This is a genomic window from Kribbella sp. NPDC023972, from assembly GCF_040639075.1.
Classification (GTDB): Bacteria; Actinomycetota; Actinomycetes; order Propionibacteriales; family Kribbellaceae; genus Kribbella.
This window is the reverse complement of the sequence record NZ_JBEZZH010000017.1, coordinates 1-56,030: the sequence shown is the minus strand read 5'-3', so window position 1 is coordinate 56,030 and position 56,030 is coordinate 1. Positions and strand designations below refer to the sequence as shown.

General features: G+C 68.8%; 55 protein-coding genes, 1 tRNA gene and 2 pseudogenes (1 of these 58 running past the window's edge). 24 read left to right on the top strand and 34 right to left on the bottom strand.

The features are described 5' to 3' along the window. Positions 1-1,802, top strand: partial view of a DEAD/DEAH box helicase gene (locus AB0F43_RS37405; RefSeq protein ID WP_360488424.1) — the 3' portion only. The gene continues 298 nt to the left of window position 1, outside the view; 1,802 of the gene's 2,100 nt are visible here — the last part of the coding sequence; its start codon lies beyond the left edge, outside the window; its stop codon occupies positions 1,800-1,802. A 4-nt stretch (positions 1,803-1,806) separates the two neighbouring features. Here the strand turns inward: AB0F43_RS37405 and AB0F43_RS37400 are convergent, their stop codons facing one another. From AB0F43_RS37400 to AB0F43_RS37375, 6 genes and pseudogenes are all read right to left on the bottom strand, one after another. Next, positions 1,807-2,688 (bottom strand): hypothetical protein, encoded by an 882-nt coding sequence (locus tag AB0F43_RS37400; protein ID WP_360488421.1) that lies wholly within the window; start codon positions 2,686-2,688, stop codon positions 1,807-1,809. 21 nt (positions 2,689-2,709) lie between these two features. Further along, complete coding sequence (locus tag AB0F43_RS37395; protein WP_360488418.1) at positions 2,710-2,835, bottom strand: hypothetical protein; 126 nt, start codon at positions 2,833-2,835, stop codon at positions 2,710-2,712. Positions 2,836-2,941: 106 nt separating this feature from the next. After that, complete coding sequence (locus tag AB0F43_RS37390) at positions 2,942-3,514, bottom strand: hypothetical protein (RefSeq protein WP_360488441.1); 573 nt, start codon at positions 3,512-3,514, stop codon at positions 2,942-2,944. Between the two features lie 85 nt (positions 3,515-3,599). After that, positions 3,600-4,331, bottom strand: a pseudogene (locus tag AB0F43_RS37385) (DUF499 domain-containing protein); the annotation flags it as partial. Beyond that, positions 4,261-5,082 (bottom strand): Swt1 family HEPN domain-containing protein, encoded by an 822-nt coding sequence (locus tag AB0F43_RS37380; protein ID WP_360488415.1) that lies wholly within the window; start codon positions 5,080-5,082, stop codon positions 4,261-4,263. The gene AB0F43_RS37380 and the pseudogene AB0F43_RS37385, both read right to left, overlap by 71 nt. Positions 5,083-5,406: 324 nt before the next feature. Further along, positions 5,407-6,609 carry a serine protease gene (locus AB0F43_RS37375; RefSeq protein ID WP_360488412.1) on the bottom strand — a complete coding sequence of 401 codons (1,203 nt, stop codon included), beginning with the start codon at positions 6,607-6,609 and terminating at the stop codon, positions 5,407-5,409. A gap of 1,181 nt (positions 6,610-7,790) precedes the next feature. Between AB0F43_RS37375 and AB0F43_RS37370 the strand changes: the two are divergent. Together AB0F43_RS37370 and AB0F43_RS37365 are read left to right on the top strand one after the other, a co-directional pair. Beyond that, positions 7,791-8,408, top strand: a pseudogene (locus AB0F43_RS37370) (thermonuclease family protein); the annotation flags it as partial. A gap of 22 nt (positions 8,409-8,430) precedes the next feature. Next, positions 8,431-8,601 (top strand): excalibur calcium-binding domain-containing protein, encoded by a 171-nt coding sequence (locus tag AB0F43_RS37365; protein WP_360488438.1) that lies wholly within the window; start codon positions 8,431-8,433, stop codon positions 8,599-8,601. Between the two features lie 160 nt (positions 8,602-8,761). Here AB0F43_RS37365 and AB0F43_RS37360 read toward each other — a convergent pair whose 3' ends face one another. From AB0F43_RS37360 to AB0F43_RS37350, 3 genes are all read right to left on the bottom strand, one after another. After that, positions 8,762-10,066, bottom strand: a complete 1,305-nt coding sequence (locus AB0F43_RS37360) for a J domain-containing protein (protein ID WP_360488409.1) — start codon at positions 10,064-10,066, stop codon at positions 8,762-8,764. A gap of 78 nt (positions 10,067-10,144) precedes the next feature. Next, positions 10,145-10,218 (bottom strand) — tRNA-Pro (locus tag AB0F43_RS37355). Positions 10,219-10,242: 24 nt separating this feature from the next. Then, positions 10,243-11,187 (bottom strand): metallophosphoesterase, encoded by a 945-nt coding sequence (locus AB0F43_RS37350; protein ID WP_360488406.1) that lies wholly within the window; start codon positions 11,185-11,187, stop codon positions 10,243-10,245. 26 nt (positions 11,188-11,213) lie between these two features. Here AB0F43_RS37350 and AB0F43_RS37345 point away from each other — a divergent pair, with 26 nt between their 5' ends. Beyond that, entirely contained in the window at positions 11,214-11,681 is a 468-nt protein-coding gene (locus AB0F43_RS37345; protein ID WP_360488403.1) for a GatB/YqeY domain-containing protein, read from the top strand. A 79-nt stretch (positions 11,682-11,760) separates the two neighbouring features. Here the strand turns inward: AB0F43_RS37345 and AB0F43_RS37340 are convergent, their stop codons facing one another. The 4 genes from AB0F43_RS37340 to AB0F43_RS37325 all read right to left on the bottom strand — a co-directional run bounded on the left by AB0F43_RS37340 (position 11,761) and on the right by AB0F43_RS37325 (position 18,892). Further along, complete coding sequence (locus AB0F43_RS37340) at positions 11,761-14,169, bottom strand: penicillin-binding protein (RefSeq protein WP_360488400.1); 2,409 nt, start codon at positions 14,167-14,169, stop codon at positions 11,761-11,763. A 201-nt stretch (positions 14,170-14,370) separates the two neighbouring features. Then, on the bottom strand, positions 14,371-16,722 hold the full coding sequence (gene lon, locus AB0F43_RS37335) for an endopeptidase La (protein WP_360488397.1): 2,352 nt from the start codon (positions 16,720-16,722) through the stop codon (positions 14,371-14,373). 101 nt (positions 16,723-16,823) lie between these two features. Next, positions 16,824-17,945: an ArsA family ATPase gene (locus AB0F43_RS37330; protein ID WP_360488394.1), complete on the bottom strand. Its 1,122-nt coding sequence runs from the start codon at positions 17,943-17,945 to the stop codon at positions 16,824-16,826. Next, positions 17,942-18,892, bottom strand: a complete 951-nt coding sequence (locus tag AB0F43_RS37325) for an ArsA-related P-loop ATPase (RefSeq protein ID WP_360488391.1) — start codon at positions 18,890-18,892, stop codon at positions 17,942-17,944. The genes AB0F43_RS37330 and AB0F43_RS37325 overlap by 4 nt, the downstream gene beginning before the upstream one ends. Positions 18,893-18,954: 62 nt before the next feature. Here AB0F43_RS37325 and AB0F43_RS37320 point away from each other — a divergent pair, with 62 nt between their 5' ends. From AB0F43_RS37320 to AB0F43_RS37300, 5 genes are all read left to right on the top strand, one after another. Continuing rightward, on the top strand, positions 18,955-19,116 hold the full coding sequence (locus AB0F43_RS37320) for a hypothetical protein (protein ID WP_132214365.1): 162 nt from the start codon (positions 18,955-18,957) through the stop codon (positions 19,114-19,116). After that, complete coding sequence (locus AB0F43_RS37315; protein WP_360488387.1) at positions 19,113-19,574, top strand: RidA family protein; 462 nt, start codon at positions 19,113-19,115, stop codon at positions 19,572-19,574. Before AB0F43_RS37320 ends, AB0F43_RS37315 begins: the two co-directional genes overlap by 4 nt. Positions 19,575-19,584: 10 nt before the next feature. Beyond that, positions 19,585-20,415, top strand: coding sequence for an NUDIX hydrolase (locus AB0F43_RS37310; RefSeq protein ID WP_360488384.1), 831 nt, complete (start codon positions 19,585-19,587; stop codon positions 20,413-20,415). Continuing rightward, entirely contained in the window at positions 20,412-21,185 is a 774-nt protein-coding gene (locus AB0F43_RS37305; protein WP_360488381.1) for an MBL fold metallo-hydrolase, read from the top strand. Before AB0F43_RS37310 ends, AB0F43_RS37305 begins: the two co-directional genes overlap by 4 nt. A 138-nt stretch (positions 21,186-21,323) precedes the next feature. Next, a complete protein-coding gene (locus AB0F43_RS37300) occupies positions 21,324-22,280 on the top strand; it encodes a type IV toxin-antitoxin system AbiEi family antitoxin domain-containing protein (RefSeq protein ID WP_360488378.1) in 957 nt (318 codons plus the stop codon). A gap of 88 nt (positions 22,281-22,368) precedes the next feature. On the opposite strand, the gene AB0F43_RS37295 is transcribed toward AB0F43_RS37300, so the two are convergent. After that, positions 22,369-23,046: a Crp/Fnr family transcriptional regulator gene (locus AB0F43_RS37295; protein WP_131361434.1), complete on the bottom strand. Its 678-nt coding sequence runs from the start codon at positions 23,044-23,046 to the stop codon at positions 22,369-22,371. Positions 23,047-23,178: 132 nt separating this feature from the next. Here AB0F43_RS37295 and nth point away from each other — a divergent pair, with 132 nt between their 5' ends. The 6 genes from nth to AB0F43_RS37265 are packed head-to-tail and all read left to right on the top strand — an operon-like array spanning position 23,179 to position 27,813. Then, entirely contained in the window at positions 23,179-23,955 is a 777-nt protein-coding gene (gene nth, locus AB0F43_RS37290; protein ID WP_360488375.1) for an endonuclease III, read from the top strand. Next, complete coding sequence (locus AB0F43_RS37285; protein WP_360488372.1) at positions 23,952-24,563, top strand: TlpA disulfide reductase family protein; 612 nt, start codon at positions 23,952-23,954, stop codon at positions 24,561-24,563. The genes nth and AB0F43_RS37285 overlap by 4 nt, the downstream gene beginning before the upstream one ends. 37 nt (positions 24,564-24,600) lie before the next feature. After that, entirely contained in the window at positions 24,601-25,374 is a 774-nt protein-coding gene (locus AB0F43_RS37280) for a CoA pyrophosphatase (protein WP_360488369.1), read from the top strand. Further along, positions 25,371-26,543: a MarP family serine protease gene (locus AB0F43_RS37275; protein WP_360488366.1), complete on the top strand. Its 1,173-nt coding sequence runs from the start codon at positions 25,371-25,373 to the stop codon at positions 26,541-26,543. Before AB0F43_RS37280 ends, AB0F43_RS37275 begins: the two co-directional genes overlap by 4 nt. 45 nt (positions 26,544-26,588) lie before the next feature. Next, the gene (locus AB0F43_RS37270) at positions 26,589-27,089 is read left to right on the top strand and encodes a SigE family RNA polymerase sigma factor (RefSeq protein WP_360488363.1); all 501 of its coding nucleotides are present in this window, start codon (positions 26,589-26,591) and stop codon (positions 27,087-27,089) included. Between the two features lies 1 nt (position 27,090). Continuing rightward, positions 27,091-27,813: a hypothetical protein gene (locus tag AB0F43_RS37265; RefSeq protein WP_360488360.1), complete on the top strand. Its 723-nt coding sequence runs from the start codon at positions 27,091-27,093 to the stop codon at positions 27,811-27,813. On the opposite strand, the gene AB0F43_RS37260 is transcribed toward AB0F43_RS37265, so the two are convergent. The 4 genes from AB0F43_RS37260 to AB0F43_RS37245 all read right to left on the bottom strand — a co-directional run bounded on the left by AB0F43_RS37260 (position 27,773) and on the right by AB0F43_RS37245 (position 31,238). Continuing rightward, positions 27,773-28,621, bottom strand: a complete 849-nt coding sequence (locus AB0F43_RS37260; RefSeq protein WP_360488357.1) for an alpha/beta hydrolase — start codon at positions 28,619-28,621, stop codon at positions 27,773-27,775. The two genes, AB0F43_RS37265 and AB0F43_RS37260, sit on opposite strands and share 41 nt — an antisense overlap. Positions 28,622-28,674: 53 nt before the next feature. Then, positions 28,675-29,115, bottom strand: a complete 441-nt coding sequence (locus AB0F43_RS37255) for a phage holin family protein (protein WP_360488354.1) — start codon at positions 29,113-29,115, stop codon at positions 28,675-28,677. A gap of 75 nt (positions 29,116-29,190) precedes the next feature. Next, entirely contained in the window at positions 29,191-30,405 is a 1,215-nt protein-coding gene (gene nhaA / locus AB0F43_RS37250) for a Na+/H+ antiporter NhaA (RefSeq protein WP_360488351.1), read from the bottom strand. Positions 30,406-30,566: 161 nt separating this feature from the next. Next, entirely contained in the window at positions 30,567-31,238 is a 672-nt protein-coding gene (locus AB0F43_RS37245) for a haloacid dehalogenase type II (protein ID WP_360488348.1), read from the bottom strand. A gap of 48 nt (positions 31,239-31,286) precedes the next feature. Between AB0F43_RS37245 and AB0F43_RS37240 the strand changes: the two genes are divergently transcribed. After that, positions 31,287-31,868 (top strand): TetR/AcrR family transcriptional regulator, encoded by a 582-nt coding sequence (locus AB0F43_RS37240; protein WP_360488345.1) that lies wholly within the window; start codon positions 31,287-31,289, stop codon positions 31,866-31,868. Here AB0F43_RS37240 and AB0F43_RS37235 read toward each other — a convergent pair whose 3' ends face one another. Beyond that, complete coding sequence (locus AB0F43_RS37235) at positions 31,869-32,816, bottom strand: glutathione S-transferase C-terminal domain-containing protein (RefSeq protein WP_360488342.1); 948 nt, start codon at positions 32,814-32,816, stop codon at positions 31,869-31,871. Positions 32,817-33,024: 208 nt separating this feature from the next. Here AB0F43_RS37235 and AB0F43_RS37230 point away from each other — a divergent pair, with 208 nt between their 5' ends. Further along, complete coding sequence (locus AB0F43_RS37230; protein ID WP_360488339.1) at positions 33,025-33,783, top strand: GntR family transcriptional regulator; 759 nt, start codon at positions 33,025-33,027, stop codon at positions 33,781-33,783. 37 nt (positions 33,784-33,820) lie between these two features. Here AB0F43_RS37230 and AB0F43_RS37225 read toward each other — a convergent pair whose 3' ends face one another. Together AB0F43_RS37225 and AB0F43_RS37220 are read right to left on the bottom strand one after the other, a co-directional pair. Further along, entirely contained in the window at positions 33,821-34,483 is a 663-nt protein-coding gene (locus AB0F43_RS37225; protein WP_360488336.1) for an SIS domain-containing protein, read from the bottom strand. A 45-nt stretch (positions 34,484-34,528) separates the two neighbouring features. Beyond that, on the bottom strand, positions 34,529-35,125 hold the full coding sequence (locus tag AB0F43_RS37220) for an NAD(P)H-binding protein (protein ID WP_360488333.1): 597 nt from the start codon (positions 35,123-35,125) through the stop codon (positions 34,529-34,531). Between the two features lie 75 nt (positions 35,126-35,200). Here AB0F43_RS37220 and AB0F43_RS37215 point away from each other — a divergent pair, with 75 nt between their 5' ends. The 5 genes from AB0F43_RS37215 (at position 35,201) to AB0F43_RS37195 (ending at position 42,099) form a co-directional block, all read left to right on the top strand. Further along, on the top strand, positions 35,201-35,554 hold the full coding sequence (locus tag AB0F43_RS37215; RefSeq protein WP_360488330.1) for a helix-turn-helix domain-containing protein: 354 nt from the start codon (positions 35,201-35,203) through the stop codon (positions 35,552-35,554). Between the two features lie 445 nt (positions 35,555-35,999). Continuing rightward, positions 36,000-37,934 carry an acetate--CoA ligase gene (gene acs / locus AB0F43_RS37210; protein ID WP_360488435.1) on the top strand — a complete coding sequence of 645 codons (1,935 nt, stop codon included), beginning with the start codon at positions 36,000-36,002 and terminating at the stop codon, positions 37,932-37,934. 380 nt (positions 37,935-38,314) lie between these two features. After that, the gene (locus AB0F43_RS37205; protein WP_360488327.1) at positions 38,315-40,915 is read left to right on the top strand and encodes a hypothetical protein; all 2,601 of its coding nucleotides are present in this window, start codon (positions 38,315-38,317) and stop codon (positions 40,913-40,915) included. A 264-nt stretch (positions 40,916-41,179) separates the two neighbouring features. Continuing rightward, complete coding sequence (locus AB0F43_RS37200; RefSeq protein ID WP_360488324.1) at positions 41,180-41,620, top strand: hypothetical protein; 441 nt, start codon at positions 41,180-41,182, stop codon at positions 41,618-41,620. A gap of 62 nt (positions 41,621-41,682) precedes the next feature. Then, a complete protein-coding gene (locus AB0F43_RS37195) occupies positions 41,683-42,099 on the top strand; it encodes a MarR family transcriptional regulator (RefSeq protein WP_360488321.1) in 417 nt (138 codons plus the stop codon). A gap of 181 nt (positions 42,100-42,280) precedes the next feature. On the opposite strand, the gene AB0F43_RS37190 is transcribed toward AB0F43_RS37195, so the two are convergent. The 12 genes from AB0F43_RS37190 to AB0F43_RS37135 form a co-directional block, all read right to left on the bottom strand. After that, positions 42,281-42,427 (bottom strand): hypothetical protein, encoded by a 147-nt coding sequence (locus tag AB0F43_RS37190; protein ID WP_360488318.1) that lies wholly within the window; start codon positions 42,425-42,427, stop codon positions 42,281-42,283. A 484-nt stretch (positions 42,428-42,911) separates the two neighbouring features. Beyond that, complete coding sequence (locus AB0F43_RS37185) at positions 42,912-43,388, bottom strand: hypothetical protein (protein ID WP_360488315.1); 477 nt, start codon at positions 43,386-43,388, stop codon at positions 42,912-42,914. A 97-nt stretch (positions 43,389-43,485) separates the two neighbouring features. Beyond that, complete coding sequence (locus AB0F43_RS37180) at positions 43,486-45,132, bottom strand: cation acetate symporter (protein ID WP_360488311.1); 1,647 nt, start codon at positions 45,130-45,132, stop codon at positions 43,486-43,488. Further along, a complete protein-coding gene (locus AB0F43_RS37175) occupies positions 45,129-45,470 on the bottom strand; it encodes a DUF485 domain-containing protein (RefSeq protein WP_360488308.1) in 342 nt (113 codons plus the stop codon). The genes AB0F43_RS37180 and AB0F43_RS37175 overlap by 4 nt, the downstream gene beginning before the upstream one ends. A 99-nt stretch (positions 45,471-45,569) precedes the next feature. Further along, positions 45,570-46,415, bottom strand: a complete 846-nt coding sequence (locus AB0F43_RS37170; protein WP_360488305.1) for a class I SAM-dependent methyltransferase — start codon at positions 46,413-46,415, stop codon at positions 45,570-45,572. Positions 46,416-46,453: 38 nt separating this feature from the next. After that, positions 46,454-47,209, bottom strand: a complete 756-nt coding sequence (locus AB0F43_RS37165) for a glycosyltransferase family protein (protein WP_360488302.1) — start codon at positions 47,207-47,209, stop codon at positions 46,454-46,456. Continuing rightward, entirely contained in the window at positions 47,200-48,012 is an 813-nt protein-coding gene (locus AB0F43_RS37160; protein WP_360488299.1) for a hypothetical protein, read from the bottom strand. The genes AB0F43_RS37165 and AB0F43_RS37160 overlap by 10 nt, the downstream gene beginning before the upstream one ends. Then, positions 48,012-49,403 carry a hypothetical protein gene (locus AB0F43_RS37155; protein WP_360488296.1) on the bottom strand — a complete coding sequence of 464 codons (1,392 nt, stop codon included), beginning with the start codon at positions 49,401-49,403 and terminating at the stop codon, positions 48,012-48,014. Before AB0F43_RS37155 ends, AB0F43_RS37160 begins: the two co-directional genes overlap by 1 nt. A 10-nt stretch (positions 49,404-49,413) precedes the next feature. Further along, a complete protein-coding gene (locus AB0F43_RS37150; protein ID WP_360488293.1) occupies positions 49,414-50,538 on the bottom strand; it encodes an aminotransferase class V-fold PLP-dependent enzyme in 1,125 nt (374 codons plus the stop codon). Beyond that, entirely contained in the window at positions 50,538-51,518 is a 981-nt protein-coding gene (gene pseB, locus AB0F43_RS37145; RefSeq protein WP_360488290.1) for a UDP-N-acetylglucosamine 4,6-dehydratase (inverting), read from the bottom strand. The genes AB0F43_RS37150 and pseB overlap by 1 nt, the downstream gene beginning before the upstream one ends. Before the next feature lie 110 nt (positions 51,519-51,628). Next, positions 51,629-52,057 (bottom strand): type II toxin-antitoxin system VapC family toxin, encoded by a 429-nt coding sequence (locus AB0F43_RS37140; protein ID WP_360488287.1) that lies wholly within the window; start codon positions 52,055-52,057, stop codon positions 51,629-51,631. Continuing rightward, complete coding sequence (locus AB0F43_RS37135; RefSeq protein ID WP_360488284.1) at positions 52,047-52,274, bottom strand: AbrB/MazE/SpoVT family DNA-binding domain-containing protein; 228 nt, start codon at positions 52,272-52,274, stop codon at positions 52,047-52,049. The genes AB0F43_RS37140 and AB0F43_RS37135 overlap by 11 nt, the downstream gene beginning before the upstream one ends. A 114-nt stretch (positions 52,275-52,388) precedes the next feature. On the opposite strand from AB0F43_RS37135, the gene AB0F43_RS37130 reads away from it, so the two are divergent. Further along, positions 52,389-53,411, top strand: a complete 1,023-nt coding sequence (locus AB0F43_RS37130) for a spore coat protein (protein WP_360488281.1) — start codon at positions 52,389-52,391, stop codon at positions 53,409-53,411. On the opposite strand, the gene AB0F43_RS37125 is transcribed toward AB0F43_RS37130, so the two are convergent. After that, positions 53,404-55,647, bottom strand: coding sequence for a hypothetical protein (locus AB0F43_RS37125; RefSeq protein ID WP_360488278.1), 2,244 nt, complete (start codon positions 55,645-55,647; stop codon positions 53,404-53,406). The genes AB0F43_RS37130 and AB0F43_RS37125 overlap by 8 nt on opposite strands. Before the next feature lie 108 nt (positions 55,648-55,755). Here AB0F43_RS37125 and AB0F43_RS37120 point away from each other — a divergent pair. Next, on the top strand, positions 55,756-56,030 hold a 275-nt coding region (locus tag AB0F43_RS37120; RefSeq protein ID WP_360488275.1), incomplete at its 3' end, for a glycosyltransferase.

Here is a 56,030-nt window from a genome sequence, read left to right as displayed (position 1 = left end):
TCCGCCATGGTGAACGCAATGACCTCGCGAAGGTCACTTGTCCGCAGGTGCTGATTACGACCCCCGAGTCGCTCGACGTCATTGTAGGGAAGCGAGAGCCGAGGCTCCAGACTGCGCGCGCTGTGGTGTTGGACGAGATCCACCTGCTGGCAAACACGCAGCGTGGCCTCCAGCTCGGCATCGCTGTGCACCGGCTCGAGCTCATGGTCGAGCCGCGGTTGCAGGTGATCGGTCTGTCAGCCACGGTCGCCGACCCTGAGGCCGTATGGCAGTTCTTCCGGCCTGCCGGAGCTGCGCCGACCGTCGTCAACCAGGAAGCCAACGTACGCCTAATCGAGCGTCAGATCCGGATCAACGTTTCGCGGGCGGATCTCGCTGAACGGCTTGCCAAAATGTCGGCAAGCAACGCGAAGGTTCTTGTGTTCGCGAATAGCAGGCGCGAGTGCGACTCACTCGCCGACGTCCTACGAGCCGAATCCGGCTTTGCTGACTCGGTCTACGCGCATCACGCATCGCTCTCAAAGGAGCAGCGGGAGCGCGTCGAGCACGACTTCGAACGGGGCGACCGGGGCGTGTGCGTTGCAACGTCGACGCTCGAGCTCGGGATCGACATCGGGAACATCGACCTCATCGTGCTCTTCGGCATCCCGTCGAACTGGCAGTCGCTGATGCAGCGGTGCGGCCGTGGCAACCGACGCAGCCCGGTCGTCGAGGCGCTGTGCGTCGTACCGCCGCCTCGCGAGGACAAAACACTCGGTCTGCGCGACCTGCTCGGATTCCAGGCACTGTTTCGCCAGATCGACCAAGGTGTCGCGGACAATGCACTGCCATTTGCTCTTTATGGCGCCGCAGCCCAGCAGTTGGTCTCACGCGTCCATGGGGATGGCGGCGCGTTCGTTGGGATCAATGCGCTCAGCAAGATACTCGAGCCGTGGTGGCACCTTGATCACTCCGAGACAGAGGCGATCCTCGATGAGCTGGTTGCTGCCGAAGTCTTAAAGCGGCACCCCGTCTATCATCGCTATGGCGCGGACGATGGTCTGTGGGAGATGGCGAAGGACATGCGGATTTGGTCGAACATACCGCTCGGCTCCCGGGAGGTAGAGCTGCTGCATGGATCGACAACGTTGGGCCGCATACCAGCAACGAACCTCATGCGACTGCAAGAAGGTCGCACCTTTGCCTTCTCGGGCCGCCGATGGGAGGTCGAAGCGTTCTATGGCGGAGTTATTCGGGTCCGCCCAACGAGTCGGCGTCCTGACACCGAGCTGAAGTTTGGGCGCCGGGGAGCGCCGACCGACCCCGCTGTCGTCGATCAGATTCGAGAGCTGCTTGCTGGAGGCGATATGGCGACCGATGTCGTACCACTGGAGTCGGCGGCAGCGCTTCGGCAGGCGCTCGGACCCCTGCGGCCGTTCGCGGCTGCCGACGTCGTCCCCAGGTGTGCACGCGATGGCGAGCATGTGTACCTCACATTCGCGGGGTCGCTCGCTAACCAGCTCTTCGCCGCCTGGTTCGGTGGAGACCCACAAAGGTCCGACGACTTCCTTCTGCACACGCCGCAACCAGTGTCGTTCACAGGCCTGCCGGAGCCAGAGGCGATGCTGGAGCACATCGCCTGCATTGAGATGGACGAAGCAGACGCAAGTGAGTTCCAGCGGACGCTGCCCGTCATGCTCCGCCGGCTCGAGATGCAAAACGAGTGGCTAAGGCGCCCGGCCCACCGGCGCACGCTCAAGCGACTAAGAATCGGCCGCCAGATCGGGATGCCGGGCGACATCCTCGATCTCGTCCAACGCTGAGCGGTTACAGAACGGTGCCGAAACCAGTCGGAGTTCTGATCCTCGAAGCGGGCAACCTTGAATTTGAGCACCTTTGGCGTTCTCTGAGACGGTCCGTGCTTTTGGCGTCCGGGATACCCGAGCGAGAGTTCGCCCGGATGTCGACCGTGATCTCCAGTGGCACCCCGTCTACAGAGGCTAGGTGGGCGATGACCTCGTTGGCGATCTTGTTCCAGTCCCGTCCGTACATCTCGGGGTCGAGGCGCCGTACGCCATGGAAGTCGGCGTTGTGCACAACCTCGATTTCGTCATTGGTCTCTGGGTACCGGACGTCGGGCCGCGTGAGAGTCTCGCCGGGCGCTCCTGGCGTGCCAGGAGGCTGGTCAGCCTTCTCGGCATCGCGCTGCTGCAGCGCCACGTCGGGCATCACCAGCAGGGTGGAGTCCGAGATCCCGGCGAAGTCGTCCTCGTGCGGGATCGCCAGTCCCTGGTAGCGACCAGTTTGGGCGTCGTACCCGGTGGCGAGCGCGAATCCCTCCCGCTCCCAGGTGATCAGACTCAGGTCTGCGCGTACGGCGTCCTCGAGCACGCTGATATCACGCAGCCGGGGCATGTACGCGTACTCCCGGCATAGCTTCCACACCTCACCGACGCTGACGTGACCGCTCTTCCACATGGCAGGTGCCTTGGAGGTGACCGCGTGCCGGACGATGTTCGGCCCCAGCTCGACGATCAACGCGTCTTCTCGCCGCAGCGCGGTTCCCGCTCGTTCGGCGAGCCGTTCGGTGCCGACACACCGGCTGGTAACAAGCGTGGCCGGCCGGGCAGGCTCGGGCTGGTCCGGCTTGATCAGCACGTTCCAGGCGTCGGCGATCCGCGCCGCGACCGTCTGGTCGGCGGTGTCCATGCGTGCCTTGGCCTGGGCCTTCTAGGGGGCGGTAAGGTTCAGGTCGGAGTCCGCGCGCTGGTAGATGTTCTGCCAAGCGAGGTAGTCGCGGACCGCCTGCTCGACGTTGCCGAGGTCCCGCTCGGTCGGAGCGAGAAAGACGAGCATGTTGCGACCCGGTTGGCAGTGCCACGCGTCCGCACACACTCCTCGGCGAACGTCAGCGCCTTCGACGACTCCCCCTTGGCGGCATGCGGGTGCCGCGGGCCGATGATCACCAATCGCGCGTCCTCGGTGTCGCGGATGTCTGCCGACGACTCCGGCGCCGCGTGCACACCGGCGAACAGTCCGGGGGACTTGGTCTCCCTACCCCGCAACCGCCTTCGATGTCCGCCCACACGTCCTCGACCACCAGACGCTCGGCGTAGTCCCGCGCCGTCCGAGTGATGTTGGCCTGGGTGTCGTACCAGTACCGCGCCTGGTCCACGTACAGGTACGTCGATCGGTCCGCCAGCAGCTGCAACGCGGACCCGAAGTTGCCCACGGTGTCACCGGGGATGGCGGTCCCGATCCGAACCCGCTGCACCTCCACGCCCTTGTGCGCGCCGTGCAGGGTCGGGGCCGAGGCGACGAAGATTGCCCGGGCGGTCCGCCGGGCCAGGAACCGCGCCCCGAGTACCGGGCGGTCCCTGTCGATCTGGACCGGCGTGGACCCGACCCCGTCGATATCGGTGTCGATGATCGGCTTCCACGCGTCCTCCAGGTACTGGGCGAGCTCGTCCAGCACCCGCGGCCGATCCAGCGGGATCGTCCCCTGCAGGATCACCGGCGACGTGTCGCCGCCCACCCACAGCTCGTGGATGACCGCTCATCAGTCGCAGCACCCCGCGGGTGCGCTGGAACCGGTCCACCGACCAGTCCTGGTACAGCCGGTCGAACAGCTCCGGGTGGATCGGGTACGCCGCCCGCATCCGCGCCTCGTAGGCCGGCTCGATCGTCTCCGACGGGAACTCACCGCGGTGCTGGCGGTAGAAGTCGCCGTCCGTCCGTGCGACCGCGGCGATGTCGTTGCGGGCATCGGCGTCCGGCTCGTCGAACAGCCGCCGCCGGACGATCTCGAACGACTCCTCCGACGACGCCGGCCGCCACTGGTCCGCGACCCGCCGCACCACATTCTGCAGCCGGTCCAGAGCCCTCTGCCCGTGCTCGCCGCCAACCTCGAGCCCGGATCCGCCTGACTCACCGTCCTCGGGTCGGTGGCTCGCGGGTATGGAGATGACCACCATCGCGCCGGGCACCGCCTTTACGGCCTCGGTCAAGGTCTGCGCAAAGGTGAACTGGGTGTCGAACGAGCCAGCAGGCAGCGTCTCGTCGCCGTAAAGCATCCGCGCGTACGAGACCCACTCGTCGATGAGGACCAGGCACGGGCCGTACTTCTGGATCAGCGCGGTCAGGTCCGCGCCCGGGTTGGTCCTCGTCCGGTCCGCGGCGGCGACCAGGTCGAACGCCTCCCGTCCGCCCAGCTGCCAGGCCAGCTCACCCCAGATCGTGTTGACCTTCGTGCCGTCATCCTTCTCCGTCGCCGGCCAGGCGTCAGGTGGTTGCCCACCAGCACCACCCGACGGACCGGGGCTTAGGCAGCGGTGTCGCCGTGGCCTCGACAAGCTCTTGGACCTCCTGCGGGAACTCGCCCAGGCTGGTGCCGGAGAACAGGTGGTACAACGCCAGCATCGAGTGGGTCTTGCCGCCGCCGAAGTTCGTCTGCAGATTCACGATCGGCGAGGCGTTCGCGTCCCCACCGATCCGCTTCACCGCCCGCGTCATCAGGTCGCGCAGGCCCGTAGTGAGGTAGGTGCGCCGGAAGAACTCGACCGGGTCGACATATTCCTCGCTGCCCTCGCCCCTGGAGACCATGTGAAGGTCAGCGGCGAACTCCGAGGCGGAGAAGTCTCCCGAGATCACGTCCACGTGCGGCGTGATCACCTCGCGCCAAGGCTTCAGACCCTTGCCATCAAAGATCGCGGCCTCGACCATCGCGTGGGAAGTCTTGCGGGCCTGCGACTCGTACGCTGACCGCTGCATGTCAGTTCGGAGCCGGCGAACCTCGTCTGCCTCGTCCGGCGCGCCGACCGCCTGCAGCAGACGCTCCATGGTGTCCAGCGCACGGTAGGCGTCATCGGTCGACGTCGTCCGTTTCCCGTCGTGCGCCCAAGTGTTTCGGGTCTCGCGGAGCTCGGATGCAAGCCCCTGCTGCGGTCGGCTCAGCTTGCCCTCGAACGCCCGCCAGTCCTCGGTCAGCACCCGCAGGTGCACCGCCGGGTCATCGGGGTCTACCTTCTTGGCGGCACCATGCTTCACCTCATCCCGCGCTGCGAGCAATCCTGCCCAGTCACCGCCCGGAGCCTTCGGGCCCATGTGGTGATCGACGAACGGCCGCAGACCTCGCGCCCAGGATCCCCAGACCGCGTCCGACCCGCTCGTAGTTGTTGATCGCCATCACTCGCGCACACTGACCTGCACCCGAGCAGTCGTGCTGGGCGCGGCCGTGCATGAGCCAGCCAGAGTGTGGCGGGCCGCGGTGAACTCTCCCGGGCGACGCAATCGAACAAATGCCCGAATGCTAGTTGAATGGCTGGGTCAGGGGCAACAGCACTGAGGGGTTCGGTCCGAGCCGCATCGAGTGGACTACCGCCCTGAGGTTTGCCCCTGCGCCGCTGACCGGCGTCGGCTGCTCCGGAGTCAGCAGGCGGTGGGTTCGGCCCCGTGGAGCTGTGCTTTGTCGATGTGCCAGACGCCGGCCCGGAGAACCATGGCGTAGTCCAGCGGCCAGCGTGAGCAGGTCTGCCCGCCCGGCCCCTCGAACGCAGCCTGCTCCGTCTGCAGGATCGTCGAGACCTGCAGACGGGTCCTCGTCACAGTAGAGACCTCAAGGATGTCCAGCCGTCGCCAGTACGACGTCGTGAGCATGCTCGACCACTTCGCAACCCCACCCATCCGATTCTGCATCGCCGGGGTGAACAGGTCGTACGCGACGCCGTACTCGCCCAGGTTGATCGCCGTACCGTGCAGGGCGAGGCTCTGTGCCGCGATCGCCGACTGTGAGTGCACCGAGGTGATGACCACCTCCACCTGGTCCGCGAACGGGTCGGTGGCCCGCTCCCGGCTGCCGGCACAACTGACCCGGTCGATCGGACGGTGTGACTTCCAGTCGGCGACCATGGATGCGTTCTTCGCCGCAGATACGGCCCAACCGACTCCCTCGGCCGCGGTCTGGTCGTCGGCCCACGTCCGCTTGCCCGAGACGATGCCGACGACCCGGCCGTCACGGGCGATGACCGGTCCGCCGCTGTTGCCCGGGTTTATCGCAGCGTCCGTGGTGATGAGCCGGGAAACGGCGACCGTTCCGCCCTCGTCATCGGAGAAGGTTACGGTTCGCCCGAGGTCGCTGACATGACCAAACTTGGCGCTGAGCCGCGGATCTCCGAACGGGTAACCGATCAGCGCAACCTCGTCGCCGATCGACGGATCGGCGGTCGCCAGGCTGAACGCGTGACCGCTGAGTGGCCGCGCGGTCCGCACCAGCGCCAGGTCCGCGTTCCGGTTGATGCCGATGACCTCGGCCCGGCTCAACAGCCCCGTACCCTTGGCGTTGCCCTCCACCCAGACGCTGATCGAGGTTGCACCGCTGACCACGTGCGCCGCAGTCAGCACCAGGTTGCGCCCGATGAGCAGGCCGCTTCCCGACCCGCTGGACGTGCAGGTCGCGACCTGGAGGCGGGCCACCCCGGAGCGGACCGAGGCGATTTCCGCCGCCCAGTCCGTCGGCGCGGTTACGGACGTGCCCGGACCGCCGGTCGGCGACTTCGATGCCTGGGCGATGCCTGGCGGGGACGGCGTGACAGTCACCGTTGCCGGACCGGCCGGTGACCCGCCGATCGTCACGCCCCCACAGCCTGCGACTGTGCCGACGAGTATCAGCGCAGCAAGAATTCGAACCCCCATGGTCCCCCGACCCCCAGTCACGACTTGAGCACTGCCGTTGTCCGCCGCGCTCACGCCTTGTCCACTCTATCGGACCAGGCCGCACGGATGTTACAGGAAGTCACTTTCATTACGGAGAGTAAAGCCTGCGAGGCAGATCCGCTCCGTCCGGGTTGGGCTGGTGACAAGGAACCGCCGAGCCAAGCGCGATCCGAGCTCGCCAAGCGAACAAATGTTCCAGCAAGATCTCGGGCGGGAGATATGTCGGCTACGTACGTCCGGAGAAGAAAGAGGCCTGAGGCAACGAATCGGCCGCGCGGGCGCCTGGCGCAGAAGCTGGCCGAGAAGTCGGGTTCGGACAAGCCGGTACGCCGTGACCAGTGCAGGATGTCGTATCCCACCAAGGCGAGCCAGTACGGGCCGGACGGACTGTACCGCTTGCACGAAAGAGCGGTGGCACGCCGACAGGAGGCATGTGGACGACCACGGCACCGTGTGGGTCGCCGTGTCTGATGCCCTCGGGTTCTAGCGGAAGGGCTGATCGCCGCAGTCGCGTACCAAGGCCGGGCGATTCCAGATTCAGGCCGGCGGCGCGTACTGGCTCGCCACAGGGCGTAAGTCCATCGAGTTGGAGTGGGTGCACCCTGACGCGATCAACTGAGCCGACACTGCGTTCGTTGGGTCAGTTCCACTCGTCTTCGTACCTGTCATCGGGCGCCGAAGTCGATGGCAATGGCGTCACTGGCTCGCCGCACATCGGGCACTGGATTTGATCGACTGGCACGTCATCGTCGTTTCGGCCCTCGTATCCACAGGAGTCACAGACCCATCTGGTCGACATTCGCATCACCCTCGTCCACGGAACGGTGTCTTGGGAATGGCTCAGCAGGTCGGTGGAGGCCATGCATCGCCTAGCGCTGGCCACCTCGAGGAGTCGTGCACTCCCGCAGGTACTCGGCGCACTTTACAGCCTGCCCCAGCGCCTTGCGGCGGCGAAGGTAGCCGCCGTGGCCGCGCGTGTCGATCTTCCAGCCGAGTAGTCCTGCGCTGTTTGCCGAGCTCGAAAGCCCTCGCCGGGCGGGACTCAAGACCGGGCGGCGCGGTGCCGAAACCACGGGTGACCGCTCCCCGGAAGGAAATCGATGAACCGCCGTGCCCTGATCGCCGCCCCGGCGGGTCTCCTGGTACTCCTCCTTCTCGCCGGCTGTGCGGGCGAGAAGAACACCGCAGGCTCGCCGACGACGGTCGCCGGCAGCCCGCAGATCAACGCGCCCGTGGTCCCGCCCAGTCCCACTCTCACACCGACTTCCACCCACCAATCGGTCCCCACCGCGGCGGTGCCCGCGCCGCCGACTGCCTCGGTGGCGCAGCCCAGGACGGTTGGCGAGGCGGCAACCGTCACCAGCGTCGTCGACGGCGACACGATCGACGTTCGTACGACCGGCGGCGAGACGGCGCGGATCCGGGTCATCGGCATCGACACGCCCGAGCGCGGCGAGTGCAACTTCGGCCCGGCGACCTACAGCATGAAGACGCTGGCGGGCGGCCGGCCGGTCGTCCTGTCCAAAGCGGGGCCTGGCAAGGACACAACGGACAGGTACGGCCGCTGGCTCCGGTACGTCGACGTCAACGGTGTCGATGCCGGGCTCGGGCAGATCACCGCGGGACTCGCCGTCGCTCGCTACGACTCGCGAGACGGATACGGCTGGCACCCTCGCGAGGCCACTTACATCGCCGCCCAGGCGGCAGCGACGCTGCGGCAGTGCGGCCTGCCGAGCACACCTGAGCCCACGCGGACGTCGGCGCGGCCGGGCGAAAGGGGCGGTCGACTACGGCACCTGCGGAGCCGCGAAGGCCGCGGGAGCAGTTCCGTCGGGTGGCTACCGTGAAGGCCGCGACGTCGAGTACGGCTTCTATCGCGACGGCGACAACGACGGGTACGTGTGCGAGTAGGAGATGCGCCTGCCGCAAAATCCTCCGCACGATGCGCGTTGCCTGCGTTGAGCCAGGACAGGGCTCGAGTCTCCACAAGGTCCTCTTCGACACCGACCTCGTGGGGCGGGTACGCCAACCGCCGTACTCCACCTCCTTCAGATCGACCCGCTGCATGAGTTCAGCGTAGGCCGAGCGGTGCCTGGTACAGCACGTCGTACAGCAGCCACCGATTCAGTACGTCGCCCTCCGGCCGCAGCCAGTCGGTCAACTCGGCGGCGGCCGAGCGGGCCGCCAGGCACGTGACAGCCGCGCCGGAGCCGGTCGCGACGGTGATCTGCCCCTGGCCTTCCACAGCTGGATGGATGATGAGGAAACCGCGAACCGTGAAGCCCTTCAGCCTCGCCTGCCAGGCCGCGACGGCCGCGGCGAGGCCAGGATCGCCGCCGTCGAACGGCTGCCCGTCCCGCAGCACCGATCCGTAGAGGTCGAGCGTGTAGGTGCCGGACGGCCCGATCATGGAGGCGACGACCGCCACCCGATCACCCGCGATCATCAGGTGGTCGACCGTGAGACCCCCGACCCGAGCACCGTGGATCAGCTTGGCAGCCGGGAGTCGCACCACCACGTCTTCGAGCATCCGTGCGGTACGGCGATGCCGCAGTACCGCGGAACCCGGGATCGGAGCCGAGTACCCGTCGTCCACGAGCGGCTCGCCGGGGCGGCCCCACACGTTGGCGTCGTACGCCGCTCCTCTGTCGATCGCCACGTCCAACTCCCGCGCGGCCGACCACCGAGCCGTCAGAACGCGGACCACCACGATCCCGGCGACGACGATGAAGATCCAGGCCCGCAGGATGTTGGGGAGACTCGTCGACACGAACGGCAACGCCATGACGGCGAGGCCGAACGCTCCCACGATCCCGCAGCCCGTGATCCGGCGGTGGAGGGGCAGCCGCCGGCGCCAGTGCGGCGGAAGGCCGATGACGGTCAGAGCCGCCAGGAGCAGGCCGATCGGCGCGCTCCAGCCCTCCTGGAGGGACGAGTACACGTACGGCCCGGCCGCGAGCACCAGCCAGACGGCCAGAGCCACCAAAGCGAGGCGGCGCCAGCGCCCGAAACGCGGCACGACTCGAATCGACCCGCTGCGCGCGGGCTCCGCAGGTGGACCGTTCGACCCGCCGGGTGCGGCCTCCGTCGGTGGGTTGTCGGTACCGGGATCAGATCGCGGCCGGGTCTGCTCGGCGTACGAGGTGTCCGGCTCGGGCTCGGCGGTGGCGGACCCACTGAGCTTCCGATCGTAGGCGGCTCGTTTGTATGGATCGGACAGCGTCGTCCACGCCTCCTGCACCAACCGGAAGAGTGCCGCGTTGCCGCCCTGGTCCGGATGCACCTGACGTACCAGCCGGCGGTAGGCGGACTTGATCTCGTCCGTGGTCGCCGTTCGCTCGACGTTCAGCACCTCGTAATGATCGGCGCCACTCACCCCAGTACCTCCACGGACGGCCAGGCCCATCAAAGCATTCAGGGTCAGTCACCGAAGTGACTGACCCTGAATGTCGAGTCGGGCTGACAGGATTTGAACCTGCGACCTCTTCGTCCCGAACGAAGCGCGCTACCAAGCTGCGCCACAGCCCGAAGCCTCGGATAGCTTACATGCGCCTAGGGCTGGGACGAAATCGGGTTGATTCGGGGGACCAGAGTGAGGAGCGTCGCCTCCGGCCGGCAGGCGAAGCGGACCGGTGCGTACGGCGAGGTGCCGAGGCCGGCGGAGACGTGCAGAGCCGCCTGGCGGCCGTTGTGCCCCCAGGTGGACAGGCCCTTCACCCGGGACGTGTCGAGGTCGCAGTTGGTCACCAGCGCGCCGTACAACGGCACTGCCAGCTGACCGCCGTGGGTGTGGCCGGCCAGGACCAGCGGGTACCCGTCGCCGACGAACCCGTTCAGCACCCGCTGGTACGGCGCGTGCGTCACGCCGATCGAGAGGTCGGCCGCCGGGTCCACCTCGCCCGCGATCTCGTCGTACCGGTCGCGCTTGATGTGCGGGTCGTCGGTGCCGGCGAAGTCCAGCCGCAGGCCGCCCACCTTGAGCGTCGCCTTGGCGTTGTTCACGTCGGCCCAGCCGGCGTCGGTGAAGGCGCGGCGCATCTCTTCGTACGGCAGGTCCGGGCCGTGCGGTTTGTGCCGCTGCTTGTGCGCGGGCAGCAGGTACTTGCCCGGGTTCTTGAAGTGCGGCTTCCAGTAGTCGTTGGAGCCGAACACGAACACACCCGGCAGGTCGAGCAGGTCGCCGTACGCGCGAAGCAGCGGCCGGACCGACCGCTCGTGGGCGAGGTTGTCACCGGTGTTGACGATCAGGTCGGGCTCGAGCGCGGCCAGGTCGTTGACCCAGTTGATCTTGCGCTCCTGAGTCGGCATCAGGTGCAGGTCGGACAGGTGCAGCACCCTGAGCGGCGCGGAGCCCTCCGGCAGCACCGGGACGGTCACTCTGCGCAGCGTGAACCACCGCACCTCGATGCCGGCCGCGTACGCGACGCAGGCGGCGCCCACGGCACCGACGACCGCCGTGGCCTTGAGGGTGGTGCTGGCAAGCCCGCTCAAACTCATTGCACCAGCCTGCCACAATCTCAGGTATGTCCAACTCCGGTATGAAGCAGCGGCTGCACGACGACATGACCGCAGCCCTCAAGGCACGTGACGAGATCCGCAAGTCGACCCTGCGGATGGCCCTCACCGCGGTGACCAAGGCGGAGGTGGCCGGCAAGGAGGCCCGCGACCTCACCGACGCCGAGATCGTCGACGTCCTGAGCGCCGAGGCGAAGAAGCGCCGCGAGTCCGTCACCGCCTACCGCGAGGCCGGCCGCGACGAGCTCGCCGACAAGGAACAGGCCGAGGCGGACATCCTGGCCGAGTACCTCCCCGAGCAGCTCAGCCAGGAAGAGATCGTCGCCCTGGTCACCGAGACCATCGCCGCCACCGGCGCCGCCGAGCTCGGCCCTCGCGGCATCGGCAAGGTCATGGGCGCCCTCCAGCCCAAAACCAAAGGCAAAGCCGACGGCGCCATCGTCTCCGCCGAAGTAAAACGCCAACTCGGCGCCTGACCCCAGGACGCCGCTCACCCGGCTCTCACCCGGGTACGACGACGAAGGGCCTCGTCCAGTCGTGGACGAGGCCCGTTCGCTATCTGCCGCCGCAGTTGGGGTACTTCGGGTTCCAGGGTGGGCAGTTGGGGTTGATGGTGGGTGGGTTCTTGGGTGGCTTGGTGGTTGCCGGGGGCTGGCTCGTGGTCGTGGCCCGCGGGGAAGGCTGGTTCTTCTGGCTGCCGTTGGAGATGTGGATGGTGATGGTCGAGCCCTCGGGGGCGCCCTCGCGTTGACGCGGGGTGGTGTAGGCGACCGTGCCGGCGGTCTCCTCGGAGTTGACCGTGCCGGGCGCGATCGCGGCCTCGAAACCGGCCTGGCGGATCTTGTTGGCGGCGTCCTCGGGGTTCATGCCGTTGACGAACGGGATGTCCTTCACGTCACCGCGGACGGTCTTGTCGGACGGCGCGACGAACTTCGTCGTCGGGTAGTAGCGCAGCGCGCCCTGCATCGCGGTCATCCAGAGCGGACCCGCGGTGCCGGAGCCGGAGGCGTCGGACATCTTCTTGCCGTCGAGCGTCTGGCCGATCAGGTCGTGGTACGGCGGTGAAGCGTCGGCGACCACCGAAGCGGCGGCCAGTTTGCTGGAGTACCCCGCGTACCACACGGCCAGGTTGCCCGAAATGGTTCCGGTCTTGCCGGCCAGCTCGCTCTTGCCGAACTTCAGCTTCGAACCCGTACCGCCCGGCTCCATCACCTGGTGCAGCACGGCATTCACGCCGTCCGCGACCTCCGGGGCGAGCGCCTGCTTGCAGTCCGCGCCCGGGGCGTTGATCGCCTTGCCGTTCGGTCCCTTGATCGCGGTGACCAGCCACGGCTTGCAGTACATGCCCCGGGCGGCGAACGCCGCATAAGCCGCGGACATCTGCAGCGGGGTCACGTAACCGACGCCCAGCGTCATCGACGGGTACTGCTCGAGCGGCTTGTTCTGCTGGGCGTCGTACATCCCCAGCGAGGCGGCGATCCTGGCGATCGGGCAGAGGCCGGTCTGCTGGGAGAGCAACAGGAAGTAGGTGTTCGTCGACTTCTGAGCAGCCTGGACCATGGTCGGCACCGGCACGTTCTGGGTCGAGTTCTTCGGGGCGTACCCCTTCTCGGCCGTGGCGACGCCGTCGCAGGTGCTCCACTTCTTGCCGCTCAGGTCGATCCGGTCGGGTGAGTTGATCTTGTAGTTGAGCGGGAAGCCCTTCTGGATCGCGGCCGCGATGGTGAAGGCCTTCATCGTCGAGCCGTTCTGGAAGCCGCCGTACCCGCCGGGATAGGACTTCTCGACGTTGTAGTTGTACGACGTCTGGTTCCGCTTGCCGCCGTACGGCTTGCTCTGCACCATCGCCTTCACCAGGCCGGTGCCGGGCTCGACGATCGTGATGGCCGCGACCGCGGAGTCGGTCGGCTTGGAGTGATCGTTGATCGACTTCTGCGCGGCGGCCTGGATCTTCGGGTCCAGCGACGTACGGACGGTGAGACCGGCTGTCTTGAGGAACTCCGCCCGGTCGGCCTCGGTCTTGCCGAAGGCCGGGTTCTGCTTGAGCTGGGCGACGACGTACTCGCAGTAGAACGGGTACCGCGAGTTCGCGCAGCCGAGTTTGTTCGGGCTGACCTTGGCCGGGTCGATGACCGGGGTCTTCAGTGCAGAGTTGGCCTGGGCGACCGAGATCACGTTCAGCTCGAGCATCCGCTTGATGACCACGTCGCGGCGGTCCTTGGCGCGCTTCATGCTGTTGGTCGGGTCGTAGCCGGTCGGGTTCTTCACCAGCCCGGCCAGCAGAGCCGCCTGCGGCAGCGTCAGCTGGGACGCGTGCACCCGGAAGTAGTGCAGGGAGGCGGCCTCGATGCCCCAGGCGCCGTCACCGAAGTTCGCCAGGTTGAGGTACTTCTCGAGGATCTCGTTCTTCGAGTACTCCTTCTCGATGGCGATCGCGTACCGGAGCTCGGCGACCTTGCGCTGGTACGTCTCGGCCGTCGCGGCCGCGACCTCCTCGGGCGTGTTCGCCTTCTCGACCAGGCTCATCTTCACGTACTGCTGGGTGATGCTCGAACCACCCTGCTGCACGGAGCCTTCGGACTGGTTCCGCAGCAGTGCGCGCAGGGTGCCCTTCAGATCCAGGGCGCCGTGCTCGTAGAACCGGTCGTCTTCGATCGCGACGATGGCCTTCTGCATGATCGGCGCGACCTGGCTGAGCTTGACCGGCACCCGGTTCTGCTCCGCGAGGGTGGCGATCAGGCTGCCGTCCGCGGCCAGGATGGTGCTCTTCTGCTTGAGCGGCACCTCGTCGAACTGCTGCGGCAGGTCTTGCAGGGTGTCGTGGGTCTTCTCCGTGGTGAAGCCGGCCAGCCCGGCGAAGGGGATCGCGAGACCGGCGGCCAACGCCCCCGACAGCACGCTCACCCCGAGGAACAGAACCACAGACTGGACGACTCCCCGGTCACCCTTCTCCCTGACGCGCATGGTTATAGAGGGTACGGGATCGCGGTGACAGTCCGAAGTCGAGAATGTGAGCCATGTCACGCCAACCAGAGTGCCAATCTCCGCGTCAGTAGGGCTTTTCAGGAGGCCCGGCGCTGGGGCGGCGTGACGAATTTCGTCCAAAAGGAGGAGGGCCGGACCACCCCGTCCAGTGGGTGGTCCGGCCCTCGTGCAGTACGTCGGTCAGGCGGCGTACTGGTGTGCTGCGACCTGAGCCGGTTCCAGCGCCAGGTCGAGGACCTCACGGACGTCGCTGACGGGGTGGACCGTCAGCTCCGCCAGCACGGACTCCGGCACGTCCTCCAGGTCCGGCTCGTTCCGCTTCGGGATCAGGATCGTGGTGAGTCCGGCCCGGTGCGCGGCGAGCAGCTTCTGCTTGACCCCACCGATCGGCAGCACCCGTCCGGTCAGCGACACCTCACCGGTCATCGCGACCTCCGAGCGGACCGGCCGTCCGGACAGCAGCGACGCCAGCGCCGTCGTCATCGTGACACCCGCCGACGGCCCGTCCTTCGGGACCGCACCGGCCGGAACGTGGATGTGCGCGTTCCGCTCGGCCAGGTCGCCGACCGGCAGCCCCAGCTCCGCGCCGTGCGAGCGCAGGTACGACAGGGCGATCTGCGCCGACTCCTTCATCACATCACCGAGCTGTCCGGTCAGGGTGACTCCGGTCGGGCCGGTCTCCTTGTCGGCCAGCGACGCCTCGACGAAGAGCACGTCACCACCCGCACCGGTCACCGCCAACCCGGTCGCCACACCCGGTAGCGCCGTACGCTCGACTGACTCCGGAGTGAACTTCGGTGAGCCCAGGTAGCCCTTCAGGTCACCGGAACCGATGGTCAGCGACTCGACGTCCTCTCCCAGGGCCAACCGAGCTGTCACCTTCCGCAGCACCCGTGCGATGGACCGCTCCAGTTGCCGTACGCCGGCCTCACGCGTGTACTCGCCGGCCAGCACCCGCAGTGCCGAGTCGTCGACAGTCACCTCGTCCGCCGTCAGGCCCGCCCGCTCCAGCTGACGCGGGAGCAGGTGGTCACGGGCGATGATGACCTTCTCGTCCTCGGTGTACCCATCCAGCTGCACCAGCTCCATCCGGTCCAGCAGCGGCGCCGGGATGGAGTCCAGCACGTTGGCGGTGGCCAGGAAGACCACGTCGGACAGGTCCAGCTCGACCTCCAGGTAGTGGTCCCGGAAGGTGTGGTTCTGTGCCGGGTCGAGCACCTCCAGCAGGGCGGCCGTCGGGTCACCCCGGTAGTCCGCGCCCACCTTGTCGATCTCGTCCAGCAGCACCACCGGATTCATCGAGCCGGCCTCGGTGATGGCCCGGACGATCCGGCCCGGCAGCGCACCGACGTACGTACGCCGGTGACCGCGGATCTCGGCCTCGTCCCGGACACCGCCCAGTGCGACCCGAACGAACTTCCGGCCCATCGCGCGGGCCACGGACTCGCCCAGCGAGGTCTTACCGACACCAGGCGGACCGACCAGAGCCAGTACGGCGCCGCTGCGGCGTCCACCGACCACACCGAGACCACGGTCCGCGCGGCGGCGCCGTACGGCCAGGTACTCGGTGATGCGCTCCTTCACGTCGTCCAGGCCGGCGTGATCCGCGTCCAGTACGGCCCGGGCTTCCCGGATGTCGTAGCTGTCCTCGGTCCGCTCGTTCCAAGGCATCTCGAGGACGGTGTCCAGCCAGGTCCGGATCCAGCCGACCTCGGGGGACTGCTCGGCGGTCCGCTCCAGCTTGTCGACCTCGGCGAGCGCGGCCTTGCGCACGTGCTCCGGCAGATCAGCCGCCTCCACCCGGGCCCGGTAGTCCTCTTCCTCGGACTCGGCCTTGCCGTCCAGCTCGGCCAGCTCCTTGCGGATCGCGGCCATCTGCTGGCGCAGCAGGAACTCCCGCTGCTGCTTCTCCATGCCCTCCTGGACGTCCTTCTGGATCGTCTCGGACACCTCGAGCTCGGCCAGGTGGTCGCGGACCCAGCCGATCAGCTTCTCCAGCCGCTCGGACACGTTCGCGTTCTCGACCAGCCAGGACTTCTGCTCGTTGCTCAGGTACGACGCGTAGCCGGCCAGGTCGGACAGCTCCGCCGGGTCGTCGACCTGCTTCACCGAGTCGATCACCTGCCACGCACCACGGCGCTGCAGGACCGACGTCACCAGGGTCTTGTACTCCCGCGCCAGCTCGGCCGAGCGGGTGTCGGTGATCTCGTGCAGTACGGTCGCGCCGACCCAGAGTGCGGCACCAGGACCGGTGGTCCCCGCGCCGATCAGGACTCGCGCCGTACCGCGGATGACGGCCGCCTGGGCTCCGCCCGGCAACCGGCCGATCTGCTCGATCTCGCCGAGCGTCCCGGCCTTGGCGTATTTCCCGTCCAGCCGCGGCACCAGCAGCACCTGATCCTGGCCGGAGGCCTGCGCCGCGTCGATCGCCGCCCGCGCCTCGGGGTCGGCCAGCCGGACCGGCACGACCATGCCCGGCAGGACCACGACGTCGTCCAGCGGCAGAACCGGAAGATTCAACGTATCGGTCACGCTGTCACACCCTTTTCAAGATTGAGTCTGACTGGCTCAACCGAAGGCCCGACCAGCTCATTCCCGACGAGAACGAGCGTTCGCTGACAGTGAAACCGGGCTCAGGCGGTGAGCAGGTCACCGATCTGGCGTAGACCGGTCAGGTCGTGGACGTCGTCGGCCAACGCCGGCACCTCGACCGTCGGGATCGAGCGGTGCCCGCGCCGGAACCGGTCCGCCCGCTTGTGGTCGCCGACGACCTGCTGCATCTTGTCCGCGTGCAACCGCAGTACGGCGGCGGCCAGCGGCGACTTGTCCGCCTCCTCCAGTCGCTCCGCCGCGGCGAGTGACCGCTCGGCCGACAACTCCGGCGCCTGCGTCGTCGTCACCCGGTTCAGTACGACGCCCGCGAGCGGCATGCTCTCCTCACGCAACCGCTCGGCGAAGTACGACGCCTCGCGCAGCGCGTCGTTCTGCGGAGCGGCCACCACCAGGAAGGCCGTGTGCGGCTCGCGTAGCAGTGCGACCGTCTGCTCGGCCCGCTGCCGGAAGCCGCCGAACAACGTGTCGAAGGCTGCGACGAACGTCTGCACGTCGGTCAGCACCTGCGCGCCGAGGACCTTGTTCAGCACGGACATAGCCATGTTCACCCCGGCCGACATCAACCGGAACGGACCGCGAGCAGGTGCCAGCAGCAAACGCAGGAAGCGCCCCTCCAGCAGGGATGCCAGCCGCTCCGGCGCGTCCAGGAAGTCCAGCGCCGACCGCGACGGCGGGGTGTCCACGACGATCAGGTCCCAGTCGCCGGTCCGCTCGGCCTGCTTGTGCAACTGCCCGAGCTTCTCCATCGCCATGTATTCCTGCGTCCCCGCGAACGATGAGGACAGCGCCATGTAGAACGGATTCGCCAGGATCTGCTCGGCCTTCTCCGGCGTCGCGTGGGCGAGCACGACCTCGTCGAAGGTCCGCTTCATGTCCAGCATCATCGCGTCCAGCCGGCCGCCGTTCGCGGCGTTCACCTCGGCCACCGCGCGCGGAGTGTTGTCCAGCTCGGTCAGCCCGAGCGACTGCGCCAGCCGGCGGGCAGGGTCGATCGTCAGCACGACAACCTTCCGGCCACGCTCAGCGGCACGCAACCCCAGCGCCGCCGCCGTGGTCGTCTTCCCGACACCGCCCGCGCCACAGGTCACGATGATGCGAGTGCCAGGGTCGTCGATCAGAGCGTCCAGATTCAACTCGGTCATGGGCGCAACTCCTCGGCCAGATCGAACAAGGTGCCCTGGTCGATGCCCTCCGGCAGCAGCGGGAGCTGGGTCACTTGCTTGCCCAAGGCATCTATCCGGTCGCGGTTCTCGCGTTCCAGCCCGACCCGGATCGCGTGATCGCGTGCCTCCGCCGTCAGGGTCGCGACCAACTCCTTGCTGACGGCAACACCGGCGGAGCGCAGCCCTTTGCTGATTTCACCGGCGGGCAGTTTCTCCTTCACCGCAAGGGCGAGCGCGTCGTCGTCGAGCGGGCTGTTGCGAACCATGTTCACCACGATCGACCCGATCCGCAGTTCCAGAGCCTCCAGATGCTCGACCGCGTCGATCGTCTCCTGGACCGGCATCTCCTCGAGCAGCGTGACCAGGTGGATCCGGGTCACGTCGGAGCGCAGCATGCCCATGATCGCGTCCGCCTGGTTGCGGATCGGCCCGACCTTGGCGAGGTCGGCGACCTCGTGGTTCACGTTCAGGAACGGCGCGATCCGCCCGGTCGGCGGTGCGTCCAGGACGACGGCGTCGTACGCGAGCCGCCCGTGCGACTTCCGCCGGGTCGCCTCGTAGACCTTGCCGGTCAGCAGTACGTCGCGCAGGCCCGGGGCGATCGTGGTGACGAAGTCGATCGCACCCACTTTGTCCAGCGCCTTACCGGCCCGGCCGAGGTGGTAGTACATGTCGAGGTACTCCAGCAGCGCGGCCTCGGCGTCCACGGCCAGCGCGAACACCTCGCCGCCGCCCGGACCGTGCGCGATCCGGCGCTCGACGTACGGCAGCGGTGGTACGTCGAACAGCTGGGCGAGCCCTTGCCGCCCCTCGACCTCGACGAGCAGGACGCGCTTGCCCTGCTCGGCCAGGGACAGCGCCATGGCAGCCGCAACAGTCGTCTTCCCGGTGCCCCCCTTCCCGGTGACCACATGCAGCCTCGCCATGATCCCCAGCGTAGGACGTGGCCCACAGCACACTGGGAGAGGAGCCCGTTAGAGTCCCCCTCATGAAGAAGTTCGAGTACTTCACCGCGCCGCTGCTGGTCCACTCGACCAAGGAGATCCTGGACAACTTCGGCCAGGACGGCTGGGAGCTGGTCCAGGTCGTCCAGGGCCCGAACCCAGAGTCCCTCGTCGCCTACCTGAAGCGAGAGATCGAAGAGTCATGAGCCACCCCGAGGAGAAGCTCGCCGCGCTCGGCCTGAAGCTGCCCGACGTGGCCAAGCCGGTTGCCGCCTACGTACCCGCCGTACGGACCGGCAACCTCGTCTACACCTCCGGTCAGCTGCCGCTGCGCGAGGGCGCCCTGATCGCCACCGGCAAGGTCGGCGACGCCGTCAGTGCCGAGGTCGCGAGCGAGTGCGCCCAGCAGTGCGCGCTGAACGCGTTGGCCGCGATCAAGGCCGAGATCGGCGACCTGAGCACTGTGCACCGGATCGTCAAGGCGGTCGTGTTCATCGCCTCCACGCCGGACTTCACCGGTCAGCCGCAGGTCGCCAACGGCGCCTCGGAGCTGTTCGGCCAGGTGTTCGGGGAGGCCGGTCAGCATGCCCGCAGCGCGGTCGGCGTACCGGTTCTGCCGCTCGACTCCCCGGTCGAGGTCGAACTGATCGTCGAGGTCGCCTGACGGCGACGGCATGGTCCGCGACCTGAAGTCCGAGTTGCTGTCCGGCCGGATGGCGTCGGCCGCGCTGGAGTTCGTCCGTGCGGGCCGGACGCCATCCGAGCCGCGCCCGGCCTCGACGGTGATACTGCTCCGCGATACCGCCGCCGGACCGGAGGTCTACCTCCTCCGGCGGCATCGGACGATGGCGTTCGCGGCCGGTATGACGGTCTTCCCGGGCGGCCGGGTGGATGCGACCGACTCGACCGTCGCCGACTCGTGGTCCGGTCCCGCACCGGCCTGGTTCGCGGGCCGGCTCGGCTGCGACGAGCAGACGGCGTCGGCGTACGTCGCGGCTGCGGTGCGGGAGACGTTCGAGGAGTCGGGCGTGCTGCTTGCCGGCCCGTCTCCGCATTCTGTGGTCGCCGATACGAGCGGCGAGGACTGGGAGTCCGACCGGGTCGCGCTGGAGGCGCGTGAGCTCGGGTTCGCCGAGTTCCTGCACCGGCGCGGGCTGGTCCTGCGCGCCGATCTGCTGGGGCCGTGGGCGCACTGGATCACGCCGGAGTTCGAGCCGCGGCGGTACGACACCCGCTTCTTCGTCGCCGCGCTCCCGGCCGGCCAGGTCACCCGCGACGTGACCAGCGAGTCCGACCAGGTCGCCTGGATGCGACCCGCGGACGCCGTCGCCGCGGTCGAGGCGGGCGACCTGCTGATGCTTCCCCCGACGTACGTGTGCTGCCGCGATCTCACGCCGTACGACGACGTGGCCGCCATCCTCACCGCCGCCGGTGAACGCGAGATCCGCCCGGTCCTCCCAACCATCCGGCTTGCCGGCGACCAGGCCTACCTGGAGACCGGATGACTGAGTTCATGACCGATAATGCGACGTTGGTGCGCGCGGACAACCCCGGACCGATGACGCTGGACGGGACGAACACCTGGATCCTGCGGGCACCGGACGCGGACGAGTCGGTGGTCGTCGACCCGGGCCCGATGCTGGAGGACCACCTGCGGGCCGTCCTCGACCAGGCCGGCAAGGTGGCCGTCGTACTGCTGACACACAAGCACCCGGACCACTCGGAAGGCGCCGCCTGGTTCGCGAACCAGGCCGGGTGCGGGGTCCGGGCAGTCGATCCGGCGTTCCGTCTCCCCACCGACCACGCCCACGGCCTCTCCGAAGGCGACGTCATCACCGCCGGCGGCCTCCGCATCGAGGTCCTGCCGACACCGGGCCACACGATGGACTCGGTCTGCTTCTGGCTCCCGCAGGACGGCTCCCTCCTCACCGGCGACACCGTTCTGGGCCGCGGCACCTCGGTCGTAGCCCACCCCGACGGCGCCCTCGGCCCCTACCTCGACTCCCTCGACCGCCTCCTCGCCTTCGCCAACTCCGCGGCGGGCGTCGAACGCCTGCTCCCCGGCCACGGCCCGGTCATCGACGACCCCACCGACGTCCTCACCTTCTACATAACCCACCGCCACGAACGCCTGGACCAGGTCCGGGCAGCCGTCGCAGCCGGCCACAACACCCCGGACGCGGTCGTGGCACACGTCTACGCCGACATCGACCGCTCCCTATGGCCCGCCGCCGAACGCTCAGTCCGCGCCCAGCTCGACTATTTGGCTGGCTGACCCACCAACTTGTGGGTTCTCCACCCGGGTTCCGGGTAGCAAACCCCCAACTTGGTGGGTTAGCCAGCCAAATCAAGGTTTTCCACAGGTACGTCGAAGGTCGAGCGGGCGGGGCTGGTTGGGGGTGATGCTGGGTGGGTGAACCCTCAGCTCAAGGCGGTGGCTGTCCAGCAAGGCGGTGTGTTCAGCCGTCGCCAGGCGATCGGCGCCGGCTACACGCCTGAGCAGATCAAGGAACGTCTCGGCGACGGCCGGTGGGAACGAGTGCGCCATGGGCAGTACGCCGAGCGCGCTGACCTCACCCACCTGGCGCCGTGGGAGCGGGAGATCTGCCGGCACCGGCGTCTCGTGCACGCTGCTATGAACTCGATGCGCCCGGGGACGGCTGTGATCAGTCATCACTCTGCGCTGATCATGCACGGCGTACCGGTGTGGGGTGCCGATCTCGCCGAAGTGCAGTTGACCAGGTCTAGCGGTTGGCGAAGCGGGCCGTCGGCTGGGGTCAGGCACCATCGGGGTCAGCTAACCTCACCGGACCTCGATGCGGTCGACGGCCTGGTGGTGACGGCGGTTGCCCGGGCTCTGGTCGAGACCGCCGGCGAGGCGTCCTTCGAGGCGGCGGTAGTGAGCGCGGACGCCGTAGTGCGGAGTGGGCGGCTCACCGAGGACGAACTGCGCCGGGTCCTCGAGCTGACGGAGCATTGGCCGGGAGGCCCGACGATCCGCGCCGCCCTGGCCTTCGCCGATCCGCTGGCCGAGTCGGTCGGCGAGTCGCGGTTGCGCGTGCTGATGCACGACCAAGGACTGCCGACGCCCGTGCTGCAGGCGGCTTTCGACGACGCGGCGGGTTTCGTCGGCCGGGTCGACTTCGCTTTTCCCGAGCAGGACACCGTGGTCGAGTTCGAGGGGTTGATGAAGTACGCCGACGGCTCCCGCGAGGTACTGATCCACGAGAAGAACCGCGAGGATCGGCTACGAGCCCTAGGTCAGCAGGTCGTCCGAACAACCTGGACCGACCTCGCGTACCCCGCCCGGACAGCGATGACCATCCGCAGCGCCTTCGACCGATCCCGCCGTACCCGTTTCGCTGGTTGACCCACCAAGTTGGGGGTTCTCCACCCTGATTCCGGGTGCAGAACCCACCACCTCAGTGGTTAGCCAGGCAAATGGGGCGGGGGAACTCCTAGCGGGCTCGGCGTTGGAGGCGGTCTACGTCGAGGAGGACCACGGAGCGGGGTTCGAGGCGGACCCAGCCGCGGGAGGCGAAGTCGGCGAGGGCCTTGTTGACCGTTTCGCGGGAGGCGCCGACGAGTTGGGCCAGCTCCTCCTGGGTGAGGTCGTGGTGGACGTGTACGCCGTCGTCGGCGGTGCGGCCGAAGCGGCTGGCCAGGTCGAGCAGGGCCTTGGCGACGCGGCCCGGTACGTCGGAGAACACCAGGTCGGCCACCACGTCGGAGACCTTGCGCAGCCGGGAGGCCAGCTGGAGCAGCAGACCGCGGGCCACCTCGGGGCGGCCGGCCAGCCAGCGGAGCAGTTCGTCGTGGGTGAGCGACATCAGCGAGGCGTCCGTCACCGCGGTCACGGTCGCGGACCGCGGACCCGGGTCGAACAGGGACAGCTCGCCGAACATCTGGCCCGGGCCGAGGACGGCGATCAGGTTCTCCCGGCCGTCGGCGGAGGTGCGGCCCAGCTTGACCTTGCCCTCGACCACGACGAACAGCCGGTCCCCTGAGTCGCCTTCGTGGAACAGGACTTGGCCGCGGCGCAGCCGGTTCTCGGTCATCGACGCGGCCAGAGCGTCGGCTGCCTCGTCGTCGAGCTGACTGAACAGCGGTGCCTGTCGGAGCACTGCGGCATCCACTTGGGCCTCCTAGGACCTTGGACCACGACTTACGGGCGGGGTGCGGACTCGCCCGGCACCGGGCCGTTACCACCCGGTTGCCCCAAAACCGTAGCCCCTCGGGTGTCGGCCACGCCACGTAGGCTTGCATCCATGCCATCCCAGCGTGTCGCCGAGCGGGAAACAGAGCGGGAAACCCAGCCGCCTTTGAAGCTGCCCCGCAAGGCCCCGGTCTATACCGATGAGACTTCCACCCAGCTGGTCCGCCGCGCGCGGAAGATGCACAAGGTGCTCACCGAGACGTATCCGGACGCTCACTGCGAGCTGGACTTCACCAACCCGCTCGAGTTGCTGGTGGCCACCATCCTGTCGGCCCAGACCACGGACGTGATGGTGAACAAGGTGACCCCGACCCTGTTCGCCAAGTACCCGACCGCCCAGGCGTACGCCGAGGCCGACCGGGAGGAGCTGGAGGCGATCCTCAAGCCGACCGGTTTCTTCCGGGCCAAGACCAACAGCGTGATGAAGCTCGGCCAGGCCCTGGTCGACGAGTACGACGGAGTCGTCCCGGGCAAGCTGGAGGAGCTGGTGAAGCTGCCCGGCACCGGCCGCAAGACGGCGAACGTGGTGCTCGGCAACGCGTTCGGTGTGCCCGGCATCACCGTCGACACGCACTTCGGCCGCCTGGTCCGCCGGTTCGGCTGGACCACCGAGGAGGACCCGGTCAAGGTCGAGCACATCATCGGCGCCTTGTTCCCGAAGAAGGACTGGACGATGCTGTCGCACCGGCTGATCTTCCACGGCCGCCGGCGCTGCCACGCCAAGAAGCCGGCCTGTGGCGCCTGCCCGGTGGCCCAGTGGTGCCCGTCGTACGGCGCCGGCCCGACCGACCCCGAGGTCGCCGCGAAGCTGGTGAAGGTCCCCGCGTGAACTTCAAGCTCGGACTCCGTACGACGCGGTGCCTGATCGCTGGCCTGGTCGCGGTGGCCGGCCTGGCCGGGTGCGGACCCGAGCAGGCCGACGGCACCCAGCCGCAGGCCACCAGCAGCCGGAGCGCGGTCGCCGGCGCGGACAAACTGACCGCCTGTCCGTCCACACCCTCGAGGCCCCCGGTCAGCAACGGACTCCCGGACGTCAGCCTGCCGTGCCTCGGCAACGGCCCGGACATCCGGCTCGCCGACCTGCGCGGGCCCCTGCTGGTGAACGTGTGGGCGCAGTGGTGCCCGCCGTGCCGCGCCGAGGCGCCGTACTTGGCCGAGTTGCAGAAGAAGGCGGGCGGGAAGGTCCAGCTGCTCGGGATCGACTACGACGATCCGCGCGCCGAGCTGGCGGTGAAGTTCGCCATCGAGCACGAGCTCACCTACCCGCACCTGGTCGATGCGGACAAGGTGCTGCACCAGCCGTTCAAGATCGGGGGTCCGCCGGTGACCGCGTTCGTGGACCTGGACGGCGCGGTGACCTACGTTCACCACGGGCCTTTCAAGTCGCAGCAGCAGCTCGACCAGCTGGTGCAGGACAAGCTGGGAGTGACGCCGTGAGAGTGCTTTTGGCCTGGCCTTCCGCGCCGGCGGGGTCATGATGACCCTCGAAGGGGTGGAGATCCCGGACTGGCTGACGCCGCTGGCGAAGGCGTCCGAGGAAGTGGACCCGACCCAGCTGTCCCGGTTCCTGCCGCCTGATGACCCGTCGGTGCGGAAGTCCGCCGTCCTGATTTTGCTTGCTGACGGCAACGAAGGGCCGGAGGTGCTGCTCACCGAGCGGGCCTGGACGCTGCGCAGGCATGCCGGGCAGATGGCGTTCCCAGGCGGCGCTGTCGATCCGGAGGACGGCGTCGGTGACGCGGGCCTGGTGCGGACCGCGTTGCGGGAGGCCGAGGAGGAGACCGGGGTGGATCCGGCCGGGATCGTGCCGTTCGCGATCTGGCCGGCCCTGTGGGTCCCGGTGAGCAACTTCGGCGTGTCACCGGTGCTGGCCTGGTGGCGGGAGCCGTCTCCGGTCGCGGTGGTCGACCCGGCCGAGGTCGCGTCGGTGCACAACGTGTCCGTGCACGCGCTGGCCGACCCGGCGAACCGGATCAGCTGCCTGCACCCGTCCGGGTTCACCGGCCCGGCGTTCACCATCGGCAACCTCTACATCTGGGGTTTCACCGCCGGATTGCTGGACAAATTGCTGGTCCTGGGTGGCTGGTCGCGCGACTGGGACCCCTCGGTCGTCGTACCGTTGCCCGACCGGTTGGTCGAGGCGGCCTGGCGGAGTGAGGGACGGCGGCCCGAGGACGTGCGGCGGTTGACCGCCATCGAGCACGACCTCAGCCGGTCGACAGGTGACGAGCCGGAAGGTGTGGAGTGAGCAAGCTCGACTACGCGCTGCTGATCGTCACCGGGCTGGTGGCGATATCGGGATACATCGAGGGCTTCGTGCTGGGCGCGTGCGCCACCCTCGGCCTGCTCGGCGGTGCCGCGGTCGGGGTCTGGGTGGTGCCGCGGGTGCTGGACAACTTCTCGCCGAGTGTCTCGGTGTCGTTCGCGGCCCTGGTACTGGTGGTGATCCTGGCCTCGATCGGCCGCACGATAGGCGCCGTACTCGGGTCCAGACTGAGAAACAAGGTGTCCTGGCGGCCGGTGAGGTTCCTCGACGCGCTCGGCGGTGCCGCGCTGGCCGCGGTGTCGGTCCTGATCGTGTCCTGGGTGCTCGGCGTCGCGGTGAGCGGTGCGCGGATCCCGAGCGTGACGTCCGCGGTGCGCGGCTCGCAGGTGCTGGCGAAGGTGGACCAGGTCCTGCCCAGCCGGGCCGACCAGGCGCTGCAGGCGTTCAACGACGTGGTCAACACCGACCTGTTCCCGCGGTTCCTCGACCCGTTCGTGCCGGAGCGGATCCGGGAGACCCAGCCGCCGGACGGCGAGATCGCCCGGCAGCAGCCCGTCCGCGCGGCGTACAGCCGGATCGCCAAGATCACCGGGGTGGCGAACTGCTCGCGCGGTCTCGAGGGCAGTGGCTTCGTCTACGCGCCGCAGCGGGTGATGACGAACGCCCACGTGGTGGCCGGCGTCGGCTCACCGCAGGTCGAGGTCAACGGGCAGTCGTACGAGGCGACCGTGGTGGTGTTCGACCCGGAGGTCGACATCGCGGTGCTGTACGTGCCGAGGCTGAGGATCCAGCCGCTGAGCTTCGACTTCACCGGCAAGGCCGACGACCCGGCCGTCGTCCTCGGCTACCCGGAGAACGGCCCGTTCGACTCCGAGCCGGCCCGGATCCGCTCGGAGGAGCGCCTCCGCGGCCCGGACATCTACGGCGACCGGACGGTCACCCGGGAGGCGTTCTCGATCTGGGCCTCGGTCCGCCCCGGCAACTCCGGCGGCCCGTTGCTGTCCAACAAGGGCACCGTGTACGGCGTGGTGTTCGCGGCCTCGGTGGAGGACAACCGCACCGGCTACGTGCTCACCGCGGAGCAGGTCTCCGACGACGCCCGCGAAGGTGCGACGGCCACCCAGGAAGTCTCCACCAGAACCTGCACCTGACCATGCAGCAGATCCGCGCCGCCGCCGCGTTCTAGGGATATGACGGTGGCGACGGAGGGGACGTTGTCGTTCGACGAACTGGTGGTGTCGACCGAGCGGCGACTGCTGCGGCTCGGCCTGATGTTGACCGGCGGGGTGCACAGCGCGGAGGACCTGGTCCAGACGGTGTTCGCCCGGGCGCATCGCAAGTGGGACCGGATCCAGGAGTTGGACAACCCGGAGGCCTACCTGCGGACGATGGTGGTCAACGAGTTCCTCAGCTGGCGCCGCCTGCTGAAGAATCGGGAGCTGTCGGTCGCCGAGCCGGCCGACGTGCCGTCCGGCGAGGACATCGGTGCCCGGCAGGCCCAGCGCGACGCCGCCTGGCGCTTGCTGGCGCAGTTGCCCCGGCAGCAGCGCGCCGTACTGGTGCTGCGGTACTACGAAGACCTGCCGGACGACGAGATCGCCGCCGTCCTCGGGTGCGCGCCTGGCACGGTCAGGTCCAACGCAGCCCGGGGGCTGGCGGCACTACGGAACAATCTGCCCGCGGAGGAGGAGCGCTGAGATGGGCAAGCTGACAGACGAAGAGCTCGAGCAGCTGCTCCGCGAAACCTTTGCGGACAAGGAGAAACTGGCCGACAGTTTGCCTGAGGCAACCACGCGCCAGTGGTCGGTCGCGCCGGTCCTGCTGGCGGCCGCGACGGTGCTCGCCGTGCTCGCCGGCATCCTGTACGGCGTCAACCGCGGCCGTGACGCGGATCCGGCGCCGCCGGTGGCGACCTCGGGCGTGGCGGGTGCGTCGGCGGATGCGACCCAGAACGCCGACATCTGGGCCGCTGCGATCACGGCGATGGCGCGGCGGTTCGCCCCGCCGGAGGGCTGGTCGGCGCTGGAGGTCCTGGATCGTCCGTCCGGCGTGGGCATTCAGGCCCGGCAGGAGAGCCGCGCCGCACAGTTCTCACCTGCCGTCAAGCAGCGGATCTCCCAGCTCGCCGGTACGGTCGCGCCGGTCCGGTGGCCGACGCAGGCAGTCTTCACGCAGTCGTGCACCACGGCGCGGATCGCCGGCATCGCGGTCGGGGAGATTGTCACTCAGGGAGACCACAAGGAGGTCCGGGTCAGCATCAGCTACAACTGCGACTACGGCTACGCGCAGACGTATCGGGTCGAGAAGGTAAGAGATGCGTGGACGGCAACTGGCACGGTTGGCGTGGGGGAGGGAACAGTGCCGGCGGGGGGCTGTCCACTCAGTCGAACGACGCCAGCCAGCCCACGAGTTGGCTGTTGAACAGGTCCGGGACCTCTTCGTGCGGGAAGTGACCGGCCGGGGTGAGGAGCTCGTGGCGGAGGGGAGCCGCGACCAGGTGCGGCGCCGTCACCGCGGTCGGGGACACCGCCGGGTCCTGGGCCCCGTGGATCTGCAGCACGGGTACGGCGACCGGCGTACGCATCCTGGCTGAGTACTTTCGACCGTCAGGGCGCAGCCGGGAGCGGGCGAACCAGCGGTGGTACTCGAGGGCGCAGTGCGGTGCCGGCCAGACCTGCAGCGCGGCGCGGTAGCGACGCGACGACTCGGGGTCGGGGAAGGCGCCGCCGGGTGCGGACCAGCCGCGGAGAAGCCGCTCGATGTGGGCGCCGTCCTGCGCGAGCAGGCGACGCTCCGGGAGGATCGGCAGCTGGAACCAGGCTGTGTGGCTCAGTGCCTTCGCCTGACCGGATCGAGCCAGCTGCAACGGGTGCGGTGCGGAGACGACCGCCAGCCCGCGGATCTGTCGTGGGGTGAGTACGGCGGCCGACCAGCCGATGAAGCCACCCCAGCCGTGACCGACGACGACGGCGTCCGTGGCGCCGAGCGACCGGATGACGCCGGAGACGTCCGCAGCGGCGGTGTAGGGGTCGTAACCACGCGGAGTCTTGTCGCTGGCGCCGTACCCGCGCAGGTCCATGGCGACGGCGCGGCGGCCGGTCGCGGCGACGACCGGCAGCTGGTGGCGCCAGGCCCACCAGAACTCGGGGAAGCCGTGCAGGAAGAGCACCAGCGGGCCGTCGGCCGGCCCGCACTCCGCGACATGAAACCGGGCCCCGTTGGCCGCCACCAGCGAGTGCGACCAGGGCCCGTCGACCAGCAGGTCGACGACACCCGCCGGACTCAGCGCCGCACGCTCGATTCGGCCGGCTCGATCTGGTCGCCCCTGCCGATCGCCTTGTTGATCGCCTCGACCGACTCCTTCGAGGTCTCGATCGCGCGCTGCGGACCCTTCGCCTTGCCGATGCTGCGCTTGCCGAGTAGCGCCAGCAGGCCGGCGATCAACAGGTAGAACACGGCGACGATCAAGAACGCCAGCGCCGGGTGCAGACCGAGGGCGGTGAGTCCGTACGCCGCGGCGATGGACAGCAGGATGACCGCCAGCAAGGACAGGAAGGCGGCGCCGCTGAACATGCCGGCCCCGGTCCCGGCCGCCACCGCGGTCTTCTTCAGCTCGGTCTTGCCCAGCTCGATCTCACTGCGGACCAGGTTGGACAGATCCTTGCTGGCGTTCGCGACGAGCTGCCCGACCGTGGGCTCACTCCCGTTCGGCCCCATCGACATGGCACTCCTTCCAGGCTCCGTCCCCCGACACTACCGCCGACTCCGTCGAAGTACGGGTACCCCGAGGCGAGAACGTCACTCGGCGTACTCCCGATTGCGCCGGAACAGCAGCAGCGCCGCGATCAGAGCGGCCAGCAGGGATGCCACCAGTACGGCGGCCTTCGCCCGCTCGACCTGGGCGGCATCGTCGCCGAAGGCCAGCTGTGCGATCAGCAGCGCGACCGTGAAACCGATCCCGGCCAGCACCGACACCGCGCCCACATCCCGCCAGGACAGGTCGGAGTTCAGCTCGGCCCGGGTGAACCGCGCGGTCAGCCAGGATCCGCCGAACACGCCGATGACCTTGCCGAGCAGCAACCCGGCGACCACCCCGATCGCGACCGGGTCGGTCAGCATCTCCCGGACGGCGCCCCCGCTCAACGTGACCCCGGCCGCGAACAAGGCGAACAGCGGTACGGCGACACCGGCGGACCAGGGCCGGAGCCGGTGCTCGATCCGCTCGGCCGGCGCGTGCTCCTCGCCCGGGTCCGCGACCACCCGGGTGACCAGGCCGAGCGCGACCCCGGCGATGGTCGCGTGGATCCCCGACTCGTGCATGAACCACCACGCGGCGATCGCGATCGGCACGTACAGGAGCGGCGTCCGGATCCGGCGGCGCTGCAACACGTACCAGAGCGCGATCAGCGCGACCGCGGCCAGCAGCTGGAAGGGGTGGAACCCGTGGGCGAAGAAGAGGGCGATCACCACGATCGCGCCGAAGTCGTCGACCACCGCCAAGGTGAGCAGGAACGCGCGCAGCGCGCTCGGCAGCGACGAGCCGACGATCGCCAGTACGGCGAGTGCGAAGGCGATGTCCGTTGCCGTCGGCACCGCCCAGCCATCCGTCCGGCCATGCTCGGCGACGAGGTTCACCACCAGGTAGATGATTGCCGGGAGCACCATTCCGGCCACGGCCGCGACCACCGGCACGACCGCCTCACTGAGCTTGGACAGGGTGCCGACGACGAACTCCCGCTTCAGCTCGACCCCAGCCAGATAGAAGAACAAGGTCAGCGCACCGTCCGACGCCCAGGCCTCGACGCTGAGTGGTCCGAGCTCGGTCTCGCGCAGGTGGTGGTAGGTGTCCTGCCAAGGCGAGTTGGCCCAGGCGAGGGCGGCGATGGCGGCGGCGAGCAGCAGCAGGCCGCCGGTGGTCTCGGCGCGCAGGGTGTCGGCGAGGAACGCTCGCTCCCGCCCCAGGACGCGGGGGAACGCACGCTTCTTCTGCCGGATCCGCGGGGTCTGGCTCATGGTCAGGCGCCCTTCGGTCGGGGATCGTTCGGACCTGGGCGCGTCACCACACCCACGCCGACCAGGCTTCCCGGCACACCATGCTGGGTCGTCATGACCAGTCGGACGGCGACTCCAACGCCCCCGATTCTACCGGGTGCTGTCCGCCTCGCCCGCGTGATTTACTTCGCCCTCTCCTGAACTGCGTCCGCGAGCGCGAGCAGGTCGGGTACGACCAGATCAGGATCGAGGAATGCTTTCGGGTACGGCGTTCCGCGCCGGTCGAGGTAGTAGCCCTGGAGCCCGGCCCGGCGCGCACCGTCGATGTCCCAGGGGTGCACCGCCACCAGTGCCATCCGCTCGACCGGTACGCCGCACACGTCGGCGGCGTGCTGGTACGCGGCCGGATGCGGTTTCCATCGCTGCGGAGTCGCGACGTCGAGGCGGTGCTCGAGCAGCGGCATGATCCCGCCCTCGGTGAACATCCGCTCGGACATCGCCGCCGAGCCGTTGGTCAGCGTGACGATCCGCAACCCAGCGTCGCGCAGCCGGCGCAGACCCGGCTCGACGTCCGGGTGCAGCGACAGTTGGGTCATGCCGGACAGGACGCTCCCGATGATCTCCTCGGTGGGCTCGACACCCGCGGCGACGAGTTGGGCCGTCAGTACGTCGACGCCGACCGTGCGGAAGTCGGCGTACGTCCCGGCCGCGGTGAGCGCGAACCCGTCCCGCAGGGTCGACGCGAACCACGTGTCCAGGCTGTGTGCCGCCAGGCCGGCGGCGACGAACCTGTCCCGCATCGGCTCGAGATCCGACAACGTCTCGTTGACATCGAGTACCAGCACGTCGACCATCGCAGCTCCCTTATCTTGGACCGGTCGTTCCAAGATAAGATGACCGGCATGGCGGATGTCAAACACTTCGACGAGGCGGCCGCGCTGGCCTCGGCCGAGTTGCTGTTCTGGCGACGCGGCGTGGCGGCGACCGGCATCCAGGACGTCGTGGCGGCGACTGGCCTGAGCCGGTCGAGTCTCTACAACGCGTTCGGCGGCAAGGACGAGCTCTACCTCGCGGCGGTCCGGCGTTACCTCGACCAGAGGTCCCGGCCGATGTTCGACCGGCTGGCGACGGACGGGCGTGGGTTGCCCGGTGTCGCCGCCTTCTTCGACCGGCTGCTCAGGCTGCGGTGCACCGGTGAGTTCGCCGGCTGGGGCTGCCTGGTCTCGAACGCGAACGCGGACAGTCCGCCGGAGGCCGTCCGGGCGCTGCTGACCGAGCATCACGCCGTACTGCGGGACGCCTTCGCGAGCGCGCTGAAGGTTGCCGATGGCAAGAACCAGCTGCGGCGAGGGGTCGACGTGGAGGGCGCGGCGGAGATGCTCACGCTGCTCGCCTACGCCGTCAACCTTCGCTCCCGGTCAGGGGCCTCCCGGGCTCAGCTCAAAGCCGCGGTCACCGCTGCTCTGACGGCACTCGCGCCCTGATCACGCGGTCCAGGCGCGCGGATCGGGGCCCTTGGGGACGATGCCGTTCGGGTTGATGGTGTGGTGGGTGAGGTAGTAATGCCGCTTGATGTGGTCGAAGTCGACGGTCTCGCCGAAGGCCGGGAGCGCGTAGAGGCGGCGCGCGTAGGCCCAGAGGTTCGGGAACTCGGTCAGCTTGTTCCGGTTGCACTTGAAGTGCCCGTGGTACACCGCGTCGAAGCGGACCAGCGTGGTGAACAGCCGGATGTCGACCTCGGTCAACGTGTCCCCGAGCAGGTAGTCCCGGTCCGCCAGCCGCTCCTCGAGGACGTCGAGCCGCGCGAACAGAGCGTCGTACGCCGCCTCGTACGCCTCCTGCGTGGTCGCGAACCCGCAGCGGTAGACGCCGTTGTTCACATCCCGGTAGATCTCGTCGATCAGCTGGTCCAGCTCGGCCCGGTCGGCCGGGATCAGCCGCGGCGCGTCCGGCCGGTGGTACTCGGTCCACTCGGTCGAGAGGTCCAGGGTGATCTGCGGGTAGTCGTTGGTGACCACGAGCCCGGTGACGGTGTCGACGATGCACGGCACCGTGACGCGTCCGTCGTACGACGGATCTGTCCGCCGGTAGAGGTCGGACAGGAACTCGACGCCGAGCACCGGATCACGGCCGGCCGGATCGAGGGTGAACCGCCAGCCGCGCTCGTCCCGGATCGGGTCGACGATCGCCAGGCTGATCGCGTCCTCCAGGCCGAGCAGTTTGCGCACGATCACCGATCGGTGCGCCCACGGGCAGGCCAGGCTGACCACGAGCCGATAGCGCCCCGGCTCGACCGGCCAGCGGCCCTGCTCGTCCGGCCCTTCGCCCGGCCCGGACGCCGAGTCGCGGCTGATCCGGTCGACGAACCTGTTGCCCTGCCGCTTCCATTCGCCGCCCGGTGCGCTTTCCTTCACGAACTGTGCGGGGCTCATAGCGTTCAAACTACCCCCGCCCCGGGAATCGCCCAGTCCGGCCGGTCACTGGCCGTGAGCCGGGACCGGACGTTACAGTCTGGCTGACAAGGTTGTCCGCGACAGCGCCGCCGCGGACAGCCGGCCCCACCGAACGATCAGGAGCACGCCCCGGCTCGCGTCCCCCGGCAACCGGTTTGCCGGGCACATTCCCAGGGATACTGACCTCATGGCCCGCCCAAGGAACAACCCCGGCGACCTCGCCGAACTCCCCACGGAGCTTCGGACCGATCGGCCGAAGGGTGACCAGATCCGCGAGATTCTGGAGAAGCTCACCCGCTCGCTGGCCGTCGGCACGGTGCTGCCGTCCGAGCGCGTCCTCGCCGAGCGTTTCGGCGTGGCCCGGATGACGGTGCGGCAGGAGGTGGACCGGGTGGTGGCCGAAGGCCTGGCCGCCCGTCGCCCCGGCGGCGGCACCTTCGTGGCCGAACCGCGCCCGTCCCGGATGCTCGCCTCGTCGTTCAGCCAGGACATGATCAACCGCGGGATCAAGCCCGGCGCCAAGGTGCTCGAGCACCGCGTCGGCACCGCGGACGAGGACCTGGCCCGCGAGCTGGAGGAGCCGGTCGGCACCCCGGTGCTGCACCTGTTCCGGCTCCGCACCGGCGACGGTGAGCCGATGGCGGTCGAGCGGACCGCCTTGTCGCTGCACCGCTACCCCGGCCTCGACGAGGTCGACTTCGGCGAGAACTCCCTCTACAAGGAGCTGTCCTCCCGCTGGGGCGTCACCCTGGGCATGGTCTCCGCCTCGATCGTCGCCGCCCCACCGGAGCCGGTCGACGCCGAACTCCTGGAGATCGACTCGGCCACCCCCTGCCTCATCATCACCTCAGCCCCCCGCACCGCCTCCGGCGAGGTCATCGAATTCGGCCGCTCCGTCTACCGCTCCGACCGCTACGACATAACCGTCGCCTACCGCGCCACCTAGAGGGACTGAGTCCGACCCATGCCTGGGGCCAGTACCCCTAGATGTTGAGGCTGCGGAGGATGTTGGGGGTCTGGCCGCGGGTGGTGAGGCGGGTGACGATTTCGACGGTGAGGGCCTGGACCAGGAGGGCGCCGACGAGGGTCGAGGTGGCGCCGGTGCGTTCGGGGCTGCCGGTGACGTCGATCAGGGCATCGCCTGGTTCGCCGCAGTTGTCGATGACCACGTCGACGACCTCGAACAGCCGCTGACCACTGGGCGCTCGCGAGCTGACCGCCGTACTGTGCTTCAGCGACGTCAGCGCGATCACCTTCGCGCCCTTGGCCCGTGCGCCGACCGCGAACTCCACGGGTACGGCGTTCCGCCCCGAGTTCGACGCGATGAGTACGACGTCGTCCGGGCCGATGTCATTGGTCTGCAGCAGTACGTCGGCCAACCCGGGCAACCGCTCCAGCAAGGAGCTCTTCAGCAACCCCTCGTGCAACATCAACCCGGGCTCGAGCACCGCGCGGACATCCGCCAGACCACCGGCCCGGCCGTACAGCTCCTCCGCGATCACGTGACTGTGCCCGGTCCCGAACACCCAGAACACTTTGGCGTTCACGACCAACTCGGCCGCCCGCCCGATCGCGTCCACCTGCGTCTCCGCCGCGCGTTGCGCGATCTCCAGCGCCCGCCGCATGAACTCCTCAGCCCCAGCCATGGGCCCGAACCTACCGCCACCAGCCGCCGCCGGGCAGAAACTCGGTTAGACCACTCCGACCGCCTGCCGGTGATGCTTCGGGTGGTCGTACTCGTCGAGCAGCGCGATGGCGAAGTCCGCGTACGAGATCAGGGCGGTGGGGTTGCCGGGGATCAGGCGGTAGGTGCCGGTGCGGGTGGAGTCGGCGTGGTTGAAGTCGCCGGCGGGGGCGACCGAGACCCAGTCGAGCGACGAGGCGGCGAAGATGTCCAGGGCGGCTTGGTGCGCCAGGAAGAAGGAGCGGTACTCCTGCGGATAGCCGGGGCTGTCCATCACGAGTACGCCGTCCTCACCCGGAAGGATGGAGGCCAGGCCGACCCAGATCAGGCGGGCCTCCCGCAGCCCGTCGACGAGACCCCGCGCGGCCTGGGGGAAGAACAAGGCCGGGTCCGTGCCGCCGTCGTACACGGCCGCGATGACCGCGTCATGGCCGGCCGCCAGCTCGGCGATCCGCGCCGCATCCGTCACGTCTCCAGCCACAAGGTCCGGTGCGCCTTGTGTCGTCCGCGCTACCGGCGTCACCTCGTGGCCGCGGCGCTGTGCTTCGTCGACGGCGGCTCGGCCTGCTCGTCCGCGTGCGCCGATGACCAGAATCTTGCCCATCACAACCTCCTCGGTTTTCGTTGCTGCCGAGACCGTAGAAGGCGGCCTGGTTACCAGTTGGATACTGTGCAAGGCATGGAGGCGTTGCGGGCGGACATGTTCGAGGAGCTCTGCCCGTCGACTTTGCTGCCGTTCCGGATCGGCGGGGACAAGTGGGCCGCGCTGGTGATCACCTGCCTGGAGGACGGGCCGCGACGGTTCTCCGAGCTGCGGGTGCCGTTGGCTCGGGTGACACCCAAGGTGCTGACCCAGTCCCTGCGGACGCTGGAACGCGACGGTTTCGTCCGGCGGACGGAGTACACCGAGCCGGTACGGCGCGTCACGTATGAGCTGACCGACCTCGGCCGCAGCCTGCTCGAACCGATGCGGCTCATGTGCGAGTGGGCCAACGACCACTGGGACGAGCTGCTGGACGCCCGCGAATCATAGACGCGGCCCACTGAAGCATCACCAAACAGGCAGCTGAGCCCGCGCAGCCTTCTGAGTACGCCGCACGCGGTGCTCCCGAGCGTGGACACGCCGCTTGGCCGCGCGCGAGATCTTCCGCCGGGACCGATCCATCCACTCAACCGCCTGCTGCCCTGTCTGCATCCCGTTCACACCTCTACGGATGCATGACCCACCCAATCGGTTCCGTCGTACGGCGAATTGACCCCAGCGCCTGGCGCGACGGTTGCCGTACGACCCGGAAATGGGCCTGTTCGGCGCAGATCGAGGGCTGCTGGGCGACAGGGCGGTTCCGTGGGCGGGGCGGCATTGGTAGAAAGGGGACGGGCGCTCCACGCGCCGAAGCTAGCGAGGAGGAGTTCGCGACGTGACGAATGCAGAGTCACCCCAATCCGAAGGCGCACAGTCGGAGGCCCTGTCGAACCTGATGCACGAGGAGCGCCGGTTCGAGCCACCCACCGACCTGGCCGCGAACGCCAACCTCAAGGCCGACGCCTACGAGCGGGCCGCCGCCGACTTCGAGGGGTTCTGGGCCGAGCAGGCCAAGCGGCTGACCTGGGCGGTCGAGCCGACCCAGACGCTGGACTGGAGCAATCCGCCGTTCGCCAAGTGGTACGCCGACGGCAAGCTGAACGCGGCCTACAACTGCGTCGACCGGCACGTCGAGAACGGCCTCGGCGACAAGATCGCGTACTACTTCGAAGGTGAGCCCGGCGACACCCGCGAGATCACCTATGCCCAGCTCAAGGACGAGGTGAGCAAGGCGGCCAACGCGCTGGTCGAGCTCGGCGTCCAGCCCGGCGACCGGGTCGCGATCTACATGCCGATGATCCCCGAGACCGTGGTCGCGATGCTCGCCTGCGCCCGGGTCGGCGCCCCGCACACCGTCGTGTTCGGCGGTTTCTCCGCGGACGCGCTGAAGGGCCGGATCCAGGACTGCGACGCCCGTGTCGTGATCACCGCCGACGGCGGTTACCGCCGTGGTGCCCCGGCCGCGCTGAAGCCGGCCGTCGACGCCGCGCTCGAGGAGTGCCCCGACGTACGGAACGTCCTGGTGGTACGCCGTACCGGCCAGGACACCAACATCGTCGAGGGCCGCGACCTGTGGTGGGAGGACTTCGTCGGCAAGCAGTCGACCGATCACACCCCGGAGGCGTTCGACGCCGAGCATCCGCTGTACGTGATGTACACCTCCGGTACGACGGGGAAGCCGAAGGGCATCCTGCACACGACCGCCGGCTACCTGGTCGGTACGGCGTACACCCAGTGGGGCGTGTTCGACCTCAAGGCCGACACCGACGTCTACTGGACCGCCGCCGACATCGGCTGGGTCACCGGCCACAGCTACATCGTGTACGGCGCTCTCGCGAACGCGACCACGTCCGTGCTGTACGAAGGCACCCCGGACACGCCGCACCAGGGCCGCTGGTGGGAGATCGTGCAGAAGTACAAGGTGTCGATCCTGTACTGCGCGCCGACCGCGATCCGTACGTTCATGAAGTGGGGCGCGGACATCCCGGCGAAGTTCGACCTGTCGTCGCTGCGCGTCATCGGGTCGGTCGGTGAGCCGATCAACCCGGAGGCGTACATCTGGTACCGCGAGAACATCGGCGGCAACCAGGCGCCGGTGGTCGACACCTGGTGGCAGACCGAGACCGGTATGCACATGATCTCGCCGCTGCCGGGCGTGACCGCGGGCAAGCCGGGTGCCGCGATGAAGGCGATCCCGGGTGTCAGCGTGGACGTCGTCGACGACGCCGGCAACTCGGTGCCGGACGGCTCCGGCGGATACCTCGTCATCACCAAGCCGTGGCCGGCGATGCTGCGCACACTGTGGGGTGACGACCAGCGATTCGTCGACACCTACTGGTCCCGCTGGCCGGGGATGTACTTCGCCGGTGACGGTGCGAAGAAGGACGAGGACGGCGACCTGTGGCTGCTCGGCCGGGTCGACGACGTGATGAACGTGTCCGGTCACCGGCTGTCCACGACCGAGATCGAGTCCGCGCTGGTCTCGCACCCGAAGGTCGCCGAGGCCGCGGTCGTCGGTGCCTCCGACCCGACCACCGGTCAGGCGATCGCCGCGTTCGTCATCCTCCGCTCGGAGGCCGGCGACGGCGGCCCGGACGTGGTCCAGGAGCTCCGCAACCACGTCGCCAAGGAGATCGGCCCGATCGCCAAGCCGCGCCAGATCATGGTCGTCGCCGAGCTCCCCAAGACCCGCTCCGGCAAGATCATGCGCCGCCTCCTCCGCGACGTCGCCGAGAACCGCGAGGTGGGCGACGTGACCACCCTCGCCGACTCCACGGTCATGGACCTGATCAAATCCAACCTGGCCTCCGGGAAGTCCGACGAGGACTGACAGCTCTCCGCACCTCGGCCCGTACGACGACGTCGTCGTACGGGCCGATGTGAGTTCACGCCAGGCGCGTCGGAGCGGCGGTTCTTCAGCTCGGGTACGTCGTCGCCGAGTCCCGACAATTCGCCGTTGACGGCCGGTGGGGTGAGAAGCCCCTAGCCGATGTCCCCGCCGACCACAGAGGCGGCGCCGTCACGCTGTGCCAGTTCGATCGCCTTACCGCCGTTGCCGCATCCGACGTCGAGTCCGAAGGACACCCCGGCGCCGCAATGATTGCCGAGGGCAACAAGTGCGCGCGATCGCCAATCCTGGCAGCGATCTGACTGTCCACACCGGCATCAAGCCATTTTGGATCTGTCGAACAGATGTTCTAATATAGACGCATGATTGAGATGTGTGGCATCGAAGTCGGCGACGACCACCCAGTCCTCGCCGACACCGCAACGCACGCCTCAACGCGCGTCCTCGGCTCACCCAACGACACCCGCACCTCTCTCTTGCCCGACCAGACCAGCGTCTCTCTCCGACCCGACCACACCTCCGCGTCCATCCCACCCGGCAAGGTTTGTGTGCCGGATGATCTCTACCTTCCTGAGGATCTCGATGCGCCGGGCGGCCCGAGGTTCGTCAGCGAGCAGGACCAGTGGGATGCCGAGCTCGACGAGCTGCTGGGCCGGGGCCGGTGCTCCCGCGTTGAGGACTTGGAGTGGGAGGAATGGCACGGCATCGACCAAGACGAGGCGGAGCGGGCGCTGTTGCGCCTGGACGCGCCGGCGTGGGCGTTCCTGCCGCCGGGCGGCGACCTGGCGGTTGCGCTGGAGGAGACCCGGCCGCGGACGATGTCGCCGATGCCATTGATCGAGCTGCTGAAGGCCACCACCCGTCAGTCCGGGTGGACCGAGGCGCTCAAGGTGGAGGCGATGGCGTCGTTCTACCGGCAACGCCAGGCCGAACACGCCGTCTCACCGCGCCCGGCCCAGTACGACGCCAACGGCCGCCCGATCGACCCCGAACGGTCCTGGTACGCCGAGATCGGGTTGGCGCTGGGGTTGTCGGAGCAGACCGTCGCGCGCCGGGTCGCGACCGCGCTGCGTCTCACCTCGACCCTGCGGGCGACGCATACGGCGTTGAAGTGTGGCGCCCTCACCTGGGGCAAGGCCCTGGCGATCTCCGAAGCCACCGCCGACCTGCCCGAGCAGGCCGCCCAGGCGGTCGAGGCGCATGTGCTGAAGCGCGCCGCGGCGCAGACCCACAAGAACCTGCTGGAGTCGCTGCGCCGCCAGGTCGCCAAGCACCGTGCGGCGAAGGAAGCCGACGAGCACCGCGCCGCCGTCGCCGACCGCACCTGCAAGATCGTCCCGCTGGCCAACGGCATGGCCGGGCTGTGGATCGTCCACACCGCCGACAAGATCCAGCAAATCTGGGTCACCATCCAAGCCATGGCCACCCTCGCCAAACGCCACACCACCACCCCCGCGAACCCGGCACCCGCCAGTGCGGCGCCTGCCAACCCGGCACCCGCTAACCCGGCACCCGCCAGCGCGGCGCCTGCCGACGCGGCACCCGCCAGTGCGGCGCCTGCAGACGCGGCACCCGCCAACCCGGCATCCACCAGTGCGGCGCCCGCTGCTACGACGCCTACCGACACGATGCCCACTGGTTCAGCATCCGCCGGCTCCGCGTCCACCAGCGCGACCAGTGGTGACAGCGCCCCCGCCGACACGACCGATGCCACCCTGCCGAACACCGAGAGCCCCGCCTCCCACACCACGAACACGGCTCCCACGCCCGCCACCCCCGAGGCCCTCAGCACGACCAACACCACCCCGGCGACCATGGCTCGCGATACCGACACCACCAGCAACACCCCAGAAACCACGTCAGGAACCGCTGGCAACTCGTCCCGGGACGTCACAAGAGAACACCCGCTGAGCACCCCATCCCGCGACATCACGAGAGAACGCCCGCCGAGCTCCGCATCTCGCGACACAACGTCACACAGGCCACCCAACGACGCCGCACCTGTGAACCGTCCCGCAGACACCGGACCGCCCACGGCACCCCCGCCCGCCGAACCACATCTCGGCACCCCCAACGGCACTGTCATCACCACCCGCGGTGACGGTGCGATCAACCACGCCCCCACCACCGAACAACACCGTGCCGACACATCCGCCGACGCAATCTCAGACCGGGTGACGCAGACCCGGACCGCCGGACAGCGCTGCACGGACCCGACCGCGGACGCCACTGCCAACCGTGTGGCGGACACCCGGACCGCGGAACAGCGTCGCGCGGACGTGACCGCCGACCTGTTCGAACACATCCTGCGCAACGGCCTGGACTGGCTCGGCCACCGACTCCCCGACCAGCACCGCCGCCGCCCCCACATCGAAGTCGTCATCCCCGCGTCCACCTTGCTCGGCCTCGACGACGACCCCGCCGAACTCACCGGCTACGGCCCCATCCCCGCCGACCTGGCCCGCCGCATCGCTGCGGACGGCACCTGGCGACGACTCCTCACCGACCCCCACAACGGCACGGTTCTGGAAGCCTCCACCACCCGCCACGACCCCGGTGCGTTGGTGAGCGAGACCCTCCTGGCCCGCCACCCCGTCTGCGCCTGGCCCGGCTGCAACCGCACCTCCCGAGACTGCGACCGCGACCACACCACCCCGTTCGCCCAGACCGGCACCACCAGCCTCACCGGGCTAGCGCCGTACTGCGAGTACCACCACGTCATCAAAGACACCCCCGCCTGGGGCTGGACCAGCACCAGCCACCCCGACGGCTCCATCAAACTGACCACCCCCACCGGTCACCGCTACACCACCGACCCGCCCGCGCGCGGCCCCATCACCCACCGACTCCACCCCAGCAACACCGCACCAGTCGCGCCTAGCCACGACACCGGTTCGGTAACCCCTCGGTCAGGTGACCCTCACGGCCAGCCCCGGGCAACTGACGGTCCGCCTCCCTTCTAAGGCGTCACGAGGAAGTTGGTGGACACGGTCCGCGCATGTACCCAACGGCGCGCCAAACAGTGCGGCACTCGTGCGATTCGCCGTGTGCGTGCGGTGCCGGAGGCGCGCGTCGGCGGGCTACTCGTCGCAACCCGACGACCGACCCGCTTTCGACCACCGCCACCGCGACCACCAGTCTCCTGGACCAATGCCACTGTTACCGCGTCTGGCTCCGCGCGCGGGAGGATTGCCGGCTGGTGCTGGACCGCATCTAGGCTGCGGTGTATGACAGTTGTCGTCGCAATCGTGCATGCAGGGCTGGCGGCGGCTTGGGTGGGTGGGATGGCTTACTCGCTGTTGGTCGTGCAGCCGAAATTGAAGAGGTACTTCGGCGCGGATCAGGAAGGGCGGGAGGCGCTGACCACGGTGATTGCCTCAGGCAATCGCTGGAAGGTGGTCGGGCTGATCGCGGCGATCGCGCTGACCGGGGTGGTGTTACTGGTGCTGGAGCAGAAGCACTGGTGGATCCATCTGGTGAAGGGTGCTCTGCTGATCGGTGCGAGTGGGATCTTCTGGTACGTCTCCTGGCGACACTGGCCGCGACGGGTCTTCTCCACGGAGGCCGAACAGTTCGTGCTGCGGCGGCAACTCGTCGTACTGGCCGGCACCATGCTCGGTCTGACCGGTACGGCGTTCGCACTCGGGGTGGCCGCCACTCACCTGTGATCCGTGGAGATCGGTCCGGACGTGTGCCAGGATGGCGCATCCGCTCGGAGGAGGTGATCGCGATGGCACAAGAGACTCTGCAACTTCTGGTGAGCATGCACCGGATCGTCCGGCACCTGCGCCGGAGTCGTACGACGACGGTCCTGCACCCGACCCAGTTCCTCGCACTGATGCTGATCGCCGACGAGCAACCGATCCGGATCGGCGAGATCGCGGCCCGCGTCCCGTGCTCCCAGCCCACCGCGACCACGACCGTCGCGGGCCTCGAGGACGCCGGGCTGGTCCGCCGCGAACAGGACCCGGTCGACGGCCGCGCCACCGCGGTCGTGCTGACCGAGGCCGGCGCGGAGATGGTCGAGGCCTCCGGACAGCAGGCCGCGGAGGAACTCGCCAAGCTCCTCCGCCGCCTCGACGAAGCCGACCGCGACCTGGTCCTGCGCGCCGGCACCGTACTCGCCCAGATCGCTGACGACCTCTGAGTCAGTAGTCGCGTTCTTCGGTGTCCACCACCGCAAGCCTGGAACGACGGCGACCGTGTACGGCGGGCGCCCGGCGCGGCGTCCAGTTGGCTGCTGACCCAGAGCAGGCGCCGCGGTCGCGGGCGATGGCGGTCCGGGGTGTCTGCTCCTGGTTCCGAGTCGACGATGATGGTCGCCTCGGTCAGCTCCGGTTGAGCACGGCCAGTCTGGTGACGTACTTGCCACCGCCCGCGTCGTAGGCGACCTGGAGTTCCCGGACCGGATCGTGGTCGCCCGCAACGGCAGCCCGGGGCGTATAGGCGACGGCCTTCGAGCAGGTAGCCGTCACCGGAGAGGCTGCCGTTGGTCACCTCGAGGGACGCTGACCTGCTTTGTCGGCAGGTCGATCCGGTAGCTGGCGTTCTGGCCCTGTTCCCCGACCAGCCGGGTCTTTGCCGTCGGTGACCATGCCGTTGAGGAAGTACGGGATCCGCTGGAACTTGTCGCGGGGAACCAGGGTTCGAGTTCGCCCAGGCCGTGCCGGGTAGCGGGGCGCCCGTGCGCCGACCCACCGAAGACCTGGCAGGTCGACGCCCAGGCCGACCCCCAGGTCCGCACCCGAGCAGTTGGCCAGGGCAGCTCACCGGACGGTGGACATGCGCAGCGGCGCCTCGTGCAGGAGCCGACGGAGAGGATGCTCGCGGCGGCTCCTGCTTGAGGGCTACTCGCGGTTGAGCGTGAAGGTGGTTGTGGGGTTGTGGTTGTTGGAGAGGGTCAGGTTGTTGAAAGTGGCGTGCCTCGGGCGGGCCCTTCGCTTCCGCCGAGTTGGGTGGTCAGCGTGGCCGGGTTGGCTTTGCCTTCCCAGTACGTCGTGGTCGGTGGCCCTGGTCGCGACATAGGTGTGCACGAACCCGGACGCGGTGATCGGCTTGCCGAGCGCCAGGTTGCTGCCGGGCGCCTGAGCTGCCGTTCCGCGTCACCGTGTTGCTCTTCGCCGACTGGTTGCCTGCGGCATCTTTCGGGCGGATGAAGTGTGAGATCGACGCGCTGGCCGGCTGGTCGTCGGTGTAGGTGAGCACGGTGCCGGCCAGGCTGGTCCGCAGCTGGCCGGTGGCGTAGCCGTCGTACCCGGTGACGCCGACGTTGTCGGTGGGACGCGGTCCAGGTGAGCCGGATCTGGCCGGCGGGTTCAGTGAGGGCCAGGTCGCCCGGGGCCGGTGGGGCGTCTGAATGCGGGCACCCCAGTTCGTGGTCGGCAGTTTGAGTACGACCTGGTTGGTCGCGACCGACGAGCCGAGATCCACCTGCACCCACTGGGGGAACGCCTGTTGGCGCTCTCCCAGTAGGTGCCCTGGTTGCCGTCCGTCACGTCGGCGCGGCTTTGGGACGACCCTCCGCAGTACGGGGCTAGTGCTTGGCCGGGCCCTCGGCGCCGGCGCCGGTAAGGGCGCGGACGGAGAGCTCGTTGTACCGGCCCTCGCTGGAGCGGTCGCGGCCGAGGAAGGTTCCGAGAACACCGAACAGGAAGCCGAGCGGGATCGACACGATGCCCGGGTTCGACAGCGGGAACCAGGAGAAGTCCGCACCGGTGACCATCGACGTCGACGAGCCCGACACGACCGGCGAGAAGACGACCAGTACGACGGCCGAGACCAGGCCGCCGTAAATGCTCCACACCGCACCGGAGGTGTTGAATCGCTTCCAGAACAGGTTGAACAGCAACGCGGGCAGGTTTGCGGAGGCGGCGACGGCGAAGGCCAGCGCGACCAGGAACGCGATGTTGAGCCGCTGCGCCGGGATGGCCAGCCCGATCGCGACCGCGCCGATCCCGATCGCGGCGAACCGGGCCACCCGCAGCTCGGTCTTCTCGGTCGGCTTCTCCTTGGCCATCACGTTCGCGTACAGGTCGTGCGCGAACGACGAGGCCGACGTCAGCGTGAGCCCGGCGACCACCGCGAGGATGGTCGCGAACGCGACGGCCGCGATCAGCGCGAGCAGGATCGAGCCGCCGAGTGAGTCGGCGCCGCCGCCGACGGACTCGGCCAGCAGCGGTGAGGCCACGTTGCCCTTCGACCTCTCCACCGGGGAACCCTTGGCGGTGTCCAGCAGTGCCGCCGCGCCGAACCCGAGCGCCAGCGTCATCAGGTAGAACGCCCCGATCAGGCCGATCGCCCACTGCACCGACCGGCGCGCGGACCGCGAGTCCGGCACGGTGTAGAAGCGGATCAGGATGTGCGGCAGCCCCGCCGTACCGAGGACGAGCGCGAGGCCGAGGGACAGGAAGTCGATCTGGCCGACCAGGTCCTTGCCGTAGAGCAGCCCGGGCTGCAGGAACGCCTCGCCCTTGCCGGACTTGGAGGCGGCCGCGCCGAGCAGCTCGGAGATGTTGAAGTTGAACTTCAGCAGCACCAGGAAGGTGATCAGGATGGTGCCGGACATCAGCAGGACGGCCTTGACGATCTGCACCCAGGTGGTGCCCTTCATCCCGCCGATCGTCACGTAGACGATCATCAGCGCGCCGACCAGGACGATCACGCCGGCCTTCAGGCCTTCGTTCGTCACTCCCAGCAACAGGCCGACGAGCGAACCGGCGCCGACCATCTGGGCCAGCAGGTAGAAGATCGACACCACGATCGTGGAGGTCGCGGCAGCGGTCCGGATCGGCCGCTGCCTCATCCGGAACGCCAGCTGGTCGGCCATCGTGAACCGGCCCGAGTTCCGCAGCAGCTCGGCGACCAGCAGCAGTGCCACCAGCCAGGCCACCAGGAACCCGATCGAGTAGAGGAAGCCGTCGTACCCGTAGAGCGCGATCGAGCCGGAGATGCCGAGGAAGGACGCCGCCGACATGTAGTCACCGGCGACCGCGAGGCCGTTCTGGGCGCCGCTGAAGGACCGGCCGCCGGCGTAGTAATCGGCCGCGCTCTTGGTCTGCCGGGACGCCCACCAGGTGATGTAGAGGGTCACGGCGACCACCGCGGTGAACAACGAGATGGTCAGGGCCCGGTTGCCCGGCTCGGCGTCGGCGAGCGGGACCAGAAATGGCAGCGATGTCACCGTCGGCGCTCCCTCTTGTACTTGGCGTTCAGCCCGCTGGCCAGCGGATCCAGCTTCCGGTTCGCGAACCTGCCGTACACGGCGGCGATCAGGAACGTGGACACGAACTGCAGCAGCCCGAAGATCAGCGCGACGTTGACATGCCCGATCACCTTCTGACCCATGAAGTCGCGAGCCCAGTTGTTGCAGGCGACATAGGCCAGGTACCAGGCCATGAACGCGATGGTCCACGGCACGACGAAGTTCTTGTAGCGCCGCTTCAACTCGGTGAAGTCGGTCGCCTCGTGCACGGCCTCATAGGCGCGGGCGTCCCGCTCGCGCACCATTTCCTCGTCCATGAGTTCGAGTTCCCCTCGTGCGTGGACCCCAACACGTGCACGTTAACCTCTGGTCGCGCATTTTTGGCCTACCGCAACCAAAACGTTTCGGTCGGATGGTCAGAGGTGCGGCGCGATCGGCGCGTCGAGAGTACGGCGGTAGTTCGCCAGGTCGCTCGGTCGAGCCCGGTAACAGTCAGTGAGGTAAGGCATCCGCAGCGGTTCGGGCGGCCGGGCGGTGCTGTCGTACATGGCGTCGACCTGCTCGAGCACCGCCTCGCGACGGGACTCGGTCAGTACGGCGACCCGGGAGTGAGACAAGGCCAGTTGCCGCAGGCCCGCACGATCCAGATCCTGCCAGTGCCGGAACCGGGCGGTCTCCACCATCGCGAACAGGTCCGACTGCAGCAGGATCGGCATCGGATCGAACTGGTCGCCGCCGAGATCCTCGCCCATGATGGCGCGATCGAAGCGCCGTACCCACGGAACCACCCGGTCGGCGTCGTTCCAGAGCAGGCCGAGTACGCCGTGGGGCCGCAGCACCCGGGCGATCTCAGGCAGCGCCCGGGCGTGGTCGAACCAGTGGAACGCCTGCCCGACGATCACCGCGTCGACGGAGCCGTGCGCCAGCGGGATGGACTCGGCCGCGCCGACCATCGTGTCGATCCCGGTCCGCCGGCGGCAGACGGTGAGCATCTCCTCGGACGGATCGACCGCGACCACATCGTGCCCGAGCCCGGCCGCGACCGCGGCGAGCTTGCCGGTGCCGGCGCCCAGGTCGAGCACCTGCAGCCGGCTGGTCCTGACCTGCGCTGGGCCGAGGATCCAGGTCAGCGCCTCGACGGGGAACGTCGGCCGGCCGGCGTCGTACGCGGCCGCGACAGCGCCGAACGACTTGGCTCGGGCAGCGTCGGGCGCTGTCTCCGGGCCGGTCGCCCGCTCCGGTTCTGGATCATCGGTGGTCATCACCCTGAATCATGCCGTAGCGGCAGGCTGGCGCGCTCTCACTCGCCGAGCTTCTTCTGTTCGATGTGCGCGTTGAGCGCGGCCAGCTCCGGCCGGGCGTCCAGCAGCGCGACCAGTTCGGCGCAGCTCAGCTTGTCCGCGGCGTGGTCCTCGATCAGGGCGTCGAGCAACTTCCGGTCGTCGGCGGTGTCCAGCGTGAGCCGGTACTGCGCACCACCGCCTGACCAGGGCAGACTCACCAGCCGGATGTCGCCGGGCCGGTTCTGGTGCAGGTACGGCGTGACGTGCTCGCGGTCGGCCGGCAGCGTCGCACGCTCGTCGGCCTCGAACAGCCGGGTCGCCGAGAACACCTCGTAGTCCATCCCGCGCGGGTGGGTCCGCTCGAGGCAGTTCGACAGGTAGACTCCGGCGTCGTTCTCGGCCCGCCACCGGTCGACGCCTGCGGCAACGATCTCCGGATCGATCAGCGGGCAGTCCGACGTCACCCGGACGACACCGTCCAGCCCGTACTCGCGGGCCGCTCCGGCGAACCGGCTCAGTACGTCGTCCTCACTGCCGCGGAAGTAGGGGATCCCGGACCGCTCGGCCAGCCGGACGATCGGGTCGTCGTCGGTGTTGGTGGTCGTGGCCACGATCACCGGAAGGCCGGTACGCCGCAACCGCTCCAGGTGATGCTCGAGGTAGGTCCGGCCGCCGGCCTCCAGCAGTACCTTGGCCGGCAGCCGGGTGCTCGTCGCCCGCGCTTGCGTGACGACGGCGATCTTCGGGCCGGGTGTCCATTCGGTCAGGGCCACCGGAACATCTCCCGGATCTCGGCCGGGCAGGCGACGTGGTCGACTCCCAGCTCGGTGTCGGTGAACTCTCGGGCAATCGCGGGCGGGACGAACGGCTGGTCCAGCTCGGGCCACAGCCGCTTGATCCTGGCCTGCCCGCCGAACGAGGGGTGTTCGTTCTCCAGCACCATCGGGTCGCCGTAGACCCCGGGCTGCAGGCCGAGCGAGGCGCCGTACAGGACGGCGGAGCTGAGCCGGTTGGAGGCGACGCGCCGATGTTTGCGGAGCTCGCGCAGTTGTTTGACCAGGAACTTGGCGTCGGTACGACGCCAGTGCAGGCCGCGGTAGCCGTGGGTGATGACCCGGAAGCCGGCGTCCTTGTAGACATTGCGGATCGCCGGCTTCTCGTACTCGTTCCAGTACAGGCAGACCGTCACCGGCCCGGTCTCGTGCTCCTTGATCGAGGCAACGATCCGGCCGTGGTCGCCGAGCACGTGCTGGCCCTCCCAGCCGTGGAACGGGTAGAAGATGGTGCCCTCGGCACCTTTCTTCGGTGTGGCCAGCTCGGGGTGCACCTTGAGCAGGTACAGCCAGACCGAGCCGATCACCGAGTAGTTGCGCAGCCCCATCGAGTGGCCGCGCCGCCGGACGCTGTCGGACCAGACGTACTTCGGCATGCCCGGTGCGAACGCGGTGCCGTGGGCGAAGCCGTCCAGGATGTTCCAGCCGTGCTGGAGGTAGCCCCAGATCCGCGGCGGCTGCGCGAGTCCGGCGTACGACGCCATGATGTTCGCGTGGCCGTAGAAGTGATTGGCGTGGTGCATCAGCGGCGTACCTTCCGCAGGACGCGACGCACCCGTCGCCGGATCACCCGGGCCGGGTTCAGTACGGCGTGGCCGACCCGGTAGGGGAGCGATCGGCGGATCCCGCTGACCGTGCCCTCGAACAGGATGGCCCGCGCGCTCGCCGCGGCCAGCTCCTCGGACAGGCGCGCGACGGTCGCCAGCTGCTCGGCGCTCCCCAGCGGCCTGACCACCTCAGCCGGTGCCGAAAGCTCTTCTGTCACAGTGATTCCGGCCATCGAGGCCAGCCGAGCCGTCAGCTCCTGTACGTCGCCCCCGGCAGGCCATGGTTGCCGTGAGCCACTTTCCATCGAGCGCCGGACGAACCGGGCCAGGTGCCCGACGACATCGAGATCCTGGGCCTCCCCGAAGAGCCGGAACGACGTCCCGTCCAGGATCGCGTTGTCCGGGGAGCCGTTGCCTCCGCCGTTGAGCCAGGCGACGTACTCGGGGATGATCCGGCGCACTGCCGCCTGGTCGTCGACCTTCAAAGCGGCCAGGAGGTGTTCCTCCAGCAGGACGCCGGGACCCTCGGGGACGGCGCCGACCGGGATCGCGGTCGGCAGTTCGGTGACGCCGGCAACGAAGTACCACGCCGGTGCGAGGTCGAGCGCCAGCCCGGCCGCGGCAGAGTCGAGCACGAGCCGGTACGAGTCCATCAGAACCGGACCGGTGTTGCGCTCGGCAACAGCCCGGGCCGCGACCACACCGGCCAAGCCATCGACGGCGGTCAGGCCGACCTGAGCCTCGACGAGTGACGGGAACACCGCGTAGGTCTGCTCGATCTCGATGTCTGCGTCACGCAACGCCGCCTGCAATGGCTTGAGGCCGGCGGGAGCGGTGTCGGCGACATCGCGCGCCCAGTCCTCGTTGCGGGGGAGGGCCGCTGTGATGTCGGGCTGAATCAAGCGCTCGAAGCCGAAAGCGTTGGTCGCTCCGAACAACAGCCGGCCAGACGCAGCAAGGCGGTCCCGCACGGTCGAGAGTGCGTCTGCCCAGGTCAGCTTGGCCGTGTCGGGACCCACGAGTCGTTCCAGCCCGTCCAGCGCGACGATGACGTCGTACGTCTTCTCACTGCCGAAACGGTCCAGCGAGCCGCAGTAGACGTCGCCTTTGGTATCGGCGAGGCGTTCGGCGATCTCCTCGGCGTCCGGTGCGGAACGGACCAGGACGTCGACGGAGGTCACGCGTCGGGCGATGCCGGTGATCAGGTCGAGGGCGTGCGGACCGGCGACCAGGACGGCGTCGCCGGGTTGGAGGGCAGCGGTGAGCAGGGCCTCGGCGGCGGGTCCGGCGGCCGCGGGGCGAGCGTCGACCGGGTGCAGATCCGACCAGTTGAGCATCTCGCCGCCGACCAAGATCGATCGGGTCACATCCATCACGTTAACGAACCAGCTTCGTCAAGGTCTCGATCACCCGGTCGACGTCGGCGTCGGTCAGGTCCGGGAAGAGGGGCAGGGACAGTTCTTCGGCGTAGAACGCCTCGGCGTTCGGGCAGAGGCCGCGGCGGTAGCCCTGCCGCGCGAACACCGGGTGCCAGTAGACGGGGATGTAGTTCACCTGTACGCCGATGCCGGCTGCGCGCATGCCCTCGAAGACTTCGCGCCGGCGTCCGCCGAGGACCCGGACCGGATAGAGGTGCCAGGCCGGATCCACTCCGTCGCGCTGGACCGGCGTACGCAGGCCGTCCACGTCACGCAGTGCGTCGTTGTAACGGGCGGTGATCTCGGCGCGGCGACGTTTGAAAGCGGTCAAGCGCTTGAGTTGCGACAGGCCGAGGGCGCTGGCGATGTCGGTGAGCCGGTAGTTCACGCCGTACTCGTGCACCTCTTGATGCCACGGTCCCTCGTCGGTGATCTCGAACCGGTCCGGGTCGCGGACCAGGCCGATGAAGTGGAACTCGTGGGCCCGCCGGCCCACCGACGGGTCCTTGCAGACCACCGCGCCGCCTTCGCCGGTGGTCAGGTTCTTGGTGGGGAAGAAGGACACCGTGGTCACGTCCGCGAGGTCGCCGACCGGACGGCCGTCGGCGGTGCCGCCGATCGAGTGGGCCGCGTCCGCCAGGGTCCGAGCGCCGACGCGATCGGCCACCGGCTGCAGGGCGGCGTAGTCGGCGGCCTGGCCGGCGTAGTCGACGGCGGCGATCACCTTGGTGCGCTCACTGACCAGCGACGACACCGCCGCCGGGTCGATCAGCGCGGTGTCCTCGTCGACGTCCGCGAAGACAACCGTGGCCCCGAGCATCGCGGCGCACGAGGCGGTTGCGACGAAGGTCATCGGGGTGGTGACGATCTCGTCACCCAGTCCCACGCCGAGGGCGGCGTACGCGATGTGCAGGGCCGCGGTGCCCGACGTACAGCTGACGACGCGATGTCCGCCGGTCAGCTCGGAGACGGCCTTCTCGAAGGCCGCCACCGCCGGCCCGGTGGTCAGCCAGTCACCGCGCAGAACCGCCGTGACCGCCGCGATGTCGTCCTCGGAGATGGACTGCCGTCCGTACGGGAGCATCAGTCACTCTCGAGGATCTTGCGGATCTCGTCGATCGTGTACCACTGGTCGTTGGTGTCCGAGGCGTAGTGGAACCCGTCCGCGACCGGGATGCCCTCCGAAGGCGGGAGATAGCCCCAGGTGGCGAGGTCGGGCTGCAGGATGAACCGGTTGCCGATCGCGAGGGCGCGACGGCCCTCCTCCGGGCTGATCATCTCCTCGTGCAGCTTCTCGCCCGGGCGCAGGCCGACGTCGTGCATCTTCGCTCCGGGGGCGATCGCCTCGGCCAGGTCGGTGACCTTCATCGACGGGATCCGCGGCACGTACAGCTCGCCGCCGGTCATCAGCTCGAACGAGTCGACCACGAACTCGACCGCCTGCGGGAGCGTGATCAGGAACCGGGTGCAGCGCAGGTCGGTGATCGGCAGCGACTCGCCGGCCGCGTGCAGCGCCTTGAACTTGGGGATGATCGAGCCCCGGCTGCCCATCACGTTGCCGTACCGGACCACGCTGAAGCGGGTGTCGTACGCCGCCGCGTAGTGGTTGCCGTTGATGAACAGCTTGTCCGCGGTGAGCTTGGTCGCGCCGTACAGGTTGATCGGGCTGGACGCCTTGTCGGTGGACAGCGCCACCACCCGCTTGACGCCGGAGTCGATGGCGGCCTCGATCACGTTCTGCGAGCCGATCACGTTGGTCTGGACGAACTCCCACGGGTTGTACTCACCGCTGTCCACCTGCTTCAGCGCGGCCGCGTGAACGACGTAGTCGACCCGGTGCATCGCCCGCAGCAGCCGGGACCGCTCCCGGACGTCACCGAGGAAGAAGCGCAGCCGCGGGTCGTCGCCGAACAGCTGCCGGACCTCCCACTGCTTCAGCTCGTCCCGGCTGAACACGATGATCCGGCGCGGTTTCAGCTGGTCCAGGGCGTGCCGGACGAACGCCCGGCCGAAGGACCCGGTGCCGCCGGTGACGAGAATGTCGGAGCCGGTGAGGATGGACACGTCGGCGGACCCTTCTGACGGACAGTTCCGACGGACAGTTCTTGTGGCAGCACGCACAGTGCAGACACGAACAATAGCTGCCCGCTTCCACGCCCCCTCAATCCCGCGTCTCACCTCGGCGTGATCAGACCGACCCGGGGAAAGTAGGTCCGGAACCGCCTGGTGTCCCGCGTGATCACCTGGTAGCGCTGCACCGCGGCGTGTGCGCCGATGTAGAAGTCCGGCAGTGGAGAGGTCTTCACGCCGCCTCGCCGACGGTACGTGACAAACGCGTGAGCGGCGAGGAAACCGGCCTGGAAGGGCAGCGGCTCGCGCCGGAAGTCCATCACCGGGAGCGCGGCGTCGACGTCCTCGATCCGGTCGAACCCGGCGCACACCTCGGCGTAGATGATCGGATTGATCACCAGCTCGCCCTCATCGCGTGCCTGGGCGACCGCCTCCGCGGACCAGTCGCCCCACTCCTGGTCGTCGGTCAGGATGTCGAGCAGGACACACGTGTCGACCAGGACGACTGGCTGCGTGGCGGGCTCACTCGCCACGCAGCAGCTCCATCAACTCCTCGGTGCTCATCCCGGTGGTCGCCCGGCCGCGCATCTCCCGCACCAGCCGCCGGCCGCGGGTCTCGGCCTCCGCCACGCGCACGATTCGCAGCCCGTCCGCCGCTTCGATCACTGCCACTTCGTCCCCCTCGTGGAGATGGTGCTTGCGCCGGAGCTCGGCCGGGATCGTCACCTGGCCCTTGCTGTTCAGTCGCATCGTAGCCTCCTACGTAATACGTCTCCTACGTATTACCAGCTTATCCACAAGTGCGGATCCTCACCGAGCCCTCCGGCCGGAAAGCGGATATACGGAACAGATACGGTCGGGGGCGTGGAGCGCGTCGGGGTTCGGTGTGATGTGGGGCCGGGGCGGGGGATCGGGCATGTGATGCGGTGCCTGGCGCTGGCGGAGGAACTGCTGCGCCGCGGGGCCGAGGTGGTGTTCGTCTGCGACGCGCACACCGTGCCGTGGGCCGAGGCGCAGATCGCGGCCCGCGGGATCGCGGTGGAGCACGCGGTCCGGACGCCGGCCGAGCATGTCGCGCTCTTCAAGCGGTTGCGGCTGGATCGCGTCGTCTTCGACTCCTACGACCTGGACGCTGCCGTCTACCGGGCGGTCCGCGCGACCGGCGTACCGACGCTGGCGATCGTCGACGGCGAGTTCCGCGGCGCGGAGGCGGACGTGCTGGTGGACCAGAACCTGGCGGCTGAGCTGGACCATCCGCGACTCCCCGGCAACGCGGTGAGGCTCGCGGGCCTCGGGTACGTGATGATCCGCGATGAGATCCTCGCCCTCCGCCCGCTCGAACCGCCCGTACCCCGCCCCACCGCGGTACCCAAGGTGTTCGCGTTCTTCGGCGGGACCGACGCGTTCGGCGCCGGTCCGTACGTCGTCCAGGCTCTCTCGGCGACCGGCGTACCGTTCGAAGCAACCGTGGTCGCGCCTCGACTGCAGCTCGCCGACCAGATCCACCAGGTGGAGCTAGGTCCGCAGCAAAGGGTCGACGTGATCGGCCCGACCGACCGGCTGGCCGCCGCGGTGCGTGCGGCCGATCTGACCATCAGCGCATCGGGTACGTCGACCTGGGAGCTGCTGTGTCTTGGTGCGACGGCCGGGCTCGTGTGCGTGGTGGACAACCAGGTGATGGGCTACGAGCGCGCGATCGCCACGGGTACGGCCGCCGGCATCGGCGTACTGTCCGACCTGACAGCGGACCCGTCCGCGGCCGCCGCGGTGCTCAAACGACTGCTGACCGATCCGGCCGAACGCGCCCGGCTGGCCGCGGCCGGCTGGAAACTTGTCGATGGCAACGGTCGTGCCCGGGTCGCGGACGCGCTGCTGGCGCTCACCTGATCTCGTAGATGGTCGCGTCCATGGTCGCGTGCCGGAGCCGGACGTAGTTGCGCAACACGGGTGACACCTTCCCGGCCCGGTGGTCGGCGTACAGCCAGCGCACGCCCGCCTTCCGCAGCCGCTCGATCGCGGCCGGGGTCGGTGCCGTGAAGGCTGCGTCGTTGGCGGCGAGCTCTTCGCGGTTCCAGTACGGGATCAGGCTCGGGTTCGCGTCGGTGGTGAGCGCGATCCGGTTGGCCTGGTTGGAGTAGGACCAGCCCTCGATCAGTACCGGCCGCTCGGACAGCGCCGCGATCCAGAAGTGCCGGCTGTCGCACCGTCCGCCTTGCTGGATGATGCAGTGCGCGTTGGTCGCCACCAGCTCACCCGGCTGACTGTTGCGCCGCAACCACCGCGCCGCGCCGGCTTCTGCCGCGGTCGCCCCACCCCGGCCGGGATGCGCGAAGACCAAGTCCGAGGCCTTGTCGGAGCCGACCGCCTGCAACGGAACCAGCGTCGCCCCGATCATGCTCGCCGCCACCGCGGCGGCGAGGAATGCCACCACGATGCTCCCCGGCCGCCGCAACACCTTCCAGGCAAGGGCGATCACCATGGCGACGACGCCCAGAGCAGCGGCCGACCACAACCAGGGACCCTTGATCCCCCGCAGTTCAGCCGATTCGGCCCGGGCGACCGCAAGCGCCACCAACCCGCACAACCCCGCGGCTCCAACGAGCACCACCGCGCGTCGATCACCGAGCCGCCCGACCAGATTGGCCAGTCCGACACACGCCAGTACGGCGATCACCGGGAAGGCCGTGCGGATGAAGTACAGCTGACTGATCCCCGACTGAGTCGTCATCAGCGTGCCCAGCAACCCCGCGACCGCGAAGCCGATCAGGAACACCGTTGCCGGGTCGCGCCCCGTCCTCCCTGAAGAACGCCGTCGGCCCAGGAACAGCAGCCCCGACGCCCCGAGTGCCCAGCTCAGCAAGGTCGTCGCCGCCGACAGCAACTGTGCGTGCGGTTCGGACCCGAGCATCGAGTACGGCGCCAACTGGACGAACGTCTGGAACGGCTTCACCTCCGTCCCCCACGTGCTGCCGCCGAAGATGGCGACCAGGGCGGCCAGGAAGATCACGAACGACAGCACGCCACCGATGAACGCCGTACGCGTGCTCTGGCGCGTCATCGCCAGGTGCACGAACGCGATGCCGAACCCGAACCCCAGCAGCGGAAGGATGGTCGACTTCGCCCCGGCCGCGACCAGCGCGAGCACGACCAGGAGCACCCAGCGACTCCGTGGCCGATCCGACCGCAGCAGGTCGACCACCACGACGCACAACGCCAGCGCGATCAGGACGCCGAGATTCTGCGTCGGACTCAGGTACGCCGCGACGGCGGTCGAGATCCCACCCAGACCGGTATCGGCCAACGGCTGCACGGCTCCGCCGAGACCGGCGATCAGTACGGCGAGCGGCCCGGCCCAGGTCGCGCCCGACTCGGCACTCGGGGTGAACCTCGTGGTCAAGGCGTAGACGAGCCCACACCCGGCCAGGAACAGCGGTAACCAGGTCAGCGAATGGATCAGATCGGTGAGGTCGATCCGCGTCGCCCACGCCGTCGCGGCCGTCGCCTGGTGGTAGAACGAGTGATACTTCATCGGCTCGCCGCCGAGCCACAGGGTAGAGATCGGTACGTCGTACTTCGCACTGGCCGCGAGCGCCTGCTGGAACGCGAGGTCCGGGTACGAGTGCAGCGGGTCGGTGTACGCCGGCAGGAACTGACCCGGTCCGCGGCGATAGACCACCAGGACGACGATCGAGGTGGACGCGGCGAGCAGCCAGGCCTGCACCGGCCGGATCGGTTGATCGACCCGCCGCCAGACCCGTGCCCGAACGTCGCTGTCCGCGAACGAGATCAGCAGTACGACGGGCACCCAGACCCAGGACCACGCCTGTAGACCGATCGACGCGCTGGCCAGGTAGACGACGATCTGCGCGGCGGTCCCGACAGCGAAGCCGGCCGCGAAATCCTCGACCAGGTTCCGCCCGTAGCTACCGATCAGCCGCCACAGGACGAACCCGGGCAGTGCGATCCCGAGGCCGGTGAACAGCACGAACCGGCCGACCTCGGTGACCGTCGAGTGCTGGAAGAGGAGCACGATCGCCAGGACCATGACGGCGATGCCGGCGAGGAGACCGGACAGGGAAGGCGCCGCCCTCCGCGGCCCCCGCCGCCTCGCCTTCGCGCGCATGTCGTAACAGTAATGTGAAGACCGGGGCGGGGGATGGGGAAAGTATCTGTTGAGTCATGTCACGAGTGCGTAGCGTGACTGCGAGTAGTGTCCCGGTCGGAGGTCTTGATGGGAACCGAGCAGCCGGTGCTCTCTGTCGTCGTACCGATGTACGACGAGGAGGAGGTGCTGCCGATCTTCTTCGAGCGGATGCATCCGTTGCTGGACGGGTTGGGGATCGGCTACGAGTTGCTGGTCGTCGACGACGGGAGTCGGGATCGGACGGCGGCGTTGTTGTTGGAGGCGGCGAGGGTTTGGCCGCAGTTGCGGGTGGTGCGGCTGTTGCGGAACAGCGGTCATCAGGCGGCGCAGTCGGCGGGGTTCCGGCGGGCGCGGGGTGAGTT

Excerpts from the sequence above, each read along its gene's own strand:
- AB0F43_RS37400 (WP_360488421.1), bottom strand. The coding sequence starts at position 2,688 with ATGGACACCGCCGACCAGACGGTCGCGGCGCGGATCGCCGACGCCTGG.
- AB0F43_RS37220 (WP_360488333.1), bottom strand. The coding sequence starts at position 35,125 with ATGGGCAAGATTCTGGTCATCGGCGCACGCGGACGAGCAGGCCGAGCC.
- AB0F43_RS37340 (WP_360488400.1), bottom strand. The coding sequence starts at position 14,169 with ATGCGCGTCAGGGAGAAGGGTGACCGGGGAGTCGTCCAGTCTGTGGTT.
- AB0F43_RS37175 (WP_360488308.1), bottom strand. The coding sequence starts at position 45,470 with ATGGACGAGGAAATGGTGCGCGAGCGGGACGCCCGCGCCTATGAGGCC.
- AB0F43_RS37245 (WP_360488348.1), bottom strand. The coding sequence starts at position 31,238 with ATGGTCGACGTGCTGGTACTCGATGTCAACGAGACGTTGTCGGATCTC.
- AB0F43_RS37135 (WP_360488284.1), bottom strand. The coding sequence starts at position 52,274 with ATGCGACTGAACAGCAAGGGCCAGGTGACGATCCCGGCCGAGCTCCGG.
- acs (WP_360488435.1), top strand. The coding sequence starts at position 36,000 with ATGCACGAGGAGCGCCGGTTCGAGCCACCCACCGACCTGGCCGCGAAC.
- AB0F43_RS37265 (WP_360488360.1), top strand. The coding sequence starts at position 27,091 with ATGGGCAAGCTGACAGACGAAGAGCTCGAGCAGCTGCTCCGCGAAACC.
- AB0F43_RS37230 (WP_360488339.1), top strand. The coding sequence starts at position 33,025 with ATGGCCCGCCCAAGGAACAACCCCGGCGACCTCGCCGAACTCCCCACG.
- nhaA (WP_360488351.1), bottom strand. The coding sequence starts at position 30,405 with ATGAGCCAGACCCCGCGGATCCGGCAGAAGAAGCGTGCGTTCCCCCGC.
- AB0F43_RS37305 (WP_360488381.1), top strand. The coding sequence starts at position 20,412 with ATGACTGAGTTCATGACCGATAATGCGACGTTGGTGCGCGCGGACAAC.
- AB0F43_RS37150 (WP_360488293.1), bottom strand. The coding sequence starts at position 50,538 with ATGCTCCCGTACGGACGGCAGTCCATCTCCGAGGACGACATCGCGGCG.
- AB0F43_RS37240 (WP_360488345.1), top strand. The coding sequence starts at position 31,287 with ATGGCGGATGTCAAACACTTCGACGAGGCGGCCGCGCTGGCCTCGGCC.
- AB0F43_RS37235 (WP_360488342.1), bottom strand. The coding sequence starts at position 32,816 with ATGAGCCCCGCACAGTTCGTGAAGGAAAGCGCACCGGGCGGCGAATGG.
- AB0F43_RS37160 (WP_360488299.1), bottom strand. The coding sequence starts at position 48,012 with ATGCACCACGCCAATCACTTCTACGGCCACGCGAACATCATGGCGTCG.
- AB0F43_RS37280 (WP_360488369.1), top strand. The coding sequence starts at position 24,601 with ATGATGACCCTCGAAGGGGTGGAGATCCCGGACTGGCTGACGCCGCTG.
- AB0F43_RS37255 (WP_360488354.1), bottom strand. The coding sequence starts at position 29,115 with ATGTCGATGGGGCCGAACGGGAGTGAGCCCACGGTCGGGCAGCTCGTC.
- AB0F43_RS37215 (WP_360488330.1), top strand. The coding sequence starts at position 35,201 with ATGGAGGCGTTGCGGGCGGACATGTTCGAGGAGCTCTGCCCGTCGACT.
- AB0F43_RS37225 (WP_360488336.1), bottom strand. The coding sequence starts at position 34,483 with ATGGCTGGGGCTGAGGAGTTCATGCGGCGGGCGCTGGAGATCGCGCAA.
- AB0F43_RS37345 (WP_360488403.1), top strand. The coding sequence starts at position 11,214 with ATGTCCAACTCCGGTATGAAGCAGCGGCTGCACGACGACATGACCGCA.
- AB0F43_RS37200 (WP_360488324.1), top strand. The coding sequence starts at position 41,180 with ATGACAGTTGTCGTCGCAATCGTGCATGCAGGGCTGGCGGCGGCTTGG.
- AB0F43_RS37170 (WP_360488305.1), bottom strand. The coding sequence starts at position 46,415 with ATGACCACCGATGATCCAGAACCGGAGCGGGCGACCGGCCCGGAGACA.
- AB0F43_RS37325 (WP_360488391.1), bottom strand. The coding sequence starts at position 18,892 with ATGGCGAGGCTGCATGTGGTCACCGGGAAGGGGGGCACCGGGAAGACG.
- AB0F43_RS37310 (WP_360488384.1), top strand. The coding sequence starts at position 19,585 with ATGGTCCGCGACCTGAAGTCCGAGTTGCTGTCCGGCCGGATGGCGTCG.
- AB0F43_RS37315 (WP_360488387.1), top strand. The coding sequence starts at position 19,113 with ATGAGCCACCCCGAGGAGAAGCTCGCCGCGCTCGGCCTGAAGCTGCCC.
- AB0F43_RS37195 (WP_360488321.1), top strand. The coding sequence starts at position 41,683 with ATGGCACAAGAGACTCTGCAACTTCTGGTGAGCATGCACCGGATCGTC.
- AB0F43_RS37380 (WP_360488415.1), bottom strand. The coding sequence starts at position 5,082 with ATGGGCCCGAAGGCTCCGGGCGGTGACTGGGCAGGATTGCTCGCAGCG.
- AB0F43_RS37320 (WP_132214365.1), top strand. The coding sequence starts at position 18,955 with ATGAAGAAGTTCGAGTACTTCACCGCGCCGCTGCTGGTCCACTCGACC.
- AB0F43_RS37350 (WP_360488406.1), bottom strand. The coding sequence starts at position 11,187 with ATGAGTTTGAGCGGGCTTGCCAGCACCACCCTCAAGGCCACGGCGGTC.
- AB0F43_RS37330 (WP_360488394.1), bottom strand. The coding sequence starts at position 17,945 with ATGACCGAGTTGAATCTGGACGCTCTGATCGACGACCCTGGCACTCGC.
- AB0F43_RS37125 (WP_360488278.1), bottom strand. The coding sequence starts at position 55,647 with ATGCGCGCGAAGGCGAGGCGGCGGGGGCCGCGGAGGGCGGCGCCTTCC.
- AB0F43_RS37205 (WP_360488327.1), top strand. The coding sequence starts at position 38,315 with ATGATTGAGATGTGTGGCATCGAAGTCGGCGACGACCACCCAGTCCTC.
- nth (WP_360488375.1), top strand. The coding sequence starts at position 23,179 with ATGCCATCCCAGCGTGTCGCCGAGCGGGAAACAGAGCGGGAAACCCAG.
- AB0F43_RS37395 (WP_360488418.1), bottom strand. The coding sequence starts at position 2,835 with ATGCTCGTCTTTCTCGCTCCGACCGAGCGGGACCTCGGCAACGTCGAG.